The organism is Streptomyces sp. SID5643 (assembly GCF_009872555.1).
In the GTDB taxonomy this organism is placed as follows: Bacteria; Actinomycetota; Actinomycetes; order Streptomycetales; family Streptomycetaceae; genus Streptomyces; species Streptomyces iakyrus.
In genome coordinates, this window is the sequence record NZ_WWIC01000167.1 from 1 (window position 1) to 40690 (window position 40690).

General features: G+C 72.6%; 35 protein-coding genes and 2 tRNA genes. 13 read left to right on the plus strand and 24 right to left on the minus strand.

From position 1 onward, the window contains the following. Window positions 1-302: 302 nt before the first annotated feature. Window positions 303-500: a hypothetical protein gene (locus tag GTY56_RS20050; protein WP_033309782.1), complete on the minus strand. Its 198-nt coding sequence runs from the start codon at window positions 498-500 to the stop codon at window positions 303-305. Between the two features lie 216 nt (window positions 501-716). Between GTY56_RS20050 and GTY56_RS20055 the strand changes: the two genes are divergently transcribed. The 3 genes from GTY56_RS20055 to GTY56_RS20065 all read left to right on the plus strand — a co-directional run bounded on the left by GTY56_RS20055 (window position 717) and on the right by GTY56_RS20065 (window position 4666). Next, entirely contained in the window at window positions 717-1205 is a 489-nt protein-coding gene (locus tag GTY56_RS20055; protein ID WP_161366735.1) for a MarR family winged helix-turn-helix transcriptional regulator, read from the plus strand. Between the two features lie 97 nt (window positions 1206-1302). Continuing rightward, entirely contained in the window at window positions 1303-3756 is a 2454-nt protein-coding gene (locus tag GTY56_RS20060; protein WP_161366764.1) for an MFS transporter, read from the plus strand. A gap of 88 nt (window positions 3757-3844) precedes the next feature. After that, window positions 3845-4666 (plus strand): YceI family protein, encoded by an 822-nt coding sequence (locus GTY56_RS20065; protein WP_161366736.1) that lies wholly within the window; start codon window positions 3845-3847, stop codon window positions 4664-4666. On the opposite strand, the gene GTY56_RS20070 is transcribed toward GTY56_RS20065, so the two are convergent. Beyond that, entirely contained in the window at window positions 4649-5350 is a 702-nt protein-coding gene (locus GTY56_RS20070) for a GAF and ANTAR domain-containing protein (protein ID WP_161366737.1), read from the minus strand. The genes GTY56_RS20065 and GTY56_RS20070 overlap by 18 nt on opposite strands. Window positions 5351-5408: 58 nt before the next feature. Further along, window positions 5409-6131, minus strand: coding sequence for a GAF and ANTAR domain-containing protein (locus GTY56_RS20075; RefSeq protein ID WP_161366738.1), 723 nt, complete (start codon window positions 6129-6131; stop codon window positions 5409-5411). Window positions 6132-6338: 207 nt separating this feature from the next. Between GTY56_RS20075 and GTY56_RS20080 the strand changes: the two genes are divergently transcribed. After that, complete coding sequence (locus GTY56_RS20080) at window positions 6339-6701, plus strand: STAS domain-containing protein (RefSeq protein WP_524540121.1); 363 nt, start codon at window positions 6339-6341, stop codon at window positions 6699-6701. A 10-nt stretch (window positions 6702-6711) separates the two neighbouring features. After that, on the plus strand, window positions 6712-7182 hold the full coding sequence (locus tag GTY56_RS20085) for a PPOX class F420-dependent oxidoreductase (protein ID WP_161366740.1): 471 nt from the start codon (window positions 6712-6714) through the stop codon (window positions 7180-7182). A 1-nt stretch (window position 7183) separates the two neighbouring features. On the opposite strand, the gene GTY56_RS20090 is transcribed toward GTY56_RS20085, so the two are convergent. The 8 genes from GTY56_RS20090 to GTY56_RS20125 all read right to left on the minus strand — a co-directional run bounded on the left by GTY56_RS20090 (window position 7184) and on the right by GTY56_RS20125 (window position 17236). Beyond that, on the minus strand, window positions 7184-7966 hold the full coding sequence (locus tag GTY56_RS20090; RefSeq protein WP_161366741.1) for a TetR/AcrR family transcriptional regulator: 783 nt from the start codon (window positions 7964-7966) through the stop codon (window positions 7184-7186). Window positions 7967-8126: 160 nt separating this feature from the next. Continuing rightward, window positions 8127-9623 (minus strand): MFS transporter, encoded by a 1497-nt coding sequence (locus GTY56_RS20095; RefSeq protein ID WP_161366742.1) that lies wholly within the window; start codon window positions 9621-9623, stop codon window positions 8127-8129. A gap of 107 nt (window positions 9624-9730) precedes the next feature. Further along, a complete protein-coding gene (locus GTY56_RS20100; RefSeq protein WP_161366743.1) occupies window positions 9731-11908 on the minus strand; it encodes an ArnT family glycosyltransferase in 2178 nt (725 codons plus the stop codon). Further along, a complete protein-coding gene (locus GTY56_RS20105; RefSeq protein WP_161366744.1) occupies window positions 11905-13299 on the minus strand; it encodes a bifunctional glycosyltransferase family 2/GtrA family protein in 1395 nt (464 codons plus the stop codon). The genes GTY56_RS20100 and GTY56_RS20105 overlap by 4 nt, the downstream gene beginning before the upstream one ends. A gap of 14 nt (window positions 13300-13313) precedes the next feature. Next, window positions 13314-14921 (minus strand): sensor histidine kinase, encoded by a 1608-nt coding sequence (locus GTY56_RS20110; RefSeq protein ID WP_161366745.1) that lies wholly within the window; start codon window positions 14919-14921, stop codon window positions 13314-13316. Then, the gene (locus GTY56_RS20115) at window positions 14918-15658 is read right to left on the minus strand and encodes a response regulator transcription factor (protein WP_033309794.1); all 741 of its coding nucleotides are present in this window, start codon (window positions 15656-15658) and stop codon (window positions 14918-14920) included. The genes GTY56_RS20110 and GTY56_RS20115 overlap by 4 nt, the downstream gene beginning before the upstream one ends. A 108-nt stretch (window positions 15659-15766) precedes the next feature. After that, window positions 15767-16639, minus strand: coding sequence for a DUF2797 domain-containing protein (locus tag GTY56_RS20120; protein ID WP_161366746.1), 873 nt, complete (start codon window positions 16637-16639; stop codon window positions 15767-15769). A 204-nt stretch (window positions 16640-16843) separates the two neighbouring features. After that, window positions 16844-17236 carry an HGxxPAAW family protein gene (locus GTY56_RS20125; RefSeq protein WP_161366747.1) on the minus strand — a complete coding sequence of 131 codons (393 nt, stop codon included), beginning with the start codon at window positions 17234-17236 and terminating at the stop codon, window positions 16844-16846. Window positions 17237-17334: 98 nt separating this feature from the next. On the opposite strand from GTY56_RS20125, the gene GTY56_RS20130 reads away from it, so the two are divergent. Then, complete coding sequence (locus tag GTY56_RS20130) at window positions 17335-17811, plus strand: MarR family winged helix-turn-helix transcriptional regulator (RefSeq protein ID WP_161366748.1); 477 nt, start codon at window positions 17335-17337, stop codon at window positions 17809-17811. A gap of 16 nt (window positions 17812-17827) precedes the next feature. Here GTY56_RS20130 and GTY56_RS20135 read toward each other — a convergent pair whose 3' ends face one another. From GTY56_RS20135 to GTY56_RS20155, 5 genes are all read right to left on the minus strand, one after another. Next, the gene (locus GTY56_RS20135; RefSeq protein WP_161366749.1) at window positions 17828-18094 is read right to left on the minus strand and encodes a hypothetical protein; all 267 of its coding nucleotides are present in this window, start codon (window positions 18092-18094) and stop codon (window positions 17828-17830) included. A 197-nt stretch (window positions 18095-18291) separates the two neighbouring features. Continuing rightward, a complete protein-coding gene (locus tag GTY56_RS20140) occupies window positions 18292-19518 on the minus strand; it encodes a hypothetical protein (protein WP_161366750.1) in 1227 nt (408 codons plus the stop codon). 385 nt (window positions 19519-19903) lie between these two features. After that, window positions 19904-20539, minus strand: a complete 636-nt coding sequence (locus GTY56_RS20145) for a signal protein (RefSeq protein ID WP_161366751.1) — start codon at window positions 20537-20539, stop codon at window positions 19904-19906. Between the two features lie 169 nt (window positions 20540-20708). Further along, window positions 20709-20781: transfer RNA gene (locus GTY56_RS20150), tRNA-Arg, on the minus strand. A 209-nt stretch (window positions 20782-20990) separates the two neighbouring features. Next, window positions 20991-21081 (minus strand) — tRNA-Ser (locus GTY56_RS20155). Window positions 21082-21265: 184 nt separating this feature from the next. On the opposite strand from GTY56_RS20155, the gene GTY56_RS20160 reads away from it, so the two are divergent. Continuing rightward, window positions 21266-21775, plus strand: coding sequence for an SSI family serine proteinase inhibitor (locus GTY56_RS20160; protein WP_161366752.1), 510 nt, complete (start codon window positions 21266-21268; stop codon window positions 21773-21775). Between the two features lie 333 nt (window positions 21776-22108). After that, window positions 22109-26767, plus strand: coding sequence for a PAS domain-containing protein (locus GTY56_RS20165; RefSeq protein ID WP_161366753.1), 4659 nt, complete (start codon window positions 22109-22111; stop codon window positions 26765-26767). A gap of 15 nt (window positions 26768-26782) precedes the next feature. Here the strand turns inward: GTY56_RS20165 and GTY56_RS20170 are convergent, their stop codons facing one another. Then, window positions 26783-27361, minus strand: coding sequence for a TetR/AcrR family transcriptional regulator (locus GTY56_RS20170; RefSeq protein WP_107456560.1), 579 nt, complete (start codon window positions 27359-27361; stop codon window positions 26783-26785). A 130-nt stretch (window positions 27362-27491) separates the two neighbouring features. On the opposite strand from GTY56_RS20170, the gene GTY56_RS20175 reads away from it, so the two are divergent. Continuing rightward, complete coding sequence (locus tag GTY56_RS20175; RefSeq protein ID WP_161366754.1) at window positions 27492-28694, plus strand: MFS transporter; 1203 nt, start codon at window positions 27492-27494, stop codon at window positions 28692-28694. Window positions 28695-28724: 30 nt separating this feature from the next. On the opposite strand, the gene GTY56_RS20180 is transcribed toward GTY56_RS20175, so the two are convergent. The 6 genes from GTY56_RS20180 to GTY56_RS20205 form a co-directional block, all read right to left on the minus strand. After that, window positions 28725-30383, minus strand: coding sequence for a long-chain fatty acid--CoA ligase (locus tag GTY56_RS20180; protein ID WP_346345523.1), 1659 nt, complete (start codon window positions 30381-30383; stop codon window positions 28725-28727). A 148-nt stretch (window positions 30384-30531) separates the two neighbouring features. Beyond that, window positions 30532-31092, minus strand: coding sequence for a SigE family RNA polymerase sigma factor (locus GTY56_RS20185; protein WP_161366755.1), 561 nt, complete (start codon window positions 31090-31092; stop codon window positions 30532-30534). 132 nt (window positions 31093-31224) lie between these two features. Further along, window positions 31225-32397: a lipid-transfer protein gene (locus GTY56_RS20190; RefSeq protein WP_161366756.1), complete on the minus strand. Its 1173-nt coding sequence runs from the start codon at window positions 32395-32397 to the stop codon at window positions 31225-31227. After that, window positions 32394-32777, minus strand: coding sequence for a MaoC family dehydratase (locus GTY56_RS20195; protein ID WP_346345524.1), 384 nt, complete (start codon window positions 32775-32777; stop codon window positions 32394-32396). The genes GTY56_RS20190 and GTY56_RS20195 overlap by 4 nt, the downstream gene beginning before the upstream one ends. A 23-nt stretch (window positions 32778-32800) precedes the next feature. Continuing rightward, window positions 32801-33715, minus strand: a complete 915-nt coding sequence (locus GTY56_RS20200; protein WP_161366758.1) for an OB-fold domain-containing protein — start codon at window positions 33713-33715, stop codon at window positions 32801-32803. A gap of 159 nt (window positions 33716-33874) precedes the next feature. Further along, the gene (locus GTY56_RS20205; RefSeq protein ID WP_161366759.1) at window positions 33875-34201 is read right to left on the minus strand and encodes a hypothetical protein; all 327 of its coding nucleotides are present in this window, start codon (window positions 34199-34201) and stop codon (window positions 33875-33877) included. A 367-nt stretch (window positions 34202-34568) separates the two neighbouring features. On the opposite strand from GTY56_RS20205, the gene GTY56_RS20210 reads away from it, so the two are divergent. The 4 genes from GTY56_RS20210 to GTY56_RS20225 all read left to right on the plus strand — a co-directional run bounded on the left by GTY56_RS20210 (window position 34569) and on the right by GTY56_RS20225 (window position 37183). Next, window positions 34569-35435, plus strand: a complete 867-nt coding sequence (locus GTY56_RS20210) for a bifunctional DNA primase/polymerase (RefSeq protein WP_161366760.1) — start codon at window positions 34569-34571, stop codon at window positions 35433-35435. A 37-nt stretch (window positions 35436-35472) separates the two neighbouring features. Then, on the plus strand, window positions 35473-35937 hold the full coding sequence (locus tag GTY56_RS20215) for a hypothetical protein (protein WP_202510476.1): 465 nt from the start codon (window positions 35473-35475) through the stop codon (window positions 35935-35937). A 9-nt stretch (window positions 35938-35946) separates the two neighbouring features. Further along, entirely contained in the window at window positions 35947-36471 is a 525-nt protein-coding gene (locus GTY56_RS20220) for a DinB family protein (RefSeq protein WP_161366761.1), read from the plus strand. A gap of 139 nt (window positions 36472-36610) precedes the next feature. Next, window positions 36611-37183, plus strand: a complete 573-nt coding sequence (locus tag GTY56_RS20225; RefSeq protein WP_161366762.1) for a GNAT family N-acetyltransferase — start codon at window positions 36611-36613, stop codon at window positions 37181-37183. Between the two features lie 206 nt (window positions 37184-37389). Here GTY56_RS20225 and GTY56_RS20230 read toward each other — a convergent pair. Further along, on the minus strand, window positions 37390-40690 hold a 3301-nt coding region (locus tag GTY56_RS20230), incomplete at its 5' end, for a WD40 repeat domain-containing protein (RefSeq protein ID WP_161366763.1).

Below are 40690 nucleotides of genomic sequence, written 5' to 3' on the forward strand. Positions count from 1 at the left end.
GGGGGTGTCCGTCCTCGGAACGGCGCGATGGGGTCTCACGCCGACTGACTGTTCGTTGACGCGCCAACCGCTGCGGGCGGACCTGCTCGCCGTACGCGGGTGGGGGCCGCCCCCGCTGGGGGCATGCGTGCCTCCCCCAGTGCCTTAAGGACCTGGGAGGTGCCCCCAGGGCGGCACGGGTGGGCGTGGGGGTCCCCCCCTGCTCGAGCGAAGCCGAGAGCTCGGGGGAGGCACCCCGCACCGCCGGGCTGCGGACCCACCCGGCCTCAACACCCACGCCGAGTACTCGGCACCGGCAGCGTTTACGCCAGCGCCAGCCACGCCACCGCCGCGATGACCGCCACGGCGACCACGACGCCGAGGATGAGACCGATGCGCGGCCCGCCGCTGGACGGGGCCGCCGCCTGACGGCCCTGCGGGGCCTCGTCGACGAACGCGCGGAACATCTGGGTGCTGCCGGCGGGGTCGTGATTGCCCTGCGGGGCCTGGTTGTTAGCCATGGCCCGAGACCCTAGCGAAAACGCCGGGGCTCCCCAAGTGGGGGTTGGGGTTCCGATTCGCCCTGACCGGCCCCTACCACCGGGCTCGTCACCAGCACATTTACTCCCGCAATACTTGCCTTTGCCAACTTTTTGGGTGCGCACCCCCCTCTTTTATTTGCCTTCAGCAACCAACAGCTCATACGGTTGCCCTAAGCAACGAAAGCGGGAGGTGTCATGGCCGAACAGGCGCAGTACGAAGAGCTGGTCCGCCAGTTCAGCGCCTTCGGTGCCGTGAAGCGGGAGCTCGGCCGGATCATGCCCGCCGAGTGCCCCGGCGGGTCGGCGGCCGTCCTGACGCTGCTGGGGCGCCACGGCGACATGCGCATGAGCAAGCTCGCCGAGCTGCTGGCGGTGGACATGTCGGTCACCAGCCGCCATGTCGCGCACGTCGTGGCCCGGGCCTGGATCGAGCGTTCCCCCGACCCCGCGGACAGACGCTCACGCATCCTGCGCCTCACACCCGCGGGCCACGCACAGCTCGACGAGCTGTCCCGGCGGACCACCGAGGTCCTCGCCGAGCGCCTGAGCGACTGGTCGGACGAGGACGTCGGCCGGCTCACCAGCCTCATGGCGCGGCTGAGGGAGAGCTTCGACTGCCGGCCCGGGACCCGGGCAGCGCCGGCCGCTTTCGACCAGACCACCCGTACACCCGCAAGCACGTAAGAGAAGGAAGCCCATGGCAACGACCACACCAGCCGGTGTGCGGGCTCATGCCAAGCACGGGGGAGGCTCCCACGGCTCCTCCGGCGACGGCACTCCGATGACGCACCGGCAGATCATGGAGGCCCTCACCGGCCTCCTGCTCGGCATGTTCGTCGCGATCCTGTCGTCGACGATCGTCTCCAACGCCCTGCCCCGGATCATCAGCGACCTCGGCGGCGGCCAGAGCGCCTACACCTGGGTCGTCACCGCGTCCCTGCTGACGATGACCGCCTCCACCCCGCTGTGGGGCAAGCTCGCCGACCTGTTCTCCAAGAAGCTGCTGATCCAGCTCGCGCTGGTCGTCTTCGTGCTCGGCTCGGCGGCGGCCGGCATGTCCCAGAACCCGGGCATGCTCATCACCTTCCGCGCGGTCCAGGGCATCGGCATGGGCGGTCTGTCCGCGCTGGCCCAGATCATCATGGCGGCGATGATCTCGCCACGTGAGCGCGGCCGGTACAACGGCTACCTCGGCGCCACCTTCGCCACCGCCATGGTCGGCGGTCCGCTGGTCGGCGGTGTCATCACCGACACCGACTGGCTCGGCTGGCGCTGGTGCTTCTACGTCGGCGTGCCCTTCGCCGTGATCGCCCTGATCGTGCTGCAGAAGACCCTGCGCCTGCCCGTGGTCAAGCGGAAGGTCAAGGTCGACTGGGCCGGCGCCTTCTTCATCACGGCGGCCGTCTGCCTGCTGCTGGTGTGGGTCACCTTCGCCGGTGACAAGTACGACTGGGTGTCCTGGCAGACGTACGCGATGGTCGGCGGTTCGCTGGTGCTGCTGGCGGTGTTCGTCCTCGTCGAGGCGAAGGCGAGCGAGCCGATCATCCCGCTGCGGCTGTTCCGCAACCGCACCATCGCGCTGGCCTCGCTGGCCTCGCTGTTCGTCGGTGTCGCGATGTTCGCGGGCACCGTCTTCTTCAGCCAGTACTTCCAGCTGGCCCGGGACAAGTCGCCGACGATGTCCGGCGTCATGACGATCCCGATGATCGCGGGCCTGTTCATCTCCTCCACCGTCTCCGGCCAGGTCATCACCCGGACCGGGCGCTGGAAGGGCTGGCTGGTCGGCGGCGGTGTGCTGGTGACCTCGGGTCTGGGACTGCTGGGCACGATCCGGTACGACACCGAGTACTGGCACATAGCGATCTTCATGGCGCTGCTGGGTCTCGGCATCGGCATGATGATGCAGAACCTGGTGCTGTGCACGCAGAACCAGGTGGAGCCGGGCGACCTGGGTGCCGCCAGCTCCACGGTGACCTTCTTCCGGTCCCTCGGCGGTGCCGTGGGCGTCTCCGCCCTGGGCGCGGTCCTGGGCAACCGGATCACCGACTACGTCAAGGACGGCCTCGCCGACCTCGGCCCCAAGGGCGCGTCCCTCGGTCACGCCGGCACGGGCGGCGGCGGCATCCCCGACCTGAGCACGATGCCCGCGCCGATCCGCACCGTCGTGGAGAGCGCCTACGGCCACGGTGTCGCGGACGTGTTCCTCTACTCCGCCCCGCTGGCGCTGCTCGCGATGCTGGTGTCGCTGTTCATCAAGGAGGTCCCGTTGAAGACGAAGGGCGGACTGGCGCAGGCCGCCGACACGCAGACGCCGGCTGTGGTTCCGGCCGAAGCCGCCGTCGAGGCCGCCGAAGCGGAGAAGACCGTGCCGAGCTGGGCCGTGGCCGAGACCCGGGCCGCCGACGGGACCGGGCCCGAGGCGACACAGCGGCTCGCCGCCGTCGCCACGGCCGTGCCTGCCGAGGAGGCCTCCGGAGGCGTCCCGGTCAGCGGCTTCGTCCGCGGGAACGAGTCCGCGCCCGTGCCGCAGGCCGCCGTCACGCTGATCTCACTGGCCGGGCGTCAGCTGGGCCGGTCCGTGGCGCAGGCCGACGGCTCCTACGCGGTCGACGCGCCGGGCGCGGGGTCGTACGTGCTGATCGCCTCGGCCGACGGGTTCCAGCCGCAGGCGTCCACGGTCGTGGTGAACGGCGAGCCGGTCGCCTACGACATCCTGCTCAGCGGCACCAGCGGGCTGACCGGCCTGGTGCGGGCCGCCGTGAGCGGGCAGCCGGTCAAGGACGCCATGGTCATCGTGACGGATGTGCGGGGCGACCTGCTGGCCAACGGGACCACGGGTGAGCAGGGCGAGTTCTCCTTCGCCGAGCTGGTGCCGGGGGCGGTGACCGTCGCGGTGAACGCCGCCGGGTACCGGCCGCGCGCCCTGCCCGTCGAAGTGAGCGGCACCGGGGTCACCCGGGTCGAGATCGACCTGGAGGCGGGCGCCCGCGTCCAGGGTGTCGTCCGGGCCCCGCACGGCCCGCTGGCCGACGCCCGGGTGACGCTGGTCGACCAGGCGGGCAACGTCGTCGGCTCGGCCACGACCGGGGCGGACGGGGCGTACGCCTTCACCGACCTGGACGGCGGCGAGTACACCGTCATCGCCACGGGCTACCCGCCGGTGGCCACCGCCCTGACGGTCACGGGCGCCGGCACCGACGCCCACGACATCGAACTCGCCCACCCCGGCGAGTAGTCCGGCCCCGGCCCGTGACAGGTGGGCGCGCTCCGAGCGGAGGTGCGCCCCCCGTCGCGGGCCGGTTTCTTTCTGAGGAGCAGTTGAGATGGGACTGACCGCGAGGATCCGCACCCGGGACGGATGGGCCGTGTCACACGCGGTCGTCACGGTGGCGGACATGACCGGCGCGCAGGTGCTGCGGGCCGAGGCCGACGCGGAGGGCGCCATACGGGACGCGACGCCGATGGAGCCGGGGGCGTACACCGTCATCGTCACGGCCGTGGGCTATGCGCCCGCGGCCTCCAGCGTGATCGTGACCGCGAGCGGGCGGGCCGAGGCCGGCACCGTGACGCTGGCCCGCCAGGGCGGCACCGAGCTGCCTCCGCCCGGGCCGTGGACCGTCGACCCGGTGCACTCCAGCGTGGCCGCCGTCGCCCAGCACCTGGGCATCTCCAGCGTGCACGGCCGGTTCACGGAGTTCTCCGGCTCGATCGAGATCGCCCCGGACGACGTCACCAAGTCGCGCGTGGAGGCGGTGATCCGGGCCGCTTCCATCGATACCGGCAACGGCATGCGCGACGGGCACCTGAAGTCACCGGACTTCCTGGACGTCGAGCGGTTCCCGGAGATCACCTTCCGGTCGACGGGGCTGACGGCGGCCGGGTCCGACCGGTGGACCGTCCACGGCGAGCTGTGCATGCACGGGGTCGTGCGGCCCGTGGACCTGGATCTGGCCTACCTCGGCACGGGTCCGGACCCGTGGGGCGGCACCCGGGCGGCGTTCCGCGCGACGACCGAACTGCACCGCGAGGACTTCGCGATGAACTACAACCAGGTCCTGCAGGCCGGCATCGCCGCCGTCGGCACGACGCTGAAGGTGGAGCTGGACATCCAGGCCGTGCAGGGCGCGTCACTTCCGGCGGTGTGAGTCCGGGGCGGACACCCGCGCCACCAACTGGTCGCACAGGTCCCGGAGCTTGACGTTCCGGTCCTGCGAGACCCGGCGCAGCCGCTCCAGCGCGATCCGTGCGTCGATCCGCTCCCGGGCCATCAGGATGCCGACCGCCTGGTCGATGACGCTGCGGGAGAGCAGCGCGGTGCGCACGTCGGCCGCCGACTGGCGCCGGCGTTCGATCCGCAGCGCCACGACGATCGCGTCCCCGGCCCGCGCCGCGAAGGCCCGGGCCGCCTCCCGGCCCGTGTCCAGCGCCCCGGCCCGCACGCCGTAGCAGTTGAGCGCGGCGCCGCTCTCGCCCTCGACGGCGACCGGCACCGCCAGCACACAGCGGACGCCCGTGGACAGCGCGTACTCCGTGTACGCAGGCCAGCGGGACTCCTCGGCGAGATCCGGGGCGTACTGCTCCTCGCCGGTCTCGGCCGCGTCCACGCAGGGCCCCGAGCCGTTCTCGTACTGGCGCAGGTCCAGGCCGCTGGGCATGCCGTCGCTGCCGGCCAGGGTGAGCAGCCGGCCCGCGCGGCGCACGGTGATGCTGCACGCGTCCGCGCCGGGCACCTCCTGCACCGCGCGGTCGGTCAGATCACGCAGCAGGGTGTCGAGACCGCTGCTGCGCACCATCGCCTGGTCCAGCGTGTCGGACGCTTCGGAACTCATGACCGTACGGGTATCCCCTCACCGGCCCGACACGCCTCCTGACGTAATTCACCTCACCTCAGGGGGTGTTGTGCGCACCGACGATCCGGCGGGCGAGGTCGCGCAGTTTCACGTTCTCCCGCTGGGAGGCCCGCACCAGGCTCTCGAAGGCCGCGGACGCGTCGATGCCCTGGCGTTCCATGAGGATGCCGGTGGCCTGGCCGATCAGGTCCCGGGTGTGCATGGCCTCGGTGAGCTGCTCGCGCACGGTCGCCGAGTCCAGGGCGATGCTGACGTGCGCGCTGAACAGCCGGCCTACGCGCGTGGCCTCCTCGTCGAAGACGCCCGGCTTGCGCGCGTACGCCGTGAGGACGGTCAGCCGGCGGCGGTCGGCGCGCAGCCGCAGCGACAGCGCGGAGCGCAGCCCCAGCGCCGCGAGCACGTCCCAGCCGTCGTCGGCCTCGCTGTCCGTTATGCGCGTCATCGGGCTGTTCCACAACTCGTCCCACAGGCCGTGCTGTTCGCGGCCGGTGTGCCGGGACTCGGCGGAGCGCACGACCTCGTCGGTCCAGGCGAGCGTACGGAGCTTGTTGCCGCGTTCGAGCACGGAGATGCCGGCGTGCTCGGCGCCCGGCATGAGATGCACCGCCAGCCGGACCGCCGTGCGCAGGGCGCTGTGCGGCGTGAGGGTTTCGTGCAGCTGCCGAGAAGCCACCGTGAGGGCCTCGGCCAGTTCGGCGCCAGCCGGAAAACGGGGCAAATCAGGAAACTCGGACGCAGCCACCACGAACCTCTTCGGCATGCACGGCCATGGCCGTGCGCAGGAGAGCTCCGCAGCACATTCCCGACTGCGAGCACAGGACGGACAGCACTCTAACTGTTCGGTTGCCTCCAAGTGACGCCCGGCCGACGTCGCTGCGGGGCGCTTCCACGACCCGCCCCCGGCATGGTGGAATGGCGCAACGGGTCAGGAAGCGGCCTTACCGGAAACCGGACGAACGTCTGCCAGGTGAGTGCCGTGACCTTCTTCACGAATCCCACAGAACCGCGCGACCTCCCCGGTCGCGTCCACCTCACGATGCCCGCCGAGATCGACTTCTGCAACGCGGCGGAACTGCTGCCCCTCGTCATGTCCGCAGCCGGGGCCCGTGGTGACCGGCTGGAGGTCCTGGTCCTCGACCTGAGCACGACCTCCTTCATGGACTCCCAGGGCGTCCGCCTCATCAACGACGTGCGGCAGCTGCTGCCTCCCGGCGCCGTGGTGCGTCTCGTGGCCCGGCCGGAGGGGATCACGAGCCGCGTCCTGGAGCTGACCGGCCTGCGCCGGGACGTCCCCGTGTACGACGACCTCGCCGAAGCCCTGGCGTCGTAGGCTGCCGCACATGGCACCGAACATCGCGACGAACACCCGCGTCTCCCTGGAGGAGCTGCTCGACTTCGTGCGCCCCCGGCACCACGCGATCCTGCTCACGCGCAGGGCCGGCGGTGGCCCCCAGGGCTCCCCGCTGACCTGCGGTGTCGACGACTCCGGCCGGATCGTGGTCTCCACCTACCCGGAGCGCGCCAAGACCCGCAACGCCAAGCGGGACCCCCGCGTGAGCCTGCTCGTGCTCAGCGACGACTGGGACGGCCCCTGGGTGCAGATCGACGGCACGGCCGAGGTCGTCGACGCCCCCGACTCCGTCGAACCGCTCGTCGAGTACTACCGGAACATCGCCGGCGAGCACCCCGACTGGGACGAGTACCGCGCGGCCATGCTCAAGCAGGGCAAGTCGATCATCCGCATCACGCCGGAGCGGTGGGGGCCGGTGGCGACCGGCGGGTTCCCGGCGCGGCTGGTCGAAGGGGAGTAGGTCAGCTCTCCCCTGCGGCCTCCGCCTCGCGGGCCACCATCGTCTCGATGCCGGCGATCAGCAGTTCCAGCGCGAACTCGAAGTCCCGCTCCAGCATCTCCGCCACCGTCTCCCCGCCACGCGCCTCCATGAGCTCCCGCGACTCCCGCATGACGTCCGCGGCCTGCGGGGCCTCGGTCACCGCGCTCACGGCGTCCTGGAAGTACTCGTCCACGGACATGCCGGCGGCCGCGGACCGGGCGGAGAGGTGGCCTTCGAGGGTGCCGTAGCCGTAGACGAACTGGAAGACGGCCGAGATCCCGCTCGTCAGCCGTTTCGCGGGCAGCCCCGTCCTGCGCATGACGCGCTGTACGACCCTGGAGAAGGCCAGGTTGTTCGGGCCGATGTTGAGGAAGGTGCCGACCAGCGCGGACACCCAGGGGTGGCGCACCAGCAGGGTTCGGTAGCCCCGGGCCAGCACTCGCGTCTGGTCGCGCCAGTCGGCGTCGTCGGCCTCCGGATCGGGCAGGACCATCTCGCCCATGGCCGCGTCCAGGGCCAGTTCGAGCAGGTGGTCCTTGGTGTCGACGTACCAGTAGACGGACATCGCGGTGACGTTCAGCTCGCCGGCCAGCCGCCGCATGGAGAACTTGGCCAGGCCCTCTGCGTCCAGCAGCCGCACGGTGGCCTCGATGATCCGGTCCCGGTCCAGCCCCGAGGGCTGCCCGCCACCGCGCCGCCGGCGCGCCGTGCCCTCCAGCCAGACGCTGGACCGCGACTGATCCTGCCGGGCGGCTTCCGCCATGGCGCACCTTCCTCGATCTTCCAACGCCGCTCATGCTAGATGCGCCGTCTTTTCGGGAGCGCGGGGCTGTGCCGATGTGCGGCTCCGCCGCGTGGGCGCGATCGACCACGACGAACCCGCACCCGCACCCGCACCCGCGCATACGACCAGCGTCGAGCTCCTAGGCCGACTCTGCCCGCTCGGCACGCCGCAACAACCCTGCCGCGACCAGCCCACCCGCCAGCACGGCGACCGCACCCACCAGCTGACTCGTCTCCAGGCCGGAGGCGAACGCGTTGGAGATCCTGGCCTTCTCCTCGGCCGAGTCCGCCGCCGCCAGCGCCGCCGGCAGCGATGCCGCCGACACCGCGACCAGCGACGCGAACCGGGAGTTGAGCACCGCCCCGAGGACGGCGACACCCAGCCCGTTGCCGAACTCCGCGAGCGTCCCGTTGATCCCGGCTCCCACACCCGCCTTCTCCGGCGGGATCGCCCCCATGATCGCGTTGGCCATGGCCGGCATGGACAGCGCCACACCCGCCCCCATCACGACCAGGCCGAGCAGCATGCCTTCGTACCCGTGCCCTCCGAGCAGCGCGATCGCCGCGAGACCGGCGGACACCAGGGTCATACCGAGCGCGATCGCCGCCGGCGTGCCCGCCTTGAGGACCAGCTTCGCCCCGACCCCCGTGAAGTTGAGCGCGACGACGGTCAGCGCCAGCGGCGCCGTCCGCAGCCCGGCGTCCAGCGGCTCGTAGCCGAGGACGAACTGGAGGTGCTGGGTGAGCAGGAACAGCGACCCCGTCATGCCGAACGCCACGAGGATCGCGCCCGCGACCGCGCCCACGAACTTCTGGTTGCGGAAGAAGTGCATGTCGAGCATCGGGTGCTCGGTGCGCAGCTCCCACAGCACGAACAGCCCGAGCACGGCCGCGCCGATCAGCGCCGAGACCAGCACCTGGGCGGATGTCCAGCCGTGCTCGGGCCCGGTGATGATCGCGTACACGACGGCCGTCATGCCTATGGTCGAGAGCACCGCGCCGAGCAGGTCGGGCCGGTCCCCGGCCTGGTGCTTGGACTCCGGCACCAGCACCGCGACCGCGACCAGGCCGAGCAGCGCGACCGGGATGTTGATCAGGAAGATCGCGCCCCACCAGAAGTGGTTCAGCATCACGCCGCCGATCAGCGGGCCGGCCGCGAAGCCGAGCGAACTGACCGTCGACCACAGCGCGATGGCCTTCACCCGCTCCTGGTCGTCGAAGATCTGCACGACGACCGCGAGGATCGTGGTCATCAGCAGCGCGCCGCCGACGCCCATGCCCGCGCGGGCCGCGATCAGCTGGCCCGGGTTCTGGGAGAGGCCGGCCGCCAGCGAGCCCAGGCCGAAGATCGCCAGGCCGGACATCAGCAGCAGCTTGCGGCCGTAGCGGTCGGCGGCGTTGCCCGCGGTGAGCAGCAGGCCCGACTGGACCAGTGCGTAGGCGTTCATCATCCACTGGACGTCGGCGGTCGTCGCGTCCATCTCGCGGGTGAGCGAGGGGATCGCCACGTTGAGGATCGTGTTGTCGAGCAGCACGGTGAGCTGCGCGAGGCAGATGACCCCGAGGATCAGCCAGCGTTGCGGGTGGCTTCCGTGGGCCGTCTGCGGCGGGGCCGTTTCCTGGGGGGACGTCGTCATGCTGTACACCGTAGAGCAGCTCCTCTACGGCGTACAACAGCGTTTCTGCGGGGACCGGCACGGGGCGGTGGCTTTCGGCCACCGCCCCGTGTCCGGTCAGGGACGTGTCAGCTGCTCGCCTCCTGCGTGAGGTCGTAGAACGTGACCGAACCGACCGTGACCTCCTTGAAGGTGGCCTCGACCCAGGACGTGATCCGGGAGGAGGTGCTGTCGCTGCTGCCGCCCCTGCCGCCCATGCCGCCCGAGGCGATGAAGTAGTGGATCTTTCCGTCCGCCACGTACTGCTTGAACTGGGCCAGGGTCGGGGACGGGTCCGTACCGTTGAAGCCGCCGATCGCCATCACCGGGTCGCCGGTGGACAGCTGGTAACTCGCCGCGTTCTGGGCACCGATGGCCGCCGCGGCCCAGGTGTACCGGTCGGCGTCGGTCTCCAGCAGCTTCTTGGCCTCGGAGCTGACGCCGGCGCCGTTGAGCAGGCCGCCGATGCCGCCGCCTCCGCCCGTACCGTCCGTACGACCGCCGTCGCCGTACTGCTGGTTCTGGCCCTGCCGGTTCGGGCCGCCGCCCGGGAAGCCGCCGCCGGGGAAGCCGTTGCCGGGGAAGCCGTTGCCGTTCTGCTGGTTCTGGCCCTGCTGGTTCTGGCCCTGCTGGCCCTGCTGGTTCGGGCCGCCGCCCGGGAAGCCGCCCCCGCCGGGACCGCCCGGTCCGCCGCCACCACCCGGTCCGCCGCGGCTGCCCGCGACCGCCGGGCCCGCCGTGACGATCGAGCCGGTGTGTCCCTCGTTCACCGTGGTGAGGGTGTACGCCGCCGGACCGGCCAGCGCTGCGACGAGGCCGAGCCCGGCCGCGCCGAGGGCGAGCCGGCGTCCCAGGCGGGCGGCGAAGACCAGGCCGAGGGCCGCCGTCAGACCGCCGACCAGGACGAGCCACCTGAGCCAGGGCAGGTAGTCGGAGGAGCGGTTGAGCAGGACGTACCCCCAGGCCGCGGTCGCCGTCATCGCGGCGGCCAGGGTCAGCGACGCCCACGCCTTGTCCCGCTTCTCCCAGAGCAGGGCCGTGCCCATGCCGATCAGCGGGGCGACGTAGGGCGCGAGGGCGACCGTGTAGTACTCGTGGAAGATGCCCTGCATGTAGCTGAAGACGAGCACGGTCGTGAGCAGCGCCCCGCCCCACACCAGGAACGCGCCACGGGTCGCCGAGGTCCGGCGGGCCTTGCGTGTGGCCACCAGCCCCGCGACGAGGAGGATCAGCGCGGCCGGGATCAGCCAGGAGATCTGGCCGCCGATGGACGAGCCGAACAGCCGGTCCCAGCCGGTCTCTCCCCAGTTGCCGCCGCCGTTCCCGCCGCCCCCACCGCCTCCGACACTGCCGGTCTCGTCGCCGTTGAGGCGCCCCAGGCCGTTGTAGCCGAAGGTCAGTTCGAGGAAGCTGTTGTTCTGCGAGCCGCCGATGTACGGGCGGGAGGCCGCGGGCCAGAGTTCGACGACCGCGACCCACCAGCCGCCGGAGACGACGATCGCGGCGAGCCCCGCGGCGAGTTGACCGATCCGCTTCCTCACCGGCACGGGGGCGCACACGCCGTACACGAGGGCGAGCGGCGGCAGGATCAGGAAGGCCTGGAGGGTCTTCGCGAGGAAGGCGAAGCCGATCGCGGCACCGGCCCACAGCAGCCACTTCGTGCGGCCGTCCTCCAGGGCGCGGATGACGAGCCAGCAGGCCACCGCCATCAGCAGCGCCAGCATCGCGTCGGGGTTGTTGAAGCGGAACATCAGCGCCGCGACGGGGGTGAGCGCGAGGACGGCGCCCGCGATCAGCCCGGCAGCCGGGCTGAACCGGCGGCGCACGGCCGCGTACACGACGGCCACCGTGCCGACGCCCATGAGGACCTCGGGCACGAGGATCGCCCAGGAGCTGAGGCCGAAGAGCCGCACGGAGAGGGCCATCGGCCACAGCGCTGCCGGGGGCTTGTCCACGGTGATCGCGTTCGCCGCGTCCAGCGAGCCGAAGAAGAACGCCTTCCACGACTGGCTGCCCGCCTGAACGGCCGCGGAGTAGAAGGAGTTGGCGTAGCCCGAGGCGCTCAGGTTGCAGAGGTAGAGGACGGCCGTCGCCAGCAGCAGGGCGAGGAAGGCCGGGCGGGCCCAGCGGGGGTCCTCGGGCCGGCCGCGCCACAGCCGCTGCGGGAAGGTCCGGGCCGGGGCACCGGCGTGCGGCTCGGGCGCCGGGGACCGGGTGCCGGGGCTCGCGCCTGTGCCGGTGGCCCGCTGGTCGAAGTGGACGGTCATCGCAGGTCCTTCGCATCGGTGTCGTGCGGGCGCACCGGCAGCAGCTGCGCGGTGGCGTCCCGCCAGGAGTCCGCGACGTCACCGGCGCGGAAGGAGGTGGTGTCGTACGAGGGCGAGGAGGCAGGGGCGGCGGCACATGCCGGGTCGTCCTCGCGCCGGTCCGGGAACACCCACGCCCGGAAGAGCAGGAAGCGCAGCACGGTGGCCGCGAGGTTGGCCGCGACGAGGACGGCCAGTTCGGTGGAGTGGGCGGGCTCGGAGGTCGCCGCGTTCAGTGCCGCGAGCGAGCCGCTGGTCAGGGCGAGTCCGATACCGAAGACCACCAGCCCCTGCGCCTGGTGCCGTACGGCCCCGCCCCGCCCGCGCACCCCGAAGGTGAGCCGCCGGTTGGCCGCGGTGTTGGCGACCGCCGAGACCAGCAGCGCGAGGGCGTTGGCGATCTGGGAACCGGTGAACACCCGGAAGCCGCTGTAGAGCAGCAGGTAGAACAGGGTGGACAGGGCGCCGACCACGCAGAATCCGACGAGCTGGCGGGCGAGTCCCTTCGGCACGTCCTCGATGCCCCGGTCGCGCGGGTCGTCACCGAACGGCCGGGCGAGCCGGTCCAGCGGCAGCGAGCCGGTGGCCAGGGCCCGGCCGATCCGCCACACGCCCTTCAGGTCGTCGGTCGCGGTCCTGACGATGTGCACGGTCGAGTCGGGGTCGTCGATCCAGTCGACCGGCACCTCGTGGATCCGCAGCCCCGCGCGCTCGGCGAGCACCAGCATCTCGGTGTCGAAGAACCAGCCGGTGTCCTCGACCAGGGGCAGCAGTATCTGCGCCACGTCCCGGCGGACCGCCTTGAAGCCGCACTGGGCGTCCGAGAACCGCGCCTGGAGCGAGCCGCGCAGGATGAGGTTGTAGGCCCGGCTGATGAACTCCCGCCTGGGTCCGCGCACCACCCGGGAGCTGCGCGCCAGCCGGGAGCCGATCGCGAGGTCGGAGTGACCGGAGATCAGCGGCGCCACCAGCGGCAGCAGGGCGTTGAGGTCGGTGGACAGGTCCACGTCCATGTAGGCGAGGACCGGGGCGTCCGAGGCGGACCACACGGCCCGCAGGGCCCGGCCGCGCCCCTTCTGCTCCAGGCGGAAGGTGGTCACCTCGGGGATCTGCGCCGCCAGTTGCCGCGCCACCTGCGGGGTGGAGTCCGTGGAGGCGTTGTCCGCGATCGTGATGCGGAACGCGTAGGGGAACGTCCGGTCGAGGTGCTCGTGCAGTCTGCGGACGCACGGCTGGAGGTCCTTCTCCTCGTTGTAGACGGGGATCACTACGTCCAGGACAGGCGTACCGGCTGGTGCGGCCGGGAGGTGCTCCCGCGCCGGCAGGGTGCCGGGAGAAGAGTCGGTTCGCATGGAACCGACCTTCGTCAGGCGCCCTGTCGTGCCGGTGTGCTGACGCTGTGACGTGCCTGTGAGTGCTGCTGCCGGCTCATGTCCGGCTGCGGCTGCGCCGGGAGCGCGGGCAGGTGCACGGTGAAGACGGTCCGCCCGGGCACGCTGTCGACGGTCACGGCACCGCCGTGCGCGCTCGCCACGGCCTGCACGATGGCGAGGCCGAGACCGGTCGAGCCCGTCGCGCGGGAGCGCGCGGAATCGCCCCGGGCGAACCGCTCGAAGACGTGCGGGAGCAACGCGGGCGGGATCCCCTGCCCATTGTCCTCGACGTCCACGCACAGCCAGGTCCCGCGCCGCTGGACACGGGCGGTGACGGTGGTGCCGGCAGGTGTGTGGGTGCGGGCGTTGCCGAGCAGGTTGATCAGCACCTGTTGCAGCCGGGCCGCGTCCGCCGACACGAGCGCGGGCTCGTCGGGCAGGTCGAGACGCCAGTTGTGGTCCTGGCCGGCCGCCCGGGCGTCGCTGATGGTGTCCACGACGAGCGGGACGAGGTCGGTCTGCCCGAACTGGAGCGGCCGTCCCGCGTCCAGCCGGGCGAGCAGCAGCAGATCCTCCACAAGGAGGGTCATCCGCCCGGCCTCGGACTCGATCCGGCCCAGCGCGTGCCGGGTGTCGGGCCCGACCTGCTCCCTGCCGCGCCGGGTGAGTTCGGCGTAGCCGCGGATGGAGGCGAGGGGTGTTCTGAGTTCGTGACTGGCGTCGGCGACGAACTGCCGGACGCGCGTCTCGCTCTGCTGCCGTGCGTGCAGCGCCCCGTGGACGTGGTCCAGCATCCGGTTGAGCGCGGCGCCGACCCGGCCGACCTCGGTGTGCGGGTCGGTCTCCGCGTCGGGGACCCGCTCGTTGAGGTTCACCTCGCCGGTGTGCAGGGGCAGTTCGGAGACGCGGGTGGCGGTGGCCGCGACGCGGCGCAGGGGGCGGGTGGCGACGCCGACCAGTACGTGACCGGCGAGACCGGCGGCGGCGAGACCGGCACCCGTGACGCTGAGCTCCACCAGGACGAGGGTGCTGATGGTGTTGTCGACTTCGGCGGTCGGGACGGCTACGTAGTAGCTGCCCTTGTCGCCGCTCTTGAACGCGACCCGGTAGTCGCCGAGCCCTGGGATGTCGACGGTCCTCGGATCTCCGGGGGACTGCGGCAGGGAGGCGAGCGCGGCGGTCTGTGCGGGGTTCAGCTTCCGGGGGCTCACCTGGTAGTTGTCGTCGGAGACGCCGTACGCGGAGTCCGTGATCCGGCCGCCCTCGACCTTGGCGACGACCGTACCGCCCGGCTGGGGCCCCCGCGTGACGAAGTCGCTGAGGCTCTCCCTCGTCTGCCCGGCGGGCCTGTCGACCCCGTCCGCGTCCGGCTCCCTGGGCGGGCTCTGCGCGGCCCTGTACGCGGCCGCGCCGAGCTGACCGTCCAGCTGCTCGTAGAGGTGGGACTTCAGCGCGAGCGTCGTCACGGTCCCGATGACCGCGCACACCACCGCGATCAGCACCACGGAAGCGACGACGAGCCGTGTCCGCAGCGTGCGCGGCTTGCCTGCCCACCGCCTGCCCGCCCCCTGCTGCGTACGCGGCCGCCGCCGTACGCTCATGAAGCCGCGGGCTTGATCAGGTATCCGGCACCGCGCCGCGTGTGGATCATCGGTTCGCGCCCGGCGTCGATCTTCCGCCGCAGATAGGAGATGTAGAGCTCGACGACGTTGGCCTGGCCGCCGAAGTCGTACGACCACACGCGGTCGAGGATCTGCGCCTTGCTGAGCACGCGCCGTGGATTGCGCATCAGGAACCGCAGCAGCTCGAACTCGGTCGCGGTCAGATGGATGCCGTCCCCGGCCCGGGTCACCTCGTGGCTGTCCTCGTCGAGGGTGAGATCGCCGACGACCAGCACGGATTCCGACCGCCGGTCGGCGGCACCGGAGCGGCGTATCAGCCCGCGCAGCCGCGCGACGACCTCCTCCAGGCTGAACGGCTTGGTGACGTAGTCGTCCCCGCCCGCCGTCAGTCCGGCGATCCGGTCCTCGACGGCGTCCTTCGCGGTGAGGAAGAGCACCGGCACGTCCGGCAGCTCCCGGCGCAACCGCCCGAGCACGGCCAGTCCGTCCATGTCGGGCAGCATCATGTCGAGGACGACGGCGTCGGGCCGGAAGTCGCGGGCGGCCTGGATCGCGCCCGTGCCGTCACCGGCACTCCTGATCTGCCATCCCTCGTAGCGCAGTGCCATGGACAGCAGCTCGGTGATCGACATCTCGTCGTCGACCACCAGCACGCGGACGGGGCTCCCGTCCGGCCTGAGCAGTTCGGTGCGCCCCTGGGGCGAGGTCGTGGTCATGTGAACACGATGTCGGGGAGCTCTGAGAACACGCTTTCGGCATCCTGTGATTTCCCTGAGAAACGCACAGGCGCTTATCGGGCAAGGCCCGGGAAAGCGCCGGGCGGATCAGAACAACCCGTCCTGCACGCCGGCCGCCTCCCTGAACTGCCGGATCGGCACGGTCAGTTCACCCGAAGCGGCGGGCACCAGACCCCACCCCGTCATCAACCGCGTGTCCAGCACCACCACCCCGCCTCCGGTGGCCAGATGCAGATCGGGCCCCGCGGCCGCGACGAGCTCCCCGCCGACCGCACCCCCGGCGACGAGCTCGCTCACCTGCCCGACGGCGACGGGCAGCCCCCCGAGCCCGAAGACCCCCACGTGATCGACGACCCTCAGCGGCTCGCGGACGAGCGACTCCGGCCACGCGGGGAGCGCGACCGCCCGCTCGTAGAGCTCGGCCACCTCACGGGCCCGGTCGTCGGCGGTCTCCGGCAGGGCGGCCCGGACCGCCCGCTTCTCGCAGTACGGGATCCGGTCGGGCACCCGCAGGGCGGCCCGCAGCAGTTCCTCCGTACGCCGCGCGGCCATGAGCGGACCGAGGCCGAGCCAGCTGAAACAGACGGCCCCCTGCTCCAGGAGCCGTGCGGAGCCGCGCGCCTCCGCCGTGATCCCGACCTTGACCATGCCGGGTCCGAACCACGCCAGATACACGTGATACGGCCGGGGGTCGTCGGCGATGGTGTCCGCCGCCACGGAGTGCGCCCGCTCCAGCCGCGCACACTCCTCGCACCGCGCCCCCGTACTGCGCCCCGGCACGGCCGCACCGACCGGGCAGGTGTGCCCCCGGGCCCCCACGCAGCTGCGCACATCCCCCTCCGCGACCCCGAAGGCCACGCGTTTCCCCCGGGTCAGCGCACTGTGCCGGCCGCCGTCCCACACCAGCACGGGACCGTCCGCCGACCACCGCAGTCCCGAGCACTTCCATGCCTGTGCCATCTCTGCCGAGGGTAGGCGGCACCACCGACAATGCGGTGCGGCCGGTGGAGACGCCCTCGCCGCGCAGAACCGGCGACCCCGCGGGGCGGGCGGTGAGGAGCGGCCTCGGCACAGGGAGCCGGCGACGAACACGCGGCGCCCACGGGGGAGTGCCCTCGGCACACGGAGCCGACGACCACACGCAGCGGCCACGCGGGAGCGGCCTCAGCGCACGGAGTCGGCCCTGGCGCCGGCGACGGTCTCCGGCTCGCTCTCGCGCTGGGCCGGCATGACCGGCACCACCACCGCACGCGCGCCACGCCCCCGTCCGGCCAGCCGGCACGCCAGGCACTCCGCGTGCCCGCCCGGAGCCGCCGAGTCCCGCACCCGCCACCCCCACTCCGCCCGGGGCCGCAGCCCCGGCCCCTTCCCCCACCCGGCGAGATGCAGGGCCCAGGTGACGAGCAGGCTCACGACCCCGATCGCCAGGCCGCCGCCGATCAGCGCGCCCGAGACCTTGATGACCCCGAGCCCCGCCACTCCGGCCCCGACGCTGGCAATGCCGGTTCCGACCCACCCTGCGACCGTGTGCCCGTGGTCATACTGATGTGCACTCACGTGTCACTCCCTCGTGCCCCCAGGGCCCCTGTCCGCCGAACCCTTCACCTGCTAAGACATTTACAGCCCAAACATCTCACGAACTAAGGGATCTGGGAATGCCAGCGAAGCCGCGTCCGGCCGCCACACCCGAGCAGGCGCTCTCGGCGATGGACCAGCTCATCGCGACTCACCTGGTCGGACAGCACGAGATCGCCCAGCAGGTGGGCCTCAATGTGACCGACCTCACCTGTTTCGCCTATGTGATCGAGGCCGGCGAGAACCTCCCCACGGCAGGTGACCTGGCGGCCCGCGTCCACGTCACCACCGGCGCGGTCACCGGCATCCTCAACCGCCTGGAGCGCGCCGGCTACATCACCCGCCTCCCCGACCCCACGGACCGCCGCCGGATCCGCGTGGCGGCCCGGCCCGACGCGGTCGCCCGTGTCCGAGAGGTCTACGAGCCGTACTACGCCCGCCTCACACACCTCTTCGCGGACTACTCTCCGGACGAGATCGCGGTCCTGCACGACTGGTTCACCCGCGCGAGCACACTGGCGGCGGATTACCTGGAGGAGCACTGCCGCCCGGACTGAACCAGAGCCTCCGTCGCTACCTGGGCTGACGTGAGTGCCGGCTCGTGCGTCGGCGCACGGTGAAGAGACAGGCGAGCACTCCGAGGCCCCAGGCGATCAGGAGTGCTCCCCACAGCGGCATGGTCACGATCGGTACGAGAAGGCGGATCTCGACGTCCGAGCGGTTCTCGAAGATGAAGATCAGAGCGACGGCGGTGACCAGAACGAAAGGTGCGAAGCGGCGGACCGCGGGCCGGGAGAAGAAGGATGTGCGCGCCTTGTGGTCTGGGCTGGACTGAGTCATGGAGTTCCTCTCCATCACGTTGCCCCTGACTCCAGCGTCCCCTTCCCCGGTGCGGACCGCCACCGACGGAGAAGAAGGAGGCCGAGAGGCTGAACCCCGGACAGCAGCCACTCCGTCACCGCGTACCGCAGAGCATTCCGAGCGGTGAGGGTCCTGGCTGTGCGTCCGAGGCCGGCAGACGTCATGGGCGTCGGCCCCTATCGCCACTCCAGGACGTCCCCCACGCTCAGCGCCCTGTCCGCGCCTCGTGCAGTGATCTTCTTCGGGGTTGCGCCGGGGGCGATGGCGGAGACGAAGAAGTCGTGCCGGGTGCCCTGGAGCGAGGCGAAGATCATCTGCTTGCCGTCCTGCGAAATGGCCCGCACCGTGTTCTTCCGGTCCGTCGCCGGGATGATCGGACCGCCCAGGGCACCCTTCGGGAGATCCGCCGTGCCGTCGAGCCGGGAAGTGTCCAGCGTCCAGAAGGAGTTCTTCCGCTTCGGGTCCTCGGTGTCGCCGAGCCGGGGCCCGCACAGCACGGTCCTGTCGTCGACCCAGCCGTAGGGGTGGCAGTCGGCGTCGAACGGGGTGCGAGCTGCCTTCACACCCTCGGCCTTGAGCAGCGCACTGCCCTGTGGCACGTCGGCCACGCTGTAGCCCTTCCAGGTGATGAAGGCCGTCGCCTTGCGCCCGTCGGGACTGATCCGGACTTCCTCGCCGAAGAGCCCGCGCACCGGGTCACCCACGAGCGCAAGGCCGGCCCCGTCCATGTAGCGGCCGTCACCGCTCCCCTGTTCGGTCGCCGCGTGGTCTCCCGAGACGGAACGGCTGGCGATCCGCACACGATCCGAGGAGTCCTTCTCGGTGAACCAGACGGCCCTGCCGTCCTGGGCGAAGACGGCGTTCTCCTCTTTCGGCGTGTCACCGAAGCCCTCGCCCTGGTCACCGGACAGCCTGGTCAGCTTGCCGCTGGTGTCGACGTACCCCACCCCTGTCGCCTCGGTCTCACGATCGATGAGGACGACGGCCATCCGGGAGAAGTCCTTGTCGAAGAGCTGCCGCAGCCGGGTGGCGGCGACGGCACGCGGCCCTTCCTCGGACGTGCCGACACCGGGGAAGTTGTCAGCGCACAGCTCCACGAGCGGGGAGGCGACGTCGTCGGCCTCCGCGACCACGGCCTCGGCCGGGACGGTGAAGGTCCGGGAGACGGTCCGTTTCCACGTCGTCGGATCCCAGCCCGTGACCGTCACGCCGGCCGGATTGCTCGCGGGCACGGAACACGAGGCGGTGACGATCACATCCCTGTCGGGGAAGTCCCCGCTTGCCCGGCCCGCGCCCTTGCTCCCGCCCTGCCGTCCCGCATTCGCCTTGGAGCCCTTGGCGCCGGGGTCGGCGTCGGCGTCATCATGGCCCCCGCCACACCCCGCGACGAGCGGAAACAGCACCGTGGCGACAGCCAGGGCAGCCGTGCCCCGACCCCGCCGGCGGCCTCCATGACCCTCAGTCCTTCTCACGTCCGTGTCCCCTCGCGATGACCTGCTCAGCAGCGGCCACGTGATCGTAGTGCGAACGGGCGTCAGTCGCCGTGGAGTTGGTTGGCGGTCGAGGAGCCGGTGCGTTGAGTGAGGACCTTGAGAAACAACCCGTGGGTGGAAGCCGCAGGCCCTGGCCACGCCTCTGACCTGTGTGCACTGGGCAGGATTCGAACCTGCACCGTAGCTCTGAAAGATCAGTCCCGGAACCAGAGAGGGCGGCGCCTGCTGAGGACTCCGTAACCGTGACCTGCTCTCCAGGGGACCCCGAACTCGGGTTCCCCTGCACGCCGTTCGCCTATGCGGCATCCACGGTCAGGGAGTAGTCCACACCAACGGCGAAGTCCTGGGCCTGCCCACGAATTGTCAGTGTGTGCTTCCCTGGCTTCAGCGGGGGCAACTGGACCCAGAGGCCGCACCCTGTGGTCGTGAGGCGCTCGTCGGTGCCTGTGACGGGGTTGAAGGCAACGCCCTTCACAGAGATCGGCTCTCCGCGGTTCTTCTCCGATTCGACCTTCTTGCCGTCCAGGACTGCGGACCCCTTGGCCTTGCTCATGAAGATTGCGCAGTCCGCCGGCTCACCCATCAGGTTCACCAGGGGAAAGGCAACAGGGACCCCTTCGGGGACGTTGCAAGTGCGCTCGGCCTGAGTGCCGAAGGTACCCGCCAGGAACCACACGTCCTGCGGCTGGTTGCGCTCACAGTCGCTCCCATCCTCGTCAGCGACCGGATTGGTGCCTTCGGGTTCCGACAACGCCCACGTCCACCACCGGCTCTGCAGATCCTCAGGAGAGAGACCGCCTTGCGCCGACGACGGCGCACCTGAAGCCCGAGCCGGCGAGTCCCCTGTTCCCTCCGTTGCGCTGCGCCCGCACCCCACCAGCGCCGCCAGGACCATGGTCATGAGCACCACTCTGCTGGTCTTGATCTTCATGAGTTCCCCTCCCCTACTGCGCACGTGCGCGCCCCCCGGTCGCATACGGATTGCGCGGACCCTGTCCGCGAGCTGGCCGACCCTCTTGGGCCACCCGTTGCCGTACTCCGCTGCTGTACGCCTCCGAAACGCAAGAGGCCCCGGATCTCTCCGGGGCCTCTCACCTGTGTGCACTCGGCAGGATTCGAACCTGCAACCTTCTGATCCGTAGTCAGATGCTCTATCCGTTAAGCTACGAGTGCTTGTTCTGTTTTTTCGCCGCTCTCGGGCCTTCCGGCTCGCTCGCGGCGACAGGAAGAACATTACATGACTGCCGCCGCCATGTGAAATCCGTTAGCCGCACCCCTTGTGAGCTGCGGAAACGGCACTTCCGGCCGTTCCTCCGACCGCTCTGCCGGACGGCAACGACAGCGAAGCCCCGGTCGGATGACCGGGGCTTCGTGATCGAGTGCGGAGGCGGAGGGATTTGAACCCTCGATGGGCTTTAAGGCCCAAACCGCATTAGCAGTGCGGCGCCATAGACCGGACTAGGCGACGCCTCCAGCATCACTCCCGCGCGAGCGCGAGCGGTGCGTGCCGATGATGACACAGTCGAGCGTGCTGTCACCAATCGACCCCCACGGTACTAGGCGGGAAGGGCGCAGGGCAAAGGCCTTGTCAGGCCGGTGCGGGCCCCACTCGCGTGGCGGCGCGCAACATCCGGGGTCGCTTCGCGTTAGTCAGGGCATGTTGCGTGCCACTCCCCGGGCCACCGCCCGCCCCGTCCTGCGGCGCCTCCTCATCGGTGCCGCCGCCTCCGTCGCCGCCGCCGGGTCGCTGACCGCCGCACCCCCGGCCGCCTACGCCCAGGCCGACATGATCGACCTCCTGTCCCCGGCCGGGCCCGACGGCCCGGACCGCGATCACCTCACCGTGACCGTGCGGAACGCCGGCGACGGGACCGACGGAACGTTCGAGCTGTACTGCGGCCCCGACGGCGGCAGCCACCCCGACCCGCGCGGCGCCTGCGCCGCCCTGGAGCGGGACACGCGGTGGGGGCAGGACGTCTTCGCGCCCGCGCCGGAAGGCGGCTTCTGCACCATGCAGTACGGCGGCCCGGCCACCGCGCACGTCACCGGCACCTGGGCCGGGCGGCCCGTCGACGCCACGTACGACCGCCGTGACGGCTGCCAGATCTCCCGCTGGGACCGGCTCGTACCGCTGCTGCCGGACATGAAGGCCGTGAGGAAGGGCTGACGCCGGCCGGGAGGGAGGGGGCGCGGTCGGTCCGGGTCCCTTTGCGCCACACTCCGCCCTCATTCCGCCAGCTCGGCGCGGCTCGGCCGAAAGGTACAGAAACGCCGCTCTCGTAAAGGTCCGGCGAAGGTCTCGCGACGTCGTCGCAGGAGGGCGGGCGTCCGGCGGTGACCCGGTCGTCAGTTCGGGGTCACTTCCTCGTGCGACCTCGCTCCCATCCGGCGTCGCGAGCGCAACCGCAGCCCTTAGACTCCCTCGCGTGACACGCCGCGGGACGGTTGGCAAGATGGCCCGAGCGGTCGGCAAGGTGCGGTAACAGGGAGGAAGCGTCTCGTGAGCAGCAGGCCATCCCGAGGCGCTGCTCGCCTCGCAGCCATACTGGACGCGCTTCCCGACGCGTTGGTGCTGGTCAACGCCAATGGGACGGTCGTCAACGCCAACACCATCGCCCTGGAGGCCTTCGAGACCCCGGGGACAGCTCTGGTGGGGCGCGGGCTGCTCGATCTGCTGCCGCAGTTCGACTCCAAGCTCATCCCCGGCTCCATGCGGCGCCCGGAGCACCTCGACCCGCAGGCCCGGACCAAGCCGACCCGGATGATCGCGCGCCGGACCGACGGGACCGAGTTCCCCGTCGAGGTCACCAGTGCGAATCTGGAGAACGGCCAGCAGGCGTACGACGGTTACGGGTACAGCGGTGACGAGCTGCTCATGCTCGTCGTGCGGGACCTGACCGGGACCGTGGACACCGAGGCCGAGCTCGCCCGGTCCCAGCGGCAGACCGAGATGATCCTGCGGGCCGCGGCCGAGGGCGTCGTCGGGACCGACACCGACGGACGGATCGTGCTCGTCAATCCGGCCGCCGCCCAGATCCTGGGATTCCGCGCCAGCGATCTCGGCGGCCGCGAACTGCACGACCTCGTGCTGCACTCACGCCCCGACGGCACGCCCTTCCCCTACGACGAGTCGCCGCTCGCCGACACCCTGCGCTCCGGGCGCAAGCACCGGGTACGCGGCCAGGTGCTGTACGCCAAGGACGGCGGCAAGGTGCCGGTCGACCTGACGACCGCGCCCGTGCGCGACGGCGACCAGCTCGTCGGCGCCGTGATGACCTTCACCGACCGGCGGCCCTACGACACCGTCGTCGAGGAGAAGGAGGCGGCGGAGAAGCGGCACGCCGAGGAACTGGAGCGGGTCGCCGAGGAGCACGCCTCCGAGCTGACCGCGCTGCGCCAGCAGCACGTCACCGAGGTGGAGGAGCTCACCGAGCGGCACGCCGAGGAGCTCGCCGCGAACGAGGAGCGGTACGCCGCCCTCGGGGAGCGGGAGAAGGACCGGTTCGAGGCGCTCGCCGCCCGGCACGAGCAGTTGCTGACCCTGCTCGGCCGGTCGCTGCGCGGTCCGCTGGACGAACTGCGCCGCGAGCTGGCCGCGCTGGCCGCCGACGACGCCGGGCAGCTGTGGCCCGAGGCCAACCAGGTGCTGCACCACCTCTCGGCGGGCTACGCGCGCATCACGACACTGATCGACAACGTCCTCGGGTACCAGCGGCTCGACGCGGGCAGCGAGGGCATTGCCCGTACGAAGGTGATGCTGGACGCCGTCGTCGCCGCCGGGGTCGACGGGGCCGTCGAACTCATCGGGCCCGGGCGGGTGCAGTTCGCCGTGCACGCGCCGCCCATCGAGGCCGAGGTCGATCCCCGGCTGCTCGCGACCGCCCTCGCGCATCTCGTCGCGGACGTGGCGGGGGTCGACGCGACCGGCAACACGCCGGTGTCCGCGGGCGGTTACCTGGACAACACCGTCGTGGTGGCGGCGGCGCAGCGCGGCGAGGTCGTCCGCATCGAGGTGCGCGGGCCGTATGCCGGTGGCGACACCGTGCACGAGCCGATCGTGCGCGGGATCGTCCGGGCCCACGGCGGTGTCTTGCAGACGCACGACGTGCCGGGGATGAGCGGGAGCGCGTACGTCCTGGAGGTGCCGATCGGGGGCGGGGCCGGGGCGGTTGCCGTCCAGCCGGTGGACGAGTCCGCCGCGCTCGCTCTCGTCGACCCTGCTGCCGTCGACCCCGCTGCCGTCGACCCCGCTGGGCAGACGGCCGGCGGGGGGCGGCGCCGGGCGCGGCGGGCCACGACCGACGCCTTCCTGGACGGAGACGTCCCGGGAGGTGAGGGTGAGGCGGCCGGTGCCCCCGCAGCCGACGGGGCCGCGCCCACCGGGCGGCGCAGGCGCCGGGCCGCCGGGGAGCAGGCGGCCCTTCCGGCGCAGGCGTCCGGTGAGGGCGGCGCATCCGGCGGCACCGGGCGGCGGCGGCGCGCGGCGGAGGACGCCGCTGCGGGTGCCGTCGGCAGTGCCGTCCAGGGGATCGCCGAGGGGGCCGTGGTGACGGCCGCCGAGCATGCGGCGGGCGCCGCCGCCTCGAACACGGGGCTGGGCGGGACCGTGCCGCCGCAGGGTGTGCCCGCGCCGTCCGATCGGCGTGGCCGCCGTGAACCCGGTGAGCAGGCCGCGCTGCCGCCGGCGCTGCCCGCGCCGTCGTCCGGCGGGGAGGCCGCCGGTCCGTCCGACGCGGCTCAGGGGCAGGCACAGCAGCCGACCGGGCGCAGGCGCCGTGCGCTGGCCGCCGCCAACGAGCGGGCGGCGGCCCAGGAGGCGGCCGGGCCGCGTCCGGTGTTCGCGCTGCCGCCGGCCGAGGCCGATCAGACCCCGGCCCCCACCACCGCTCCCGCTCCCGCTCCCGCCCAGCAGGAGGCTCCGGCCGAAGCAGGGCAGCCGGTCGCCGACGGGCCCGCGGGGGCGCCGGGTGTGCTGCCCGCTCAGGGGCAGGTGCCGGTTCCGGAGCAGGGCGCCGGGGCGGCCCACGGTGTGGCCCCCGGTGTGACCGCCGGTGTGACCGCCGGTGTGGCCGCCGGTGACGGGGCGGCCGAGGAGGGGCGGCATGACGCCGTCCCGCACGACCAGTCCGCCGATCACACTCCGCCGCAGCCGCACCCGACCAGCGCGCCGACCGGCCGCCGGCGACGGGCCGTCGCCGCGCCGCGGCCGTCCGAGGGGGCCGGGGCGCAGGTACCGGTGAGTGCCGTCCAGGCGGGCCCGGTGCCTGCGGGTTCCGTGCCGGCGGGTTCCGTGCCGGCGGGTGAGGTGCCTGCGGGTTCCGTGCCTGTCGGTTCCACGGCAACAGGTCCCGTGCCTCCCGGACCGGGCCAGGGGGCTCCGGTCCAGGCCGGCGGTGCGCCCGGTACGGCCGTGCCGCCGCACGGCGTCCCGGCTCCCGCGCAGGGGAACGTCCCGCACGGCACCCAGCCGCAGGCCGTGTCCGTCCCCGCCCAGGGCGGGCTCGGGCAGAGTGTGCAGGCGGCTCTGCCGGGGCAGGCTGTCCAGCCCCCCGCACCGGCCCAGCCCCTGCCGCAACAGGGCGTCGCCGCCGCGCCGGTCCAGCAGCCGTCGGCCGGGCCGCTCCCCGCGGAGGCCGCTCCCGGGCAGGGCACCCCGCCCCAGGGCACGCCCGCCCAGGCGACGGCGGCCCGGCAGTCCGGTGCCCAGCCCTGGCCCGCCACCGACGACACGTCGGGGGCCGGTGCCGTACACCCCGCGCCCCCGAACGGCACGCCGCCCCGGGCCGCGCAGCAGCACACGCCCGCCCCGGGCACCCCGCTGCCGCCGGAGGGGCCGCCGCGGGCGGCCCAGCCGTTGCCCGCCGAGTCCGCCGCGCCCGTCGACCCCAACTCGACGCAGGGGCGGGCGATCAGCGTGCGGACGCTGGGCCAGGGCGTGCCGTTCAACCGGCAGGCGGTCCAGGTCCAGCAGCCTTCGGCCGTACCGGCCCCGCAGTCCGCCCCGCAAGCGCAGCAGACGGCGACACCTCCCCCGCACCAGCCGGGCGGATCGGGACGTCGCCGCAAACTCGGCACGCCGCCCGACCCGGCGACGCGTACGGACCAGGCGGCCCGCCCGGAGCAGGGGCAGCCGCGTCCGGATCAGCAGGCTTCCCGCCCGGAGCAGGCCGCGCGGCCGCACCCGACGGCCGAGCACACGCCGCCGCCGGTCGCCGCGCAGGTCCCGGCACCGGCCACCGCCCCCGTTCCGGCCCAGCCGTCCCTCGCGGGTCAGTCGCGCCTGGCGCAGATGACCGAGGGCGGCGGACGGTCGTACGCCATAGGCGCACCGGACGAGAACGCCGCCGAAGGGCCGGAGCCGCTGGACGGGCCCGGCGGGGCCGTCGAGGTGGCCGATCCGCCGCGTCCGCAGCCGATGGACGACGAGCTGCCGCCCGAGCCGCTGGACAATCCGCGGCGGCTGCTGGTGTGGCCGGCGCCGGACGTCAGCACCCAGCAGGCGCTGAGCGACCGCGGCTACCGGCCGGTGATCGTGAACTCGCGCGAGGAGGTCGACGCGCAGATCGCGGCCTTCCCCGCGGCGCTGTTCGTCGACCCGCTGACCGGGCCGATCACGCGGACGGCACTGCAGTCGCTGCGACAGGCCGCCGTGGCCGCTGAGGTGCCCGTGCTCGTCACGGCCGGGCTCGGGCAGGCCTCCCGGGACGCGGCGTACGGCGCCGACCCGGCCGTGCTGCTGAAGGCGCTGGCGCCGCGCGACAGTGAGCAGCACCCGCCGCGGGTGCTGCTGATCGAGGAGCACGCGGAGATCGCGCTGGCGCTGACGGCGACACTGGAGCGGCGCGGCATGCAGGTCGCGCGGGCCGCGAGCGACGCGGACGCGGTGACGCTGGCGGGGCAGTTCCGGCCGAACCTGGTCGTGATGGACCTGCTCCAGGTGCACCGTCGGCAGGAGGGGTACGCCGGGATCATCGACTGGCTGCGGGCGAACGGGCAGCTCAACCGCACCCCGCTCGTCGTGTACACCGCCGCCGTCGACCAGGCGGACCTGCCGCGGCTGGCCTCCGGGGAAACGGTGCTGTTCCTGGCGGAGCGGTCCACCAGCTCCGAGGTGCAGACCCGGATCGTCGAGCTGCTCAGCCGGATCGGGACCAACTGAGCACGGGCCGCGGTCCTACCGGGCCGTCAGCCGGCGCGCGGCCTCCTTCACCGAGGCCCGCAGGCGGTCCCGTTCGGACTCGCCGTCGCCGACCAGGATGCGCCGCATCTGGGGGACGACGGCGGTCCAGTTGGCCAGGGCGGTCAGCAGGAAGAGCAGGTCGGCCGCCGGAATGGCGTCCGTGACGGCTCCGCGCCGCTGCCCCTCGCGGAGGGCGGCGACCTTGCGGGCGTAGTGCTCCTGGCGGTCGGACTCGTGGGGCAGCTCGGTGCTGCCGTACTCCAGGCCCTCCCAGAAGAGCAGGCGCAGCAGCTCCGGGTGGGCGGCGTGGTAGTCCATCAGGCGGTCGACCCAGCTCTCGATGTCGTCCGGGTCGACCGGGACGGCCTCGGCGAGGTGGAGCATCTTCTTTTCGAGGACGATCGCGAACAGCTCGGCCTTGTTGCCGAAGTAGGCGTAGATGAGCTGCTTGTTGGCCTTCGCCGCGGCGGCGATGCGGTCGATGCGGGCACCGGCGATGCCGTGCCGGGCGAACTCTGCGACCGCCGCCTCGAAGATCCGGGCCTTGGTGGCCTCGGGGTCCCTTGCTGCCATGGGGGAGAGCGTAGCGCGACCGGGTAACCAACTGTTTGGTTGACAGGGAATGACGGGGCGGCTCAGACTGTTGCCCCATAAGCCAACCAACCAGTTAGTTGCTAGAGCCGACTCCAAGGAGTCCCCTCCCATGCCGTCAGCGACCACCACCACAGCCCGTGGCACCGCCGCCCCCGCGCGGCAGGCGCGTACCCCCGCCCCCGGCCTCTTCCTCACGCTGCTCGCCGTGTGCAGCGCGGTCACCGCCGCCAACATCTACCTCGCCGCGCCGCTGCTGCCGCTCATGGCCCGCGACTTCGGTTCGGCGCCCTCGGCGATCGCCTGGATCGCCTCGGTCGCCCAGCTCGGCTACGCGGTCGGGCTGCTGTTCTTCGCCCCGCTCGGCGACCGTGCGAACCGGCGCCGGCTGGTCGCCGGGCTCACGCTCGTCACCGCGCTCGCGCTGGGTGCCAGTGCGGCCGCCCCGGGCGCCGCCGTCCTCGCGGCCGCGGTGTTCGTCGCCTCGGCGGCGACCGTGATCCCCCAGCTGCTCGTCCCGCTCGTCGCCGAGCGGGCCCCCGCCGAGCGGCGGGCCCGGCATGTCGCGGCGGTCATCGCGGGCCTGTTCACCGGCATCGTCGCGGCCCGGGTCCTGGGCGGGCTGGCCGGGCAGGCGTTCGGCTGGCGGTGGGTGTTCGCGGGTGCGGCCGTGCTCACGCTCGCCCTGGGGCTCGCGACCGCGGTGGCCCTGCCGTCGCGGCGGCGCCGGCAGGGCCCGCTGTTCGCGGGGCTCGTCGCGCTGCCGTCGGTGCTGCGGAGCTCGCCGGAGCTGTGGCGGGCGTGCGTGCGGCAGGCCGGGATGTTCGGTGCGTGGAGCGCCCTGTGGACCTCACTGGCGCTGCTGCTGACCGGTCCGGCATACGGTCTGTCCACCGCGACCGCCGGGCTGTTCGGCCTGTTCGGGCTGACCGCGAGTGCGGTGGCGCCGCTGGCGGGCGGGCTGGTGGACCGGTTCGGGGCGGCGCGGGTCGTGCGCTCCGCGTACCTGATCGCCGCCGTTTCGGTGCCGTTGTTCTGGCTGGGCGGGCAGGTGCTGTGGGCGCTGTTCGCCGCCGCGGTCGCCGTGCACGCGGCCCTGGTCGCCTCCCACGTCGCCAACCAGACCCTGGCCCTGACCGCGACCGCCACCCCCGCCACGGCCAACACCGCTTATGTGGTCGCCGGTTTCGCGGGCGGCGCGGCCGCATCGGCCCTCGCGGGGACCGCCTACAGCCACTTCGGGTGGGGCGGGGTGTGCGGTGTCGCGGGGGTGTGGCTGGTGCTGGGGTGGGGCGTGACCGCCGTACGACGGTGAGGCGCTGCCGTACGGCGGTCCGGGGGCGGGTCAGAGGCTGGTGACGTCCAGCTCCCCCTCCGCGTACTGCCTGCGCAGGACCTTCTTGTCGAACTTGCCCACGCTCGTCTTCGGGACCGCCTCGACGATCGTCCAGCGCTCCGGGAGCTGCCACTTGGCGACCTTGCCCTCGTCGGCGAGGAAGGCGCGCAGGGTGTCGAAGGTGGCGGTGGAGCCCTCCTTCAGGACGACCGTGGCCAAGGGGCGCTCGCCCCACTTGTCGTCGGGGACGGCCACGACGGCCGCCTCGGCGACGTCCGGGTGGGACATCAGGGCGTTCTCCAGCTCCACCGACGAGATCCACTCGCCGCCGGACTTGATGACGTCCTTGGCCCGGTCGGTGAGGGTGAGGTAGCCGTCGGCGGAGATCGTGCCGACGTCGCCCGTCTTGAGCCAGCCGTCCTCGCTGAACTTGTCGGCGGGACGGAGGGGTTCACCGTCGGGGCCGTTGTAGTAGGCCCCGGCGATCCAGGGGCCGCGCACCTCCAGCTCGCCGGCCGACGTCCCGTCCCAGGGGAGGCGTTCGCCGCCGGGGCCGGTCAGGCGGCCCTCGACACCGGCCGGGAAGCGGCCCTGGGTGAGGCGGTAGGCGAACTCCTCCTCCGAGCCGGCCGCCACCCCGGCCGGCGGACGGGCGATCGTGCCGAGCGGGGACGTCTCCGTCATGCCCCAGGCGTGGCAGACCCGCATGCCCAGCTTGTCGAAGGCCTCCATCAGCGAGGGCGGACAGGCCGAGCCGCCGATGGTGACCTGGCCGAGGGAGGAGACGTCGCGGGGGTTCGCGGTCAGCTCGGCGAGCAGCCCCTGCCAGATGGTGGGGACGGCGGCGGCGTGGGTCGGCCGCTCGCTCTCGATCATCGCGGCGAGCGGGGCCGGCTGGAGGAAACGGTCCGGCATCAGCATGTTCACGCCGGTCATGAAAGTGGCGTGCGGCAGGCCCCAGGCGTTCACGTGGAACTGGGGGACCACGACCAGGGAGGTGTCCTCGTCGGTCAGGCCCATCGACTGGGCCATGTTGACCTGCATGGAGTGCAGGTAGACGGAACGGTGGCTGTAGACCACGCCCTTGGGGTCGCCGGTGGTGCCGGAGGTGTAGCACATGGCGGCGGCCTGGCGTTCGTCCAGCTCGGGCCAGTCGTACGAGGTCGGCTTGCCCGCGATCAGGTCCTCGTACTCGTGGACGCGGACGCCGGCGCCGTCGAGGAGGGAGCGGTCTCCGGGGCCCGTGACGACCACGTGCTCGACCGGCTTCAGGTGTGGAAGCAGCGGGGCGAGCAGGGGGAGCAGCGAACCGTTGGCGATGATCACACGGTCGGCGGCGTGGTTGACGATCCAGGCCAGCTGCTCGGGCGGGAGGCGGAGGTTCAGGGTGTGCAGGACCGCGCCCATGGACGGGATCGCGAAGTAGGCCTCGACGTGTTCCGCGTTGTTCCAGGCGAGGGTCGCGACGCGCTCGTCACCGGTGACGCCGAGGTCGTCCTTCAGCGCGTGGGCCAGCTGGGCCGCGCGGGCGCCGATCTCGGCGAAGGAGCGGCGGTGCGGCTCGTCCTCACCGGTCCAGGTGGTCACCTGTGATGTCCCGTGGATCGTCGACCCGTGGGTCAGGATCCTTGAGATCAGCAGCGGTACGTCCTGCATGGTGCTCAGCACGGCGTCCTCCCGGGGGCGACTTTGCCTACGCGGTGGTAAAGGTTGCGCTGATTCTGCGCACATACCGCGTGGTATGTCACTAGGACCGGGTGATCGATCAGATCACGCCATGCCGGAGGGGCAGCTCACAAGCGGGCGCAGCACCGCCTCACTGGCGGACAAGTCCCAGCTCAGCGTCCTCGCGGAGCTTGCCGATCGCCCGGGAGACGGCCGACTTCACCGTGCCGACCGAGACGCCGAGCACCTCGGCCGTCTGGACCTCGCTGAGGTCTTCGTAGTACCTGAGGACCACCATCGCCCGCTGCCGGGCGGGCAGCCGCATGATCGCCCGCCACATCGCGTCGCGCAGCGCCTGCTGCTCGGCCGGGTCGTCGCCGCCGGGCACCGGGTCCGGCTCGGGCAGCTCGTCGCAGGCGAACTCGTCGACCTTGCGCTTGCGCCACTGCGAGGTCCGGGTGTTCAGCAGCGCCCGCCGCACATAGCCGTCGAGGGCGCGGTGGTCCTCGATGCGCTCCCAGGCGACGTACGTCTTGGTGAGGGCGGTCTGCAGCAGGTCCTCCGCGTCGCTCGGGTTGCCGGTGAGCGAGCGGGCGGTACGCAGCAGCACCGGCTGGCGGGCCCTGACGTACGACGAGAACGACGGGTACGGAAGGGTCTGCGCCGCTGGTCCGGCCGCCTTCGAAGCGCTCGTGCAGACGAGTGTGGTCATGGCTCAACGCTATGAGCGGGGCACGGCGAGCGGATCGGCCGCAGGTCCCGAAGCGGGGTCCCCCTCAGGTTGTAGGGGCAGGGCCCGCCGCACCTCCTGTAGGTGGAGCGGTGGACCCGGGGTACTGCGGGTTCACCCCTGGGGGGAGGCGGTCAGGACGAGTCCCGACGTGGGCACGCCCGTCCCCGCCGTCACCAGGACCCGTTGCGCCCCGGGCACCTGGTTCACCGCCGTCCCCCTGATCTGCCGGACAGCCTCCGCGATGCCGTTCATGCCGTGCAGGTACGCCTCCCCCAGCTGACCGCCGTGCGTGTTGAGCGGCAGGTGCTCCCCGGCCACGAAGTCCGCCGCCTCACCGGGGCCGCAGAAGCCGAACTCCTCCAGCTGCGTCAGCACGAACGGCGTGAAGTGGTCGTAGAGGATCCCCACGTCGATGTCGGCCGGGGCGAGCCCCGAGGTGCGCCACAGCTGCCGGGCGACCACCGCGGCCTCGGGCAGGCCGGTCAGGTCGTCGCGGTAGAAGCTCGTCATCTGCTCCTGGGCGCGTCCGGCGCCCTGGGCAGCCGCGGCGATCACGGCCGGCGGGTGGGGCAGGCCGCGGGCCCGTTCGACGGAGGTGACGACGAGGGCCTGGCCGCCGTCGGTCTCCTGGCAGCAGTCGAGCAGCCGCAGCGGTTCGACGATCCAGCGCGAGGCGGCGTGGTCGGCCAGGGTGATGGGCCGGCCGTGGAAGTGGGCCGCCGGGTTGGTCGCCGCGTACTTCCGGCCGGTGACCGCCACGTGCCCGAACGCCTCCGGGGTCAGCCCGTAGGTGTGGAGGTAGCGCCGGGCCGCCATCGCCACCCACGAGGCCGGGGTGAGCAGGCCGAACGGCAAGGACCAGCCGAGCGCCGCGCCCTCGGCCGACGGCTCCCGGTGCCGCACTCCGGAGCCGAAGCGGCGGCCCGAGCGCTCGTTGAAGGCTCGGTAGCAGACGACCACGTCGGCGACGCCCGCGGCGACCGCCAGGGCGGCCTGCTGGACGGTGGCGCAGGCCGCGCCGCCGCCGTAGTGGACCCGGGAGAAGAAGGACAGCTCCCCGATGCCTGCCGCCTGGGCGACGGTGATCTCGGGGCTGGTGTCCATCGTGAAGGTGACCATCCCGTCGACGTCGGCCGGGGTCAGCCCCGCGTCCGCGATGGCCGCCCGCACCGCCTCGACGGCGAGGCGCAGTTCGCTGCGGCCCGAGTCCTTGGTGAAGGCGGTGGCCCCCACACCGACGACGGCCGCGCGCCCGCCGAAACCGTCCCCCCCTCGCCGGCTCATGCCGGGACCCTCACCGTCACGGTGCCCGTGACGTGCTTGCCGATGCCGTTCGCACCGACGACCCGGACGGTCACCGTGTCGCCGTCGACCTCCTCGACCGTGCCCGTGAGCACCATCGTGTCGCCGGGGTGATTGGGCGCGCCCAGCCGGATGGCGACCCGGCGCAGCTCCGCACGCGGGCCGAAGTGGTCGGTGATGTAGCGGCCGACCAGGCCGTTGGTCGTCAGGATGTTCATGAAGATGTCCGGGGAGCCCTTGCGCCGGGCGAGCTCCGGGTCGTGGTGGACGTCCTGGTAGTCCCGGGAGGCGATCGCCCCGGCGACGATCAGGGTCCGGGTCACGGGGATCTCCAGCGGCGGGAGGCGATCACCGGGCTTCACGGGCCCACCCCCCTCACCGGCCTTCACGGGCCCACCCCCCGGAACACCGGCAGCTCCAGCTCCTCGTCGTACCGCCGGAACTCCAGCCGCACCGGCATGCCGATCCGCACCTCGTCGTACGGCACTCCGACCACGTTGCTGACGATCCGCACGCCCTCCGCGAGGTCGATGAGGCCGACCGCGTAGGGCGGTTCGAAGGCCGGGAAGGGCGGGTGGTGCATGACGACGTACGAGTAGACGGTGCCCTCGCCGCTCGCCGCCACGGTGTCCCAGTCCGGGGAGCCGCACGCGTTGCACCCCGGCAGCCAGGGGAAACGCAGGGTGCGGCAGGCGGTGCAGCGCTGGATGAGCAGTTCGTGGCGGGCCACGCCCTCCCAGAAGCCGGCGTTGTCGCGGTTGACGACCGGGCGGGGGCGGCGTTCCACCGGCTGCGAAGGCCGGTGTGCGGGGGCGTACTTGAGGATGCGGAAGCGGTGGGTGCCGGCGAGTTCGCCCCCGGCCCTGACGTCCGTGCGGGTGGTGACGAAGTAGCCGGTGCCGAGTCTCGTGGTCTTGCGGCCGGACACCGACTCGATCACGGAGTCGAAGGTGATCCGGTCGCCCGGGCGCAGCGGGCGCAGGTAGTCCTGTTCGCAGTCGGTGGCGACGACGGCGTCGTGGCCCGACTCGTCGAGCAGCGTGAGCAGTTCGTCGTACGCGGCCGTGCGCTCGGGGCGGCGGGTGAGGCCGGCCATGGTCCAGGCCTGGAGCATGGTGGGCGGAGCGATGGCGTCCGGTCCCGTGTACGCGGGGCTGGTGTCGCCCATGGCCTCGCACCAGTGCCTGATCATCGGCTCGTTGACCAGGTCGCGGCCGACCCCGGTGGCGGCGGCCGGGAGGCCCTCGTAGGCCTTCAGGCGCGCCTCGAACTCCTCGTGGACCTCCGGCTCACCACTCACGGTTTCTGACTGTCCGTCAGATTTAGGATGCCGTCAAGGCCCCGCAGACGCGCAAACGCCTGCGCGGCGGTACCGGAGTACCGCCGCTCAGACGTTGTGACCCCACGAAGCACACCCCCACAGCACCCGGGCCGGTGCCGCCGCACCGGCCCGCTCAGCTCACCACCACAGCGGGGCGAAGCTGATGGCGGTGTTGGCGTTGCCCTGGTTGACGGCCGTGAACTCCGAGCCGTTGACCTGCGCGGTGTTGCTCTGGTTCGAGGCGCCGTCGCCGACGGCCTGCTGCTGGGTGGTGGCCGCGGTGCCGAAGTTGTCGCCACCGACGCCGCTGCCGAGGTTGCCCTGCTCGGCCTCCGTGACGGCCGCGATGGATCCGTTGTCCGCGAAGGCGCCGTTGTCCGCCGTCGCGACGCCGGTGAAGAGGGCGGCGGCGAGCGGAAGGGCGGAGACGGCTGCGATGACGCGGGCGGTACGGATGCTTGCCATGTTCTTGTCCCTCCAGGACTGTTCGGGAGCGAGGACGCACCGGCTCATGGCCGTCGTGCGTGAATCACTGCTGTCACCAGGGAAGTTGGCCGGCCGCCCCGGTGCGGTGCTCGACGTCGCGAGTCCAGAGTTGCCCACCGAATCCCCGGCGAACCACACCGGAAGCCCCTATTCGCACGCAAGCGTGAGGACAAGTCGATAAACCCCTATGCGTCACTTCCGCACCGGATGAGAGCGAAAGAGGGCGTTCGAACCCGGGTGCCGCAAGGGATGAAGCGTTCCAGCAGCTTTCCCGGCCACCATCCGGCCCCGGCGCGTCGCACCCGTTCCCTCTTTCCTTTTCGAACGTGCGTACGAAACTAGAGGCATGGCCACCACCGACCGGCAGGCCACGACGCTGGCCCTCGCACACGCCCTGTCAGCCGCCGAACGCGGACTGGCCGTCCTCCCCCTGTCCCGCTCCAAGCTCCCGGCACTGCGCTCCCCGCACCGCGACGACCCCGCGCCCTCCCCCTGCCACGGCGCGTGCGGCCGCCTCGGGCACGGGGTCTACGACGCCTCCAGCGACCCGGCCCGCATCCGCGAACTGTTCGCCGCCGCGCCCTGGGCGACCGGTTACGGCATCGCCTGCGGCCTGCCCCCGCACCATCTGATCGGCCTCGACCTGGACGTGAAGACCGGCATGGACTCCTCGGCCGCCCTGCGCGAGCTGGCGCTGCGGCACCTCTTCACCATCCCGCCGACCGTGGTCGTCGTGACCCCGTCGGGCGGGCGGCACCTGTGGCTGAGCGGACCGCCCGAGGTGGTCGTCCCCAACTCGGCGGGCCGGCTCGCCCCCGGCATCGACATCCGCGGCGCGGGCGGCTACCTGGTCGGCCCCGGCTCCCGCACCGGCCGGGGCGTATACGCCGCAGCCCCGGGCACCGCGCATCTGGCCCCCGCCCCCTGCCCCCGCTCCCTCCTGCGGCTGCTCCTCCCGCCGCCCCGCGCCCACCACCCGCTGCCCGCCTCGGCCGGCGGGCACGGCCAGGGCCTGGTCCAGTTCGTCCTGGCCGCGCACGAGGGCCAGCGCAACACCCGCCTGTTCTGGGCGGCCTGCCGTGCCTACGAGGACGGCATCGGCCCGGCGCTCGTGGATGCGCTGGCCGGCGCGGCCCGGGCCACCGGCCTGTCCGAACGGGAGGCCCGGGCGACGATCGCCTCGGCGGCACGGATGACCGGGCACCGGCCGTGAACCCGGCTCCGCCCATGACCACCACCGAAAGACCTCGATGCACCTCCACGCGAAACGGCCGGCCCTGGCGCTCGCCCGCCTCGTCCTGGCCTCCGGCCGCCCGGTGGACCTCGCCGAGCTGCGGTTCTCGTCGACGTACGGCGACCTGCTGGACGGCTACCCCTGCAAGCCGCTGAACGACCTGCGCATCCGCAGCCTCCTGCACGCCGCCGAGCGGTCCCGCCCGGGCACGCCGGTGCACCTCGTCCCGCCCCGGCGCGAGTACCCCGACCAGTACGCGGGCGGCCTCGGGCCGGTCGAGGTGCTGCCCGCCGTGGCCTGCCTCGGCACGTTCCACTCGGCGGCCCTGGATCCGGCCCGCGACCCGGTCGCCTACCGCTCGCGTCTGACCGTCGTCTGGTTCCAGTCCACGCCCCGCCTGCCCTCGGACTGCGACGCCGAGCCCGCGCTGCGCGACCTCGACTGGCCGGTACTGGCCCGGGACGCCCCGGCGCCCCCGTAGGGTCGCCCGATGAGCGCTTTCCGTACGGAACTGCCGCGCTGGCAGTTCGAGTTCACCTGGTCACTGTTCGAGTACCACCTGGAGCGGCTGGAGCCCGGCGACTTCCTCTGGGAGCCGGCGGAGCTCTGCTGGACGATGCGCCGGGGTCCGGACGGCGTCTGGGTCCCGGACTGGGCGGACACCGAACCCGACCCGGTCCCCGTGCCCACCCTCGGGTGGGTGACCTGGCACATCGGATGGTGGTGGAGCGTCACCCTCGACCACGCCCAGGGCCGCCCGCCCCGCGACCGGGCGGACATCGTCTGGCCCGGCGAGGGCGCCCCGACGGTCGAGTGGCTGCGCGGCCTGCGCACGCAGTGGCTGAAGGTCCTGGACGACCTCACCGACGAGGACCTGGACGCCACGGCCCCGTTCCCCTGGCCGAACGATCCCGGGCACACCGTCGAGCACATGGTGGCCTGGGTGAACGCGGAGCTGATGAAGAACGTGAGCGAGATCGGCCAGCTGCGGCTGTTGCGGGTGGCGTCCGTCTAGACGGTGCCCGGGGCGTACCGGTACGTCCACATCACTAGTGGCAGGTCTGTGACCTGCCGCGATGCGTACGACTCCTTTCACCCGGACCGTGTCCCCGGCTCCCGGGGCGCGGCCGCCCGGGGCGTGACATCGTGGGCGCATGAGTATCGACGTTCGCGCGGCCACGGACTTCGAGGACGTCCGTGCCGTGCTCGGGCCGAAGTCGCCCGGGGCGAACGTCTGCTGGTGCCTGAGCTACCGGATCCCCTCCCGGCTCAACAACGAACTGCGCGGCCCGGCCCGCGGCGCGTACGTCGCCGAGCTGTGCCGCGCGGATCCGCCCCCGGGCGTCCTCGCCTACGACGGTGACGAACCGGTCGGCTGGGCCGCCGTCGCTCCGCGCGCGGACACCTCCTTCGCCCGCAACCGCAAGATCCCGCACGTCGACGACCTGCCGGTGTGGTCGCTCTGGTGCATCCGGGTCCGCCCCGGCCACCGCAAGCAGGGCATCTCGCACGCCCTCATCGCCGGGGCGGTCGGGTTCGCCCGCGACCGGGGCGCACCGGCGGTCGAGGCGTACCCCTTGGACAACGGCGACGCCAAGATCGACCTGACGATGGCGTACGCGGGTCTGCGGAAGAACTTCGAGCGCGCCGGCTTCGTCCACGCGGCGGACACGACCTCGGTCCTGGCCGGTCACCCCCGCGTTCTGATGCGCCTCGACCTACGCTGAGAAGGCTTGACCTGCGTTGAAAGGGCTTGACCTGCATTGAAAAAAGGCTCGACCGCTGGCGACGGGGGATGCACCAGCGGTCGAGCTATGGCCAAGGGTAACAAGCGCTTGCCCACCACGAGCCGACTACCCGTCAGGAAACCCCGGTTGTGACTGGTATCACTGAACTACCGTGATTCCCAAGCCCGTTGGACAGGACGGCCTCGTCAGCCGTCGCACGGCGGATCGTAGGAGAGCCGGGGCAGGTACTCCCGCCAGGTGTCCGGCGTCAGCACGCCCCGGGTCATCGAGCAGATGCGGCGGACGGCCGTGTCGACGTCGAGGTCCCAGAGCCGGATCGTGTCCGCGCCGCTCGACACCCCGAGCATGTCGCTGTTCGGGCTGAACGCCAGGAAGGTGCCGGTCTTGGTGTTGGGGCTCATCGACGGGCCGATCGCGGTGGCGTGCGCGGGGTCGGTGACGTTCCACAGCCGGACGGTGCTGTCGTTGCCGCCGCTGGCCAGGGTGCGGCCGTCCCGGCTGAACGTCAGCGACACGACCGCCTCCGTGTGGCCCGTGAGCCGCGCCAGCTCGGTGGCCCCGGCGGGGTCCGTGGTGTCCCAGAGGCGGACCGAGTTGTCGTCGCCGGCGCTGGCCAGGATGCGGCCGTCGCGGCTGTGGGCGAGCGCGTTGACCGCTCCGAGGTGGCCGCGCAGAGGCGCCCCGGTCAGCCGCACCCGGCCCGGATCGGTCGCGTTCCACAGCCGGATCGTGCCGTCCGCGCTGCCGCTGGCGAGCGTCCGGCCGTCCGGGCTGAACACGAGGTGGTTGATGTAGCCCTTGTGGCCGGTGAGGGGAGTGCCGAGCGGGCGCGGCCGGGCCGGGTCGCCGATGTTCCACAACCGGATGGTGCGGTCGTCGTAGGCGGTGGCCAGGATCTGCCCGTCGGGGCTGAAGGCCAGCGGGTCGGCGTACCGGGTGCGCAAGGGTGCGGGAGAGCCGTGGCGGACCGGGCGTTCGGGGTCGCCGAGGTCCCACAGCTCCACCACCCGGTCACCCGTCACCACCGCGAGGGTGCGGCCGTCCGGGGAGAACTCCAGGGAGCGCACGTCGCCCTTGCCCGGGCGGAACGGTTCTCCTGTCCGGATCGGCCTGCCGGGCGTCCGCACGTCCCACAGCCGGATCCGCCCGTCCCGGGCCGCCGTCGCGAGCAGCCGCCCGTCCGGCCGGAACACTCCGGTCCGGCCGGTCATGTCCGACGTGGGCAGCGACCACAGGCGGACCTTGTTGTCTCCCGCCCCGGTGGCGAGCGTGCGCCCGTCGGGGCTGAAGCCGAGCGCGTACATCTCGCCGCTGCTGCCCGCGAGGGGGCCTCCGACCTGCGACGCGTGCTCCGGATCGCTGACCTTCCACAGGCTCGCGGTGCTGTCCGCGCTGGCCGCGGCGAGCATGTTCCCGTCCGGACTGAAGGCCACGGACCAGACCGGCCCGGTGTGGCCGGTGAGCGGCGCGCCGACCGCGGCCGGGCGGCCCGGACCGGCCATGTTCCACAGGTGGACGGTGCCGTCCGCGCTGCCGCTGGCGAGCGTGCGCCCGTCGGGGCTGAAGTCCACGGAGTGCACGGTGGCGGTGTGACCGGTCAGCGGTGCCCCGGCCGGCTCCGGGCGCCCCGGGCCGGACACGTCCCACAGCCGGATCGTGCCGTCGTCGCCCCCCGCGGCCAGCGTCCGGCCGTCCGGGCCGAACGCCACCGACCGCACCGCTGCCGTGTGCCCGGTCAGGGGCTCGCCCCGGGCCCGCGGCCGGCTCGTGTCGGCCAGGTTCCACAGCCGGACGGTGCGGTCGTCGCCGGCGGAGGCCAGCGTGCGCCCGTCCGGGCTGAAGGCGATCAGGTAGATCGTGCCGTCATGTCCGGTCAGGGGCTCGCCGAGCGGCTTCGGGTGCCCGGGCCCGGTCACGTCCCACAGCCGGATCGTGCCGTCGTCGGACGCGCTGGCCAGCGTCCGGCCGTCCGGGCTGAAGACCGCGCTGCTCACCCAGCTCGTGTGACCGGTGAGGGGCCTGCCCAGGGGCTTGGGACGCCTGGGGTCGGCGACGTCCCACAGCCGTACGGTCCGGTCGTAGCTTGCGGTGGCCAGGACCTGGCCGTCCGGGCTGAAGGTCGTGAGGTAGACGGCGCCCGTGTGGCCGGTGAGTGGGGTGGCGAGCGGGGCGTTCACGATGGAGATCAGACGGCTGTTCGTGCCCTTGTCGTCGGGCCGCAGCCCGTGCGCCACGAGGTCGAGCTGCGCGGACAGCGACGGGTCGGTGTGCTGGACGCGGTCGGACTGGGCGAGCACCTGCTCGAAGACGGCCGCGTCCCGCTGCTTCCAGGCGACGATCGCCGACCCGCCGGCCAGCAGCGCCAGCACGACGAGCGCCGCCACCGCGCCCCGGCTGATCCAGATGATCCGTCTGCGCAGCCGCACGGACGCGGCCAGGAACTCCACCGCGCTGCGGGTCAGGAACGTGGCCCCGGCGGATCGCGCCCAGGTGTGGGCCTGCTCCAGCCGGGAGCCCCGGTAGAGCAGGGAAGTGTCGCGGTTCGACTCCTCCCAGGCCCGGCCGTCCTCCTCCAGGCGCTGACGCAGCAGATTGCCCTGCCGGTCCTCGTCGATCCAGTCGCGCAGCCGCGGCCAGGCGTGCAGCAGCGCCTCGTGGGTGATCTCCACGGTCTCCGCGTCGAGCGTCACCAGCCGGGCGCGCACCAGCGCTTCGAGGGACTCCTCGGTCTTGCCCGGGTCGGCCGACTCCCGCGCCAGTTGATCCCGGGTTCCGCGACGGCGCGTGGCCTGGGTGTCCTCGCCGAGGCGGACCAGGCGGAGCAGGAGCAGCCGGGCGGCCGTGCGCGCGGCGGGGTCGAGGCCGGCCCAGGCCCGTTCGGCGGTCGCCGCGACCGCGCCCTGGATGCCGCCGGCCGCGCGGTAGCCGGCCAGCGTGAGCCGGCCCGCCTTCCTGCGCTGCCAGGTGGCGAGCAGGGCGTGCGAAAGGAGGGGCAGCACGCCCGCGTCGTGCGCCGGGCGCAGACCGTCGGCACTGACCTCCCGGACGATCAGCTCCGCCAGGCCCGGTTCCAGCTCCAGGCCGACGGCCTTGGCCGGGCCGGTCACCGCCTCGCGCAGCTCCGCCGTGGTCAGCGGCCCGAGCACCATGTGGCGGTGCTGGAGCGCGTCGGCCAGTTCCGGGTATCTCAGGCAGCGGTAGTAGAAGTCGGCGCGGATGCCCAGCACCACGACCGCCGGGGCCGGTTCGCCGGGGCCGGCGGGCGAGCAGGCGGCGTGCAGGACCTCGATGAAGGCGCGCCGGTCCGCCTCGTCGGGGCAGAGCGTGAACGTTTCCTCGAACTGGTCCACGATCACGACCGGACGGGCCCCGGAGGGAGCCACGCGCCGGGCCCAGGCGGCGACGGCGGCGCGGGCGGTGTCGGGGTCCGGGGCCGTCGGTCGGTGGGCGGGGCCGGTCGATGGTCGGGCGGCGGGGGCGGGGGCC

Coding starts and splice junctions, on each gene's coding strand:
- GTY56_RS20075 (WP_161366738.1), bottom strand. CDS start 6,131: ATGCCGAAGAGGTTCGTGGTGGCTGCGTCCGAGTTTCCTGATTTGCCC.
- GTY56_RS20135 (WP_161366749.1), bottom strand. CDS start 18,094: ATGACTCAGTCCAGCCCAGACCACAAGGCGCGCACATCCTTCTTCTCC.
- GTY56_RS20130 (WP_161366748.1), top strand. CDS start 17,335: ATGCCAGCGAAGCCGCGTCCGGCCGCCACACCCGAGCAGGCGCTCTCG.
- GTY56_RS20065 (WP_161366736.1), top strand. CDS start 3,845: ATGGGACTGACCGCGAGGATCCGCACCCGGGACGGATGGGCCGTGTCA.
- GTY56_RS20160 (WP_161366752.1), top strand. CDS start 21,266: ATGTTGCGTGCCACTCCCCGGGCCACCGCCCGCCCCGTCCTGCGGCGC.
- GTY56_RS20190 (WP_161366756.1), bottom strand. CDS start 32,397: ATGAGCCGGCGAGGGGGGGACGGTTTCGGCGGGCGCGCGGCCGTCGTC.
- GTY56_RS20120 (WP_161366746.1), bottom strand. CDS start 16,639: ATGGCACAGGCATGGAAGTGCTCGGGACTGCGGTGGTCGGCGGACGGT.
- GTY56_RS20085 (WP_161366740.1), top strand. CDS start 6,712: ATGGCACCGAACATCGCGACGAACACCCGCGTCTCCCTGGAGGAGCTG.
- GTY56_RS20145 (WP_161366751.1), bottom strand. CDS start 20,539: ATGAAGATCAAGACCAGCAGAGTGGTGCTCATGACCATGGTCCTGGCG.
- GTY56_RS20100 (WP_161366743.1), bottom strand. CDS start 11,908: ATGACCGTCCACTTCGACCAGCGGGCCACCGGCACAGGCGCGAGCCCC.
- GTY56_RS20185 (WP_161366755.1), bottom strand. CDS start 31,092: ATGACCACACTCGTCTGCACGAGCGCTTCGAAGGCGGCCGGACCAGCG.
- GTY56_RS20170 (WP_107456560.1), bottom strand. CDS start 27,361: ATGGCAGCAAGGGACCCCGAGGCCACCAAGGCCCGGATCTTCGAGGCG.
- GTY56_RS20060 (WP_161366764.1), top strand. CDS start 1,303: ATGACGCACCGGCAGATCATGGAGGCCCTCACCGGCCTCCTGCTCGGC.
- GTY56_RS20055 (WP_161366735.1), top strand. CDS start 717: ATGGCCGAACAGGCGCAGTACGAAGAGCTGGTCCGCCAGTTCAGCGCC.
- GTY56_RS20105 (WP_161366744.1), bottom strand. CDS start 13,299: ATGCGAACCGACTCTTCTCCCGGCACCCTGCCGGCGCGGGAGCACCTC.
- GTY56_RS20050 (WP_033309782.1), bottom strand. CDS start 500: ATGGCTAACAACCAGGCCCCGCAGGGCAATCACGACCCCGCCGGCAGC.
- GTY56_RS20175 (WP_161366754.1), top strand. CDS start 27,492: ATGCCGTCAGCGACCACCACCACAGCCCGTGGCACCGCCGCCCCCGCG.
- GTY56_RS20210 (WP_161366760.1), top strand. CDS start 34,569: ATGGCCACCACCGACCGGCAGGCCACGACGCTGGCCCTCGCACACGCC.
- GTY56_RS20205 (WP_161366759.1), bottom strand. CDS start 34,201: ATGGCAAGCATCCGTACCGCCCGCGTCATCGCAGCCGTCTCCGCCCTT.
- GTY56_RS20110 (WP_161366745.1), bottom strand. CDS start 14,921: ATGAGCGTACGGCGGCGGCCGCGTACGCAGCAGGGGGCGGGCAGGCGG.
- GTY56_RS20225 (WP_161366762.1), top strand. CDS start 36,611: ATGAGTATCGACGTTCGCGCGGCCACGGACTTCGAGGACGTCCGTGCC.
- GTY56_RS20220 (WP_161366761.1), top strand. CDS start 35,947: ATGAGCGCTTTCCGTACGGAACTGCCGCGCTGGCAGTTCGAGTTCACC.
- GTY56_RS20215 (WP_202510476.1), top strand. CDS start 35,473: ATGCACCTCCACGCGAAACGGCCGGCCCTGGCGCTCGCCCGCCTCGTC.
- GTY56_RS20090 (WP_161366741.1), bottom strand. CDS start 7,966: ATGGCGGAAGCCGCCCGGCAGGATCAGTCGCGGTCCAGCGTCTGGCTG.
- GTY56_RS20095 (WP_161366742.1), bottom strand. CDS start 9,623: ATGACGACGTCCCCCCAGGAAACGGCCCCGCCGCAGACGGCCCACGGA.
- GTY56_RS20070 (WP_161366737.1), bottom strand. CDS start 5,350: ATGAGTTCCGAAGCGTCCGACACGCTGGACCAGGCGATGGTGCGCAGC.
- GTY56_RS20115 (WP_033309794.1), bottom strand. CDS start 15,658: ATGACCACGACCTCGCCCCAGGGGCGCACCGAACTGCTCAGGCCGGAC.